Consider the following 56,174-nt stretch of genomic DNA (forward strand, 5'->3'; position numbering starts at 1 on the left):
CGGCGACACCGTGCACCCGGTCTCCGTCGAGAAGACCCTCCTCGCCGCGCGCGGCGACGGCAAGAAGATCATCCTCGCCCTGGACACGGTGAAGAACCTGGCCGACGAGGAGATGAAGGTCGTCGTGGACCCCGAGAAGGGCATGACGAGGATCACCAAGCTGATGGACCCGGCCGAGGCGACCGGCGAGTACATCGGCGTCACCCTGATCGAGGGCGACGCCGCTCCCGAGCTGGCCGACGCGCTGAAGGCGGTCTGGGAGGCCGACCCGCAGCAGTTCTACGAGCACGGCTACCAGGAGCTGGTCAACCGCGGCTTCCGCATCGACGTGGCGCCGATCGGCGACGTCAGCTGGGTCGAGATCGACAACCACGACGACCTCGCCCGCGGACGGGAGATCGCGTGCCAGTACTGACCCGGCTCATTCCCTCGCCGGTCGTCGTCGACATCCGCCCGGGTGCCCTGGACGACCTGGCCTGCGTCCTCGCGGACCAGCGGATCTCGCACTCCGGGCGGCTCGCCGTCGCCGTCAGCGGCGGCTCCGGGGCCCGGCTGCGCGAGCGTCTCGCGCCCTCGCTGCCCGGGGCGGTCTGGTACGAGGTGGGCGGCGGCACCCTGGACGACGCGGTCCGGCTGGCCGGCGAGATGAAGGCCGACCACTACGACGCGGTCGTCGGTCTCGGCGGCGGCAAGATCATCGACTGCGCCAAGTTCGCCGCGGCACGCGTCGGCCTGCCCCTGGTCGCCGTACCGACGAACCTCGCGCACGACGGCCTGTGCTCACCGGTCGCCACCCTCGACAACGACGCGGGCCGCGGCTCCTACGGCGTCCCCAACCCGATCGCGGCCGTGATCGACCTGGACGTCATCCGCGAGGCCCCGGCCCGCTTCGTGCGCGCCGGCATCGGTGACGCGATCTCCAACATCAACGCGGTCGCGGACTGGGAGCTGGCGAACCGGACCAACGGCGAGCAGATCGACGGCCTGGCCGCCGCCATGGCCCGGCAGGCCGGTGAGGCGGTGCTCCGGCACCCCGGTGGCATCGGGGACAACGACTTCCTGCAGGTGCTCGCCGAGGCGCTGGTCCTCACCGGTGTCGCCATGTCCATCTCCGGTGACTCCCGGCCCGCCTCGGGCTCCTGCCACGAGATCAACCACGCCTTCGACCTGCTCTACCCCAAGCGCGCCGCTGCCCACGGCGAGCAGTGCGGCCTCGGCGCCGCCTTCGCGATGTACCTGCGCGGCGCCCACGAGGAGTCGGCGTACACGGCAGAGGTGCTGCGCCGGCACGGGCTTCCGGTGCTGCCGGAGGAGATCGGTTTCACCGTGGACGAGTTCGTCCGCGCGGTGGAGTTCGCCCCCGAGACCCGGCCCGGCCGCTACACGATCCTCGAACACCTCGACCTCAAGACGAACCAGATCAAGGACATCTACGCCGACTATGTCAAGGCCATCGGTAGCTGAACTCCGTCCGGTCGTCCACCCCGCGGGGGTGAAGGACCGGCGCAGCGGTGAGCACTGGGCGGGACGCCTCTACATGCGCGAGGTGTCCCTGCGCGTCGACCGCTACCTGGTGAACACCAGGGTCACGCCCAACCAGCTCACGTACCTGATGACCGTCTGCGGCGTGCTCGCGGCCCCGGCCCTGCTGGTGCCGGGGATCGCGGGCGCCGTGCTCGGCGTGGTCGCCACCCAGCTCTACCTGCTGCTGGACTGCGTCGACGGCGAGATCGCCCGCTGGAGGAAGCAGTACTCGCTCGGCGGGGTCTACCTGGACCGCGTCGGCGCCTACCTCACCGACGCGGCCGTCCTGGTCGGCCTCGGCCTGCGCGCCGCCGACCTGTGGGGCAGCGGCCGGATCGACTGGCTGTGGGCCTTCCTCGGCACCCTCGCCGCGCTCGGCGCGATCCTGATCAAGGCCGAGACCGACCTGGTCGGCGTGGCCCGGCACCAGACCGGCAAGCCGCCGGTGCAGGAGGCCGCCTCGGAGCCGCGCTCCTCCGGCATGGCGCTGGCCCGCCGGGCCGCCGCGGCGCTGAAGTTCCACCGGCTGATCCTCGGCATCGAGGCCTCGCTGCTCATCCTGGTCCTCGCGATCGTGGACCAGGCCCGCGGCGACCTGTTCTTCACCCGCCTCGGCACGGCCGTCCTCGCCGGCATCGCCCTGCTGCAGACGCTGCTGCACCTGGTGTCCATCCTCGCCTCCAGCAGGCTGAAGTGAGCGCGCCCATGAAGGTCGGTGCCGTCATCATCACCATGGGCAACCGGCCCGAGGAGCTGCGGGCCCTGCTCGACTCCGTCGCCAAGCAGGACGGCGACCCGGTCCAGGTGGTCGTCGTCGGCAACGGCTCGCCCGTCCCGGACGTGCCCGAGGGCGTACGGACCGTCGAGCTGCCCGAGAACCTGGGCATCCCCGGCGGGCGCAACGTCGGCATCGAGGCCTTCGGGCCCGGCGGTCGCGATGTCGACATCCTGCTCTTCCTCGACGACGACGGCCTGCTCGCCCGCCACGACACCGCCGAGCTGTGCCGCGAGGCCTTCGCGGCCGACCCGGAGCTGGGCATCATCAGCTTCCGCATCGCCGACCCCGACACCGGTGAGACCCAGCGCCGGCACGTGCCCCGGCTGCGCGCCTCCGACCCGATGCGCTCCTCCCGGGTCACCACCTTCCTCGGCGGCGCCAACGCCGTCCGTACCCGCGTCTTCGCGGAGGTCGGCGGTCTCCCGGACGCGTTCTTCTACGCGCACGAGGAAACCGACCTGGCATGGCGGGCCCTCGACGCGGGCTGGATGATCGACTACCGGTCCGACATGGTGCTGTACCACCCGACGACCGCGCCCTCGCGGCACGCGGTCTACCACCGCATGGTCGCCCGCAACCGCGTCTGGCTCGCCCGCCGCAACCTCCCCGCCCTCCTGGTCCCGGTCTACCTCGGCGTCTGGCTGCTGCTCACCCTGCTGCGCCGCCCCTCGCGGCCGGCCCTGAAGGCATGGTTCGGCGGCTTCCGGGAGGGGTGGACGACGCCCTGCGGTCCGCGCCGCCCGATGCGCTGGCGTACGGTGTGGCGACTCACCCGACTGGGCCGTCCGCCGGTCATCTGACAAGCTCGTCCCTGGAGTGCCCGTGCGCCCCCGGACGGGCGCACGGGACGACGAACTCGAACGCGAATCCGAAGACGAAAGTATCCACCTGTGAGTGAGACCACGCACGACGGCACGGTCGCCGTGACCGCGGCCGCGCCGCCCGACGAGGGGCTGACGGCGGCCCAGCTCGCCGCCAAGTACGGGCTGACCGTGAGCGGCGCCCGGCCCTCGCTCGTGGAGTACGTCCGTCAGCTCTGGGGGCGCCGCCACTTCATCCTCGCCTTCTCCCAGGCGAAGCTGACCGCGCAGTACAGCCAGGCCAAGCTCGGCCAGCTCTGGCAGGTGGCCACGCCGCTGCTGAACGCGGCCGTGTACTTCTTCATCTTCGGCCTGATCCTGCACGCCAGCCGCGGCATGTCGCAGGACGTGTACATCCCGTTCCTGGTCACCGGTGTGTTCGTGTTCACCTTCACGCAGAGTTCGGTGATGTCGGGCGTCCGCGCGATCTCCGGCAACCTCGGCCTGGTGCGCGCCCTGCACTTCCCGCGCGCCTCGCTGCCCGTCTCCTTCTCGCTCCAGCAGCTCCAGCAGCTGCTGTTCTCGATGGTCGTGCTGTTCCTCGTGGCGATCGGTTTCGGCAGCTATCCGGACCTGTCCTGGCTGCTGATCGTGCCGGTCCTCGCCCTGCAGTTCCTCTTCAACACCGGGCTCGCGCTGATCATGGCCCGTGCGGGCGCCAAGACCCCCGACCTGGCCCAGCTCATGCCGTTCGTGATGCGGACGTGGATGTACGCCTCCGGCGTGATGTTCTCCATCCCGATCATGCTGGAGGACAAGCCGCACTGGATCGCGACGGTCCTGCAGTGGAACCCGGCCGCCATCTACATGGATCTGATGCGCTTCGCCCTGATCGACGGCTACGGTTCCGAGAACCTGCCCGCCCATGTCTGGGCAGCGGCCGGCGGCTGGGCCGTGCTCTTCGCCGTGGGCGGCTTCGTGTACTTCTGGAAGGCGGAGGAGCGGTACGGCCGTGGCTGAGCAGAACACCCAGGATCGCCGCCCCACGGTCATCGCGGACGACCTGCACATCGTCTACCGGGTCAACGGCGCCAAGACCGGCAAGGGCAGCGCCACGGCGGCCCTGAGCCGGATCCTCAGGCGCGGCTCCGACGACGCGGCGCGCGGGGTGCGCAAGGTGCACGCCGTGCGCGGCGTGTCCTTCGTCGCCTACCGCGGCGAGGCCATCGGACTGATCGGCTCCAACGGCTCCGGCAAGTCGACGCTGCTGCGGGCCATCGCCGGCCTGCTGCCCGCGGAGAAGGGCAAGGTCTACACTGACGGCCAGCCGTCCCTGCTGGGTGTGAACGCGGCCCTGATGAACGACCTGACCGGCGAGCGGAACGTCATTCTGGGCGGGCTCGCCATGGGTATGTCCCGGGAGCAGATCAAGGAGCGCTACCAGGACATCGTGGACTTCTCGGGCATCAACGAGAAGGGCGACTTCATCACCCTGCCGATGCGCACCTACTCCTCCGGCATGGCCGCGCGCCTGCGCTTCTCCATCGCCGCCGCCAAGGACCACGACGTCCTCATGATCGACGAGGCGCTGGCCACCGGCGACCGCAAGTTCCAGAAGCGCTCGGAGGAGCGCATCCGGGAACTGCGCAAGGAGGCCGGCACGGTGTTTCTGGTCAGCCACAACAACAAGTCCATCCGTGACACCTGCAACCGGGTGCTGTGGCTGGAGCGCGGTGAGCTGCGCATGGACGGGCCCACCGACGAGGTCCTCAAGGAGTACGAGAAGTTCACGGGCAAGTGACCCGTTTCGGCCAGGGCCCCGCCGGAATTCCTCCGGCGGGGCCCTTCCGTCTGCAAAGGAAACGTCAACTCCGCCCGCTGGTAGGAATCTTGAAGGCAATCGGTGTGTTGTTGTGATGTGCAGGACACCCTGCCGCGCCACGCCGCGTTGTACAACGTAAGCTGTACCGGCGTCGGAAACCGGCAAGTGGGGCGATAATGCGCGCCGTCCTGCGATGGGCACGCCCGCGCGGCGCGGGGCGGCGTGTCCGAAATAGTGTGTATCGGATCGGCAGTGTAGAACGGGAGATGTGACGGCAATGGCTACGGAAACTCCCCTGCTCAGCGGAGCATGTGCCGTCCACGCCCCGGGCAGCGCCCGGTGACGGCCACCGCCGAGGCGCCCGACCTGGAACGCGCCACCCTGGACAAGGCCGCGAACGAGAACTTCCCGGTGGCCCCCTTCTTCCTGCCCCGGGCCTGGCGTGCCGACCTCATGGCCGTCTACGGCTTCGCCCGTCTGGTGGACGACATCGGTGACGGTGACCTCGCCCCCGGCGGCGCCGACGCCCGGCTGCTCGGCGTGCCGCCCGCCGAGGCCGACGACCGCCTGGTCCTCCTCGACGCCTTCGAGGCCGACCTGCGCCGCGTCTTCGACGGCACCCCGCGCCACCCGCTGCTGCGCCGCCTGCAGCCCACCGTCCGCCGCCGCGCCCTCACCCCCGAACCGTTCCTCGGGCTGATCGCCGCGAACCGTCAGGACCAGCTCGTCACCCGGTACGAGACCTACGACGACCTCCTCGCCTACTGCGAACTCTCCGCCAACCCGGTCGGCCGTCTCGTCCTCGCCGTCACCGGCACCTCCACCCCCGAGCGGATCCGGCTGTCCGACGCGATCTGCACGGCGCTGCAGATCGTCGAGCACCTCCAGGACGTCGCCGAGGACCTCGGCCGCGACCGGATCTATCTCCCCGCCGCGGACATGAAGCGCTTTCACGTCCAGGAAGCGGACCTCGCCGCGAAAACCACGGGCGCATCGGTGCGCGCCCTGGTTGCATATGAAGCACAACGCGCCCGCGATCTGCTGAATGAAGGCGCCCCCCTGGTGGGTAGCGTCCACGGCAGGCTCAAACTGCTGCTCGCAGGGTTCGTGGCGGGAGGAAGGGCGGCGATCCGGGCGATCGCCGCCGCCGAATACGACGTACTTCCCGGCCCGCCCAGACCCGGCAAGGTCCAGTTGCTGCGTGAGGCGGGCGTGATCCTGCGAGGAGAGGGGTGATCCGGACCGTGGATTCTCCGCCGCACGTGTCCGCACCGGTACTCGCCGCCTACAGCTACTGCGAGGCCGTCACCGGGCAGCAGGCCCGTAACTTCGCCTACGGCATCCGGCTGCTGCCGACGGCCAAGCGCCGCGCCATGTCGGCGCTGTACGCGTTCTCCCGGCGCGTGGACGACATCGGCGACGGTGAGCTGGCCGGCGAGGTCAAGCTGGCGCGGCTGGAGGACACCCGGGCGCTGCTCACCCGGATCCGCGACGGCGAGGTCGAGGAGGACGACACCGACCCGGTGGCCGTCGCCCTCAGCCACGCCGCGCGCGCCTTCCCGATCCCGCTCGCCGGCCTGGACGAGCTGATCGACGGCGTCCAGATGGACGTGCGCGGGGAGACCTACGAGACGTGGGACGACCTGAAGGTCTACTGCCGGTGTGTCGCCGGTGCCATCGGCCGTCTCTCGCTCGGCGTGTTCGGCACCGAACCGCGCGTGCGCGGCGCCGAGCGCGCGGCCGAGTACGCCGACACGCTGGGCCTCGCCCTCCAGCTCACCAACATCCTGCGCGACGTCCGCGAGGACGCGGCCGGCGGCCGTACCTATCTGCCCGCCGACGACCTCGCCAAGTTCGGCTGCTCCGCCGGGTTCAACGGGCCGACTCCGCCGGAGGGTTCCGACTTCGCGGGCCTCGTGCACTTCGAAGTACGGCGTGCCCGGGCCCTGTTCGCCGAGGGCTACCGGCTGCTGCCCATGCTCGACCGCCGCAGCGGCGCCTGTGTGGCCGCGATGGCCGGCATCTACCGCCGGCTGCTGGACCGCATCGAGCGCGACCCGGAGGCCGTGCTGCGCGGCCGGGTCTCGCTGCCCGGACACGAGAAGGCCTACGTCGCCGTGCGCGGCCTGTCCGGGCTCGACACCCGGCATGTGACCCGCCATGTCTCCCGGCGCTCCGTCCGGAGGCGCGCCTGATGCAGCGCACCGAACCAGAGCCGGCCGAACCGGACAGCACGCGACAGGCAACCCTCCCCTGCGGCGTGGCGTCCCTGACTGCGACGGCCGGGCGTGCACCGTTCGAGCACCAGGCTCGCGCCCCGAAGGGGCACGAGGCTCTGTCGGATATGCGGCTACCGCCGCGTGGGCACGACCAGCCACGACGTGGCCGCGGACGAAAGGCGGCCCACAACGGCGCTGCCCGCGGAGCGCCTGCACGGAAGGACGCACGATGAGCGACGGCTCACCCCCCGCACCGGCGCGCTCCGGTACCGCGCGGACGGCAGGCCGCAGCGCGGTCGTGGTCGGTGGCGGCCTCGCCGGGATCACCGCGGCGCTCGCCCTCGCCGACGCGGGCGTCCGGGTCACCCTGCTCGAAGGCAGGCCCAGGCTGGGCGGCCTCGCCTTCTCCTTCCAGCGCGGCGAACTGACCGTCGACAACGGCCAGCACGTGTACCTGCGCTGCTGCACCGCCTACCGCTGGTTCCTCGACCGGATCGAGGGCGCGGCGCTGGCACCACTGCAGGACCGCCTGGACGTGCCCGTCGTCGACGTCGCCAAGCCCGAGGGGCGGCGGCTCGGCAGGCTCCGGCGCGACCCGCTGCCCGTCCCCCTCCACCTGGGGCGCAGCCTGGCCGCCTATCCGCACCTCTCGCTCGCCGAGCGCGCGGCCGTCGGGCGGGCCGCGCTCGCGCTGAAGGGGCTCGACCTCGCCGATCCGGCCCTGGACACCCAGGACTTCGGCAGCTGGCTGGCCGCGCACGGTCAGTCGGCGCGCGCCGTCGAGGCCCTGTGGGACCTGGTCGGGGTCGCCACCCTCAACGCGGTCGCGGGCGACGCCTCGCTGGGGCTCGCCGCGATGGTGTTCAAGACCGGTCTGCTGTCCGACCCGGGCGCGGCCGACATCGGCTGGGCCCGCGTCCCGCTGGGCGAACTGCACGACCGGCTGGGCCGCAAGGCGCTCGACTCCGCGGGCGTGCGCACCGAAGTCCGTACACGCGTCACCTCCGTCTCTACCAACGAGAACGGGACGTGGAGCGTTCAGGTTCCCGGCGAGCGCATCGAGACCGACGCGGTCGTCCTCGCCGTACCCCAGCGCGAGGCCCACGGCCTGCTGCCGCCCGGCGCCCTCGACGCGCCCGGCCGGCTGCTGGAGATCGGCACCGCGCCGATCCTCAACGTCCACGTGGTGTACGACCGCAAGGTGCTCGCCCGGCCCTTCTTCGCCGCCCTCGGCACGCCCGTGCAGTGGGTGTTCGACCGGACCGACGCCTCCGGGCTGCGCACGGGACAGTACCTGGCACTGTCCCAGTCGGCCGCGCAGGACGAGATCGACACCCCGGTCGCCGAACTCCGCGAGCGCTACCTGCCCGAGCTGGAACGGCTGATCCCGGGTACGCGCGCGGCCGAGGTGGTGGACTTCTTCGTGACCCGGGAGCGGACGGCGACGTTCGCCCCCACCCCCGGCGTCGGGCGGCTGCGGCCCGGCGCCCGCACCAAGGCCCCCGGCCTGTACCTGGCCGGAGCGTGGACCGCCACCGGGTGGCCCGCGACCATGGAGAGTGCGGTCCGCAGTGGAGTGAGCGCGGCCGACGCCGCGCTCGGCGCCCTGGGCCGGCCCCGCCCCCGCCGCCTCTTCGAGTTCGAGGAGGCGGCCTGATGCCCGATCAGCAGGCGGCTGGCCCCCGCACCCCCGGTACCGCAACAAGAGGAGAGACTGTGCCCACTGTGCCCCCGGCCTCGACGCCCGCTCCACGGGCCGCGGTGGACGTGACCGCGCTGCTGGAGCGCGGCCGGACCCTGGCCACACCGGTGTTGCGCGCGGCCGTCGACCGCCTGGCGCCTCCCATGGACACCGTCGCCGCCTACCACTTCGGCTGGATCGACGCCGCCGGCAACCCCGCCGACGGCGACGGCGGCAAGGCCGTCCGCCCCGCGCTCGCCGTGCTCTCCGCCGAGGTCACCGGTGCCGCACCCGAGGCGGGCGTCCCGGGCGCGGTCGCCGTCGAACTCGTGCACAACTTCTCGCTGCTGCACGACGACCTCATGGACGGCGACGAGCAGCGCCGGCACCGGGACACGGTCTGGAAGGTGCACGGCCCCGCCCAGGCCATCCTGGTCGGCGACGCCCTGTTCGCCCTCGCGGGCGAGGTCCTGCTGGAACTCGGCACGGTCGAGGCCGGCCGCGCCACCCGCCGGCTGACCACCGCCACCCGTGCCCTGATCGACGGTCAGGCCCAGGACATCTCCTACGAGCACCGCGACCGGGTCAGCGTCGAGGAGTGCCTGGAGATGGAGGGCAACAAGACCGGCGCCCTGCTCGCCTGCGCCTCCTCCATCGGCGCGGTCCTCGGCGGCGCGGACGACGCCACCGCCGACGCGCTGGAACGGTACGGCTACCACCTCGGCCTCGCCTTCCAGGCCGTGGACGACCTGCTCGGCATCTGGGGCGACCCGGAGGCCACTGGCAAGCAGACCTGGAGCGATCTGCGCCAGCGCAAGAAGTCCCTGCCCGTGGTGGCCGCGCTCGCGGCCGGCGGCTCAGCCTCCGAGCAACTCGGCGAGATCCTCGCCGCCGACGCCAAGAGCAGCGACTTCGAGAACTTCTCCGAGGAGGAGTTCGCGGCCCGCGCCGCCCTCATCGAGGAGGCCGGCGGGCGCGAGTGGACGGCGGCGGAGGCACGCCGTCAGCACACCATCGCCATCGAAGCCCTCGACGCCGTCGACATGCCCGACCGGGTGCGGGACTCCTTCACGGCGCTCGCGGACTTCGTCGTCGTACGGAAGAGATGATCACCATTGGCCTGATGAGCCTCGCGTAGTCGCCGGCCGGTGTCTCCCCACGGTTGAAGGACACCGGCCGACGGCGGACCCACAGCAGCACGACTCGCACGACTGCACGAAGGGGAAGCCATGACAGCGACGACCGACGGAAGCACCGGAGCGACCTTGCCGCCCCGGGCTGCCGCGGCCAGCGACACCACCCTCACCACCCCCGAGGCGGCCGGGGTACAAGAAGCCGCCGCGCGCGCCGCACGACGCGCCACCGACTTCCTGCTCTCCCGGCAGGACTCCCAGGGCTGGTGGAAGGGCGACCTGGAGACCAACGTCACCATGGACGCCGAGGATCTGCTGCTCCGTCAGTTCCTGGGCATCCAGGACGAGGAGACCACGCGGGCCGCCGCGAAGTTCATCCGCGGCGAACAGCGTGCGGACGGCACCTGGGCCACCTTCTACGGCGGCCCCGGCGAACTGTCCACCACCATCGAGGCGTACGTCGCCCTGCGCCTGGCCGGCGACGCGCCCGACGCCGCGCACATGGCGAAGGCGTCCGCCTGGATCCGCGAGCGCGGCGGCATCGCCGCCTCCCGCGTGTTCACCCGGATCTGGCTCGCCCTGTTCGGCTGGTGGAAGTGGGAGGACCTGCCCGAACTTCCCCCGGAGCTGATCTGGTTCCCCACCTGGATGCCGCTCAACATCTACGACTTCGGATGCTGGGCCCGGCAGACCATCGTCCCGCTCACCATCGTCTCGGCCAAGCGCCCGGTGCGCCCCGCGCCCTTCCCGCTGGACGAGCTGCACACCGACCCGGCCCGGCCCAACCCGCCGACGCCCCTGGCCCCGCTGGCCAGTTGGGACGGCGCCTTCCAGCGCATCGACAAGGCGCTGCACCAGTTCCGCAAGGTCGCCCCGCGCAGGCTGCGCAAGGCCGCGATGAACGCGGCGGCCCGCTGGATCATCGAGCGGCAGGAGAACGACGGCTGCTGGGGCGGCATCCAGCCCCCGGCCGTGTACTCGATCATCGCCCTGCACCTGCTCGGCTACGACCTCCAGCACCCCGTGATGCGTGAGGGCCTCGCCTCGCTGGACCGTTTCGCCGTGTGGCGTGAGGACGGCGCCCGGATGATCGAGGCCTGCCAGTCCCCGGTCTGGGACACCTGCCTGGCCACGATCGCCCTCGTGGACGCCGGTCTGCCCGTCGACCACCCGCAACTGGTCAAGGCGGCCGACTGGATGCTCGGCGAGGAGATCGTCCGGCCCGGCGACTGGGCCGTGAAGCGTCCCGGACTGCCGCCGGGCGGCTGGGCGTTCGAGTTCCACAACGACAACTACCCGGACATCGACGACACCGCCGAGGTCGCTCTCGCGCTGCGCCGGGTCCGGCACCACGACCCCGAGCGGATCGACAAGGCGATCGGCCGGGCCGTGCGCTGGAACCTCGGCATGCAGTCGAAGAACGGCGCCTGGGGCGCCTTCGACGTCGACAACACCAGCCCGTTCCCCAACCGGCTGCCGTTCTGCGACTTCGGCGAGGTCATCGACCCGCCGTCCGCGGACGTCACCGCGCACGTCGTGGAGATGCTCGCCGCCGAGGGCCTCGCCCACGACCCGCGCACCCGGCGCGGCATCGACTGGCTGCTCGCCGAACAGGAGCCGAACGGCTCGTGGTTCGGCCGCTGGGGCGTCAACTACCTCTACGGCACCGGCTCGGTGGTGCCCGCGCTGACCGCGGCCGGACTGCCCGGCTCGCACCCGGCGATCCGGCGGGCCGTGGCCTGGCTGGAGAGCGTCCAGAACGACGACGGCGGCTGGGGCGAGGACCTGCGCTCCTACAAGTACGTCAAGGAGTGGAGCGGCCGGGGCGCCTCCACCGCCTCGCAGACCGGGTGGGCGCTGATGGCGCTGCTCGCGGCGGGGGAGAAGGACTCCCAGGCCGTCGAGCGTGGCATCCAGTGGCTGGCCGAGACCCAGCGCGAGGACGGCACCTGGGACGAGCCGTACTTCACCGGCACCGGCTTCCCCTGGGACTTCTCCATCAACTACCACCTGTACCGGCAGGTGTTCCCGCTCACCGCGCTCGGTCGCTACCTGCACGGGGACCCCTTCGAGCGGAAGCTGCTCGCCAGGACCGGGACGGCCGCGTCACGGGCGACGGGGAGCTGACTTGAGCGACCAGCCCGCACCCGCCCCGCTGCTGATCGCCTGCGCGCTCGGCATCGAGCACCTCGCCCTGCGCACCGGCGACAGGAGCGGGGCGGACGGGCCGTACACCGTCGTCCGTACGGGCATGGGCCCGAAGGCGGCGGAACGCTCCGTCGGCCGGCACCTCGCCGGCCCGGCGGCGGCCGGCACGGCCGTGCTGGCCACCGGTTTCTGTGCCGGGCTCGCCCCCGGCATGCACCCCGGCGACCTGGTCGTCGCCGAGGAGACCCGGGATCCGCGCGGGACCGTCCCGTGCGTGGGCACCGACCTGCTGGTCAAGGAACTCGTGCGCCTGCTGCCCGGACGCACGGTCCACACCGGCCCGCTCACCGGCTCCGACCACGTCGTGCGGGGACCCGAGCGGTCCGATCTGCTCGCCACCGGCGCGATCGCGGTCGACATGGAGTCGGCGGCCACACTGCGTACGGCCGTCCGCACGGGCGAGCGCCCCGTAGCGGCCGTCCGGGTGGTCGTGGACGCTCCGGAACATGAACTCGTCCGGATCGGTACGGTGCGCGGTGGAATATCAGCCTTCCGCGTTCTTCGTTCCATCCTTCCCTCATTTTTTGAATGGCACCGTTCTTTGCTGCTCCCTCGGAGGTGAGCCAGATGGCCATGCCGTTGCGCCAGTCCATCAAGGTCGCGACATACCTGGCTGAACAGAAGCTCCGCAGGCGGGACAAGTTCCCGCTCATTGTCGAGCTGGAACCGCTGTTCGCCTGCAATCTGAAGTGCGAGGGCTGCGGCAAGATCCAGCACCCGGCCGGTGTGCTCAAGCAGCGCATGCCGGTCGCCCAGGCCGTGGGCGCGGTGCTGGAGTCCGGTGCGCCGATGGTGTCCATCGCCGGCGGCGAACCGTTGATGCACCCTCAGATCGACGAGATCGTGCGGCAGTTGGTGGCGAAGCGGAAATACGTCTTCCTGTGCACCAACGCGATGCTGCTGCGCAAGAAGATGGACAAGTTCAAGCCCTCGCCCTACTTCGCGTTCGCCGTGCACATCGACGGGCTGCGGGAGCGGCACGACGAGTCCGTCGCCAAGGAAGGCGTCTTCGACGAGGCGGTGGAGGCCATCAAGGAGGCCAAGCGGCGCGGCTTCCGGGTGACCACCAACTCCACCTTCTTCAACACCGACACCCCGCAGACCATCATCGAGGTGCTCAACTTCCTCAACGACGACCTGAAGGTCGACGAGATGATGATCTCGCCCGCCTACGCCTACGAGAAGGCCCCCGACCAGGACCACTTCCTCGGCGTGGAGCAGACCCGCGAGCTGTTCAGGAAGGCCTTCGCGGGCGGCAACCGCAAGAAGTGGCGGCTCAACCACTCCCCGCTCTTCCTGGACTTCCTGGAGGGCAAGGTCGACTTCCCGTGCACCGCGTGGGCGATCCCGAACTACTCGCTCTTCGGCTGGCAGCGCCCCTGCTACCTGATGAGCGACGGGTACGTGCCGACGTACCGCGAACTCATCGAGAAGACCGACTGGGACAAGTACGGCCGCGGCAAGGACCCGCGCTGCGACAACTGCATGGCGCACTGCGGCTACGAGCCGACCGCCGTCCTCGCCACCATGGGCTCCCTGAAGGAGTCCCTGCGGGCGATGCGCGAGACCGTCTCCGGAAACCGGGAGTGACGCGATGACCGCCGTCCCCTTGGGTGTTCCCGGGGTACCGGCCCGTCCGGTCGCGCCGCGACGGCAGTCGCGGCAGATCCACGTCGGGCCGGTGGCGGTCGGGGGCGGAGCCCCGGTGTCGGTGCAGTCCATGACGACGACCCGCACGTCGGACATCGGCGCCACCCTGCAGCAGATAGCGGAACTCACCGCGTCCGGCTGCCAGATCGTCCGCGTCGCCTGCCCCACGCAGGACGACGCGGACGCCCTCGCGACCATCGCCCGCAAGTCGCAGATCCCGGTGATCGCGGACATCCACTTCCAGCCGAAGTACGTGTTCGCGGCCATCGAGGCCGGCTGTGCGGCGGTGCGCGTGAACCCGGGCAACATCAAGAAGTTCGACGACCAGGTCAAGGAGATCGCGCGGGCCGCCAAGGACCACGGCACGCCGATCCGGATCGGCGTCAACGCCGGGTCGCTGGACAAGCGCCTGCTCCAGAAGTACGGCAGGGCGACCCCGGAGGCCCTGGTCGAGTCGGCTCTGTGGGAGGCGTCGCTCTTCGAGGAGCACGACTTCCGCGACATCAAGATCTCCGTCAAGCACAACGACCCGGTCGTGATGATCGAGGCCTACCGGCAGCTCGCCGAACAGTGCGACTACCCGCTGCATCTGGGCGTCACGGAGGCCGGTCCCGCCTTCCAGGGCACGATCAAGTCGGCCGTCGCCTTCGGGGCGTTGCTGTCCCGGGGCATCGGGGACACCATCCGGGTGTCGCTGAGCGCGCCGCCCGCCGAGGAGGTCAAGGTCGGCATCCAGATCCTCCAGTCGCTGGGGCTGCGGCAGCGGCGCCTGGAGATCGTCTCCTGTCCGTCCTGCGGCCGGGCCCAGGTGGACGTGTACAAGCTCGCCGAGGAGGTCACCGCGGGGCTGGACGGCATGGAAGTGCCGCTCAGGGTCGCGGTGATGGGGTGTGTGGTCAACGGTCCGGGCGAGGCCCGGGAGGCCGACCTCGGAGTTGCCTCGGGCAACGGCAAGGGTCAGATCTTCGTCAAGGGGGAGGTCGTCAAGACCGTACCCGAGTCGAAGATCGTGGAGACCCTCATCGAGGAGGCCATGAAGCTCGCCGAGCGGACGAGCCCCGCAGACAGTTGAGTTGAGGCAAGGCACGGACCGAGAGGGGGCCCGAGCGTGACCATTCTGGAGAACATCCGGGGACCACGCGACCTGAAGGCGCTGTCCGAGGCGGAACTCGGCGAACTGTCCGAAGAGATACGTGAGTTCCTGGTGCACGCGGTGTCGAGGACGGGCGGTCACCTCGGCCCCAATCTGGGCGTGGTGGAACTGTCCATCGCGCTCCACCGGGTCTTCGAGTCACCGGTCGACCGCATCCTGTGGGACACCGGCCACCAGAGCTATGTGCACAAGCTTCTGACCGGACGTCAGGACTTCTCCAAGCTGCGCGGCAAGGGCGGACTGTCCGGCTACCCCTCGCGCGAGGAGTCCGAGCACGACGTCATCGAGAACAGCCACGCCTCCACCGCGCTCGGCTGGGCCGACGGGCTCGCCAAGGCCCACCAGGTGCGGGGGGAGAAGGGCCATGTGGTCGCGGTCATCGGCGACGGCGCGCTGACCGGCGGCATGGCCTGGGAAGCGCTCAACAACATCGCCGCGGCCAAGGACCGGCCGCTGATCATCGTCGTCAACGACAACGAGCGGTCGTACGCCCCCACCATCGGCGGCCTCGCCAACCACCTGGCCACCCTGCGCACCACCGACGGCTACGAGAAGGTCCTCGCCTGGGGCAAGGAGGTGCTCCAGCGCACCCCGGTCGTCGGCACCCCGCTCTACGAGTCCCTGCACGGCGCGAAGAAGGGCTTCAAGGACGCCTTCGCCCCGCAGGGCATGTTCGAGGACCTGGGCCTGAAGTACCTCGGCCCGATCGACGGCCACGACATCAACGCCGTCGAGTCCGCGCTGCGCCGCGCGAAACGCTTCCACGGCCCGGTCCTGGTCCACTGCCTCACCGTGAAGGGCCGCGGCTACGAGCCCGCCCTCGCGCACGAGGAGGACCACTTCCACACCGTCGGCGTGATGGACCCGCTCACCTGCGCACCGCTCGTCCCGGCGGGCGGCCCCTCCTGGACCTCGGTGTTCGGCGAGGAGATCGTGAAGATCGGCGAGGAGCGCGAGGACGTCGTGGCGATCACGGCGGCCATGCTGCACCCGGTCGGCCTCGGGAAGTTCGCCGAGCGCTTCCCGGACCGGGTGTGGGACGTGGGCATCGCCGAACAGCACGCGGCCGTCTCCGCGGCCGGCCTCGCGACCGGCGGGCTGCACCCGGTCGTCGCCGTCTACGCCACCTTCCTCAACCGCGCCTTCGACCAGCTGCTGATGGACGTCGCCCTGCACCGCTGCGGGGTCACCTTCGTCCTGGACCGGGCCGGTGTCACCGGCACCGACGGACCCTCCCACAACGGCATGTGGGACATGTCCGTCCTCCAGGTCGTCCCGGGGCTCAGGATCGCCGCCCCGCGCGACGCCGACCAGCTGCGCGCCCAGCTGCGCGAGGCGGTCGCCGTGGACGACGCGCCCACCCTGGTCCGGTTCCCGAAGGAGTCCGTCGGCCCGTGTGTCCCGGCGCTCGACCGCGTCGGCGGCACGGACGTCCTGCACCGCGCCGACCGCCCCGAGGTCCTGCTGGTGGCCGTCGGTGTGATGGCCTCCGTGTGCCTCCAGGCCGCCGAACTGCTCGAAGCCCGCGGGATCGGCTGCACGGTGGTGGACCCGCGCTGGGTCAAGCCCGTCGACGCCGCGTTGCCCCAACTCGCCGCCCGGCACCGGCTGGTGGCCGTGGTGGAGGACAACAGCCGGGCGGCCGGCGTCGGTTCGGCGGTGGCACTGGCCCTCGGCGACGCCGACGTGGACGTGCCGGTACGACGGTTCGGCATCCCGGAGCAGTTCCTCGCGCACGCCAAACGCAGCGAGGTGCTGGCCGACATCGGTCTCACGCCCGTCGAGATCGCCGGGCGGATCAGTGCGAGCCTGGCCGCCAAGGACATCGGCGGCGCAGCCAAGGAGAGTGAATGACCACCGAGTTCGACCTCGGCGCCCTGCTCGCCGAGCGTGGAGCCGAACGCTACGAGCTGCACGCGAAGCACCTCAACCCGCAGCTCCCGCGCATGCTGCACACCATCGGCTTCGACAAGGTCTACGAGCGTGCCGAGGGAGCGCACTTCTTCGACGCGGAGGGCAACGACTACCTGGACATGCTCGCCGGGTTCGGCGTGATGGGCCTCGGCCGCCACCACCCGGTCGTCCGCAAGGCGCTGCACGACGTCCTGGACCTGGACCTCGCCGACCTCACCCGCTTCGACTGCCAGCCGCTGCCCGGCCTGCTCGCCGAGCGGCTGCTGGCCCACAGCCCGCACCTGGACCGGGTGTTCTTCGGCAACAGCGGCACCGAGGCGGTCGAGACGGCCCTGAAGTTCGCCCGGTACGCCACCGGCAAACCGCGCGTCCTCTACTGCGACCACGCCTTCCACGGCCTGACCACCGGCTCCCTCTCGGTCAACGGTGAGAGCGGCTTCCGGGACGGCTTCGCCCCGCTGCTGCCCGACACCGCCGTACCGCTCGGCGATCTCGACGCGCTGGCACGGGAGTTGCGGAAGGGCGACGTCGCCGCTCTGATCGTGGAGCCGATCCAGGGCAAGGGCGTGCACGAGACGCCGCCCGGCTATCTGCGGGCCGCGCAGGAGCTGCTGCACCGGCACAAGGCGCTGCTCATCGCCGACGAGGTGCAGACCGGACTCGGCCGCACCGGCGACTTCTACGCCTACCAGCACGAGGACGGCGTCGAACCCGACCTGGTGTGCGTCGCCAAGGCCCTCTCCGGCGGCTATGTGCCCGTCGGCGCCACCCTCGGCAAGGAGTGGATCTTCAGGAAGGTCTACTCGTCCATGGACCGGGTGCTGGTGCACTCGGCGAGCTTCGGCTCCAACGCCCAGGCGATGGCGTGCGGGCTCGCCGTGCTCTCGGTCATGGAGAACGAGCAGATCGTCGCCGGCGTGCGCCGGACGGGCGAGCTGCTGAAGTCCCGGCTCACCGCGCTGATCGACACGTACGAGCTGCTCGCCGACGTCCGCGGCAGGGGCCTGATGATCGGCATCGAGTTCGGCAAGCCGTCCTCCTTGAAGCTGCGCAGCCGCTGGGCCATGCTCCAGGCGGCCCGCAAGGGGCTGTTCGCCCAGATGGTCGTCGTACCGCTGCTGCAGAAGCACCGCATCCTCACCCAGGTCTCCGGTGACCACCTGGAGGTGATCAAGCTCATTCCGCCGCTGGTCATCGACGAGGCCGACGTGGACCGGTTCGTGGACGCCTTCAGCGCGGTCATGGACGACGCGCACAGCGGTGGCGGCCTGATGTGGGACTTCGGCAAGACCTTGATCAAGCAGGCGGTGGCGAACCGCTGACGCAGGCGCCGACGGGCGCGGCTGCTCCCCGGTCTTTTGCCTCAGAGGCAAGAAAATTGCCTCAGGGGCAAGGCTGGGGCTGAATGGAGGCATGAACGCCTCAGACCCCGCGCCGGCGGCGGGCCCGGCTCCGGACGACGGCCTGCCGGCCGTCGCGCCGCAGCTGCGCGCCCTGCGCCGGCGCGCCGGCCTCACGCTGGAGGCCGCGGCCCGCGCCGCCGGGCTCTCCCCGGCCCACCTCTCCCGGCTGGAGACCGGGCAGCGTCAGCCGTCGCTGCCGATGCTGCTCGCGCTCGCCCGAATCTACGGTACGACCGTCTCCGAACTCCTCGGTGAGACGGTCGCCGACCGGGACGCGATCGTGCGGGCCGCCGACATGGATCCGACCCGCGCGGGCGGGTGGACGTACGTCCAGGCCGGGGCGCCCGGCCGTGGCATGCAGGCCCTGCGGGTGCGGGTGCCGTACGGCTCACAGGGCGACATCGTGCGCGTCCACCCCGGCGAGGAATGGCTCTACGTCCTCAAGGGGCGCCTGCGCCTGCGCCTCGGCGACACCGCGCACCTGCTGGGGCCCGGTGACAGCGCGCACTTCGACTCGCTCACCCCGCACCGCCTCGCCGCCGAGGACCACGACGGCGTGGAGCTGCTGTTCGTCCACACCCTGCTGCAGAGCCCCACGGCCACGCTGTGCCTGGGCCCGCTGACCGGAGAGCTGCCATGAGCGACTTCGAGGAGAAGTTCCCCCGTTCCCTGTGGATCCGGCTGATCATCTACATCGCCCTCGGGCACGTCCTGGCCGCGTTCCTGTACCTGCTGTTCGCGGTGGGCGGCAAGGGCTGACGCTGCGGGGCGCGTGACAGGACGTGCGGATGCCGCAGACATCCGACCTGGCCACCGCCCACTGGCCCGTCGCCCCGCCCCCGTACGGCCGACTGGCCGCGGGAGTCGGCCGGTGACGGCACCACCGGGTTCATGCCACCGCCGCTGCCGGACGCGGCCGGGGTGCTGGGCGCCCTGTACGAGCACGAGCGGCTTCCGGCCGACGTGACGTACGACGCGTACCACCGGGCTCGCCTCGCGGAAGGCGGCGCCCCCCGGGAGACGGCCGGCCGGATCGGCCTCACCGGCGTGGGGACGGCGACCGCAGGCGGTCCGGTCCGGGCCGGGCATCCCGGTGTCCGGCCGGCTCGGCGACGCGCGGCTGCTGTACGGCGACCCGAAGGTCGACTTCAGGAGGCGGTCCGCCTGCCCTGGGCTCCCTGAGCGGGTCCCGTCAGTCCAGCAGACGGGCGCGCAGGCGCTCGCGGGAGTCGGGGGAGAGGCCCAGGCCCTGCGCCAGGTAGGTCTCGACGTCGCCCCAGGTCTCCTCGATGCTCGCGAACGCCGCCTCCAGGTACTCGGCGCGGGCGTCGAAGAGCGGGTTGAGCAGCTCCATCACCTCGGGGGTGTACGCGGTGTCCGCGCTGCCGCTGCGGCGGACCTTGTAGCGGCGGTGCGCGGCACCCGACTCCAGGTAGTCGGCGACGATCGCGTCCCGCTCCACCCCGAGAGCGAGGAGCGTGACCGCTACGGAGATGCCCGCGCGGTCCTTGCCGGCCGCGCAGTGCATCAGCGCGGGCACGCTGTCGTCGGCCAGAGCGTGCAGCACGCGCGCGTGCTCGGCGGTGCGCTCCGTGACGATCTTCCGGTAGGACGCGATCATCCGGGCCGCCCCCTTGCCGTCGTCCAGGATCGCGCGCAGCTGGTCGAGGTCGCCCTCGCGGACCATCTTCCAGAACTCGGCGCCGTCCGCCGGATCGCTCAGCGGCAGGTTCACATTCCGCACGCCGGGCAGCTCGACATCCGGGCCCTCCAGCTTCTGGTCGGCCGCGTTGCGGAAGTCGAAGATCGTGTGCAGGCCCAGGGAGGCGAGGAAGGCCGCGTCCTGCTCCGTCGCGTGCGCCAGGTGCCCGCTGCGGAACAGCACGCCGTACCGCACCCGCCGCCCGTCCGTGGTCGGCAGCCCGCCCACGTCACGGAAATTGCGCACTCCGGCCAGCTCCGGCTCGGTCGACGGGACCTGCTGCGTCACGGGGGCTCCTCCCGGTCGGTCCCCGCCGTCGCGGCTCGTCGGCGGGCGCTCCGTCGACCATACGGCATCGATTTCCTCGGGCAATGAGTTGTCCACAGGCATTGTCAGAGGGGTCCGCGGCCCTTGATGATGTTGGCACTTGAGCGGATCTGTTGGCACCTGTGAGGTCTCGATGGTGGACATCGCCGAAAACGGTCGTACTTGGCTCCTGTCGGGCCCCGGCAGCAGCTATGCCCTGCATCTCACCGACGCGGACGAGCTGCTCCATCTGCACTGGGGGCCACGGATCGCCCTCGCCGACGCGGAGGCGCTCGCGGTGAGCCCCCTGCCCGGCTACTGGCCCTTCGAGTCCCCGCTCGACGGCCGGGAGGAGTATCCGGTCGAGGGCGGCCCCCGCTTCGTCCGCCCCGCCCTGTCACTCCGCACCGAGGAGCGACGCGGCACGGAGTGGCGCTTCGTGTCGTACGACACCACGGAGGACGACGAGCTGCGGCTGCGCTTCGACGACGACGGCGTGGCGATCACCCTGCACTACCGGATGCGCGGGGACGTCGTGGAGCGCTGGGTGACCGTCGAGAACGGCGGCCACGCGCGCGTGGAGCTGCTGCGGGCCGACGCGGCCACCTGGACCCTGCCCGACCGCGAGGGCTGGCGGCTGTCGCAGCTGCACGGCCGCTGGGCCGCCGAGTCGCGGCTCACCACCGCCCCCCTCACCTACGGTGAGAAGGTCATCGGCAGCCGCCGCGGCCACACCGGCCACCAGCACCTGCCCTGGGTGGCCCTGGACACCGACGCCACCGAGGAGCGCGGCGAGGTCTACGGCTGCGCGCTCGGCTGGTCCGGCTCCTGGCGCATCGCGGTCGCCCAACTCCCGGACGCGCGCGTGCAGATCACCGGCGGCGCCGGTTACGACGACTCGGGCCTGCTGCTCCTCGCGCCCGGGGAGTCGTACACCACCCCGGTCTTCGCGGGGCTGTGGAGCGACGGCGGCTTCGGCGGCGCGAGCCGTGCCTGGCACGCCTACCAGCGCGCGTACGTCATCCCGGACGCCGAGCGGGACCGGCCCGTGCTGTTCAACTCCTGGGAGGCCACCTTCTTCGACATCTCCGAGGAGCAGCAGCTCGCGCTCGCCCGCCGGGCCGCCGAGATCGGGATCGAGCTGTTCGTCGTCGACGACGGCTGGTTCGGCGCCCGCACCAGCGACCGCGCCGGCCTCGGCGACTGGACGCCCAACCCCGACCGTTTCCCGCACGGCCTCAAGCCCCTCGCCGACCAGGTGCACGGGCTCGGCATGCAGTTCGGCATCTGGGTCGAGCCCGAGATGGTCAACCCGGACAGCGACCTGTACCGGGCCCACCCGGACTGGGTGCAGTACCAACCGGGACGGAAGCGGACGGAACTGCGCAATCAGCTCGTTCTCAACCTCGCGCGCGAGGACGTCCAGGAGTACCTGTGGGAGCAGTTGGACGCCCTGCTGTCCAGCGCCCCCATCGACTATGTGAAGTGGGACTTCAACCGCTGCTTCACCGACGCCGGCTGGCCCGGGGAGCCGTACCCGCAGCGCCTGTGGGTGGACCACGTCCGCGGCCTGTACGCCCTGCTGGACCGGCTGCGGGCCGCGCACCCCGGGGTCGCCTTCGAGTCCTGCTCGGGGGGCGGCGGCCGGATCGACCTCGGCGTGCTCGGCCGCACCGAGGAGGTGTGGACCTCCGACAACACCGACCCGCTGGACCGGCTCGCCATCCAGCACGGTTTCACGCAGATCCATCCCGCGCGCGTGATGGCGGCCTGGGTCACCGACAGCCCGAACACCCAGCTCAACGGGCGGGTCAGCTCGCTGCGCTTCCGGTTCGTCAGCGCCATGGCGGGCGTACTCGGGGTCGGCGGCGACCTGACGGAGTGGAGCGCTCAGGAGCTGGCCGAGGCCCGGCGGTGGGTGGAGCTGTACAAGGAGATCCGCCCGGTCGTGCAGCACGGCGAGCTGTACCGGCTGCGGCCTCCGGCCGGAGGTCTGAGCGCCGTGCAGTACGTCCGGGGGGAGGAGACCGTCGTCCTCGCCTGGCTGCAGGCCCAGAGCTACGGCGAGCCGGTGCCGGCGGTGCGGCTGCGCGGGCTCGACCCGGCGGCGTCGTACGAATGCCGCGAAACAGGCGAAGTGTACCGGGGTGCCGTACTGCTGCACCACGGGCTGCGCACCGGGCTCAAGGGCGACCTGGATGCGACGGTCATCCGACTGCGCCGCATCTGACTTTTCTGTCTGAATTGACGCTTTCACTCCAACTCGCTGCGGAATGAGGACATCTGGGGAACCGGCGCGTGAGGAGGGTCATATCGGTGACCGTGCGTCGCGCGTCATGTTCACGTAATTCCAGTACCCATAGGCGAATTGAAAAGGAGAAGGGCACGGGAATTCACACTCGGTGACCGTGAATTCCCGTATCCGATCAGCAGGAACCGGAACAACGGGAACCGGCTGCTTGTTTCCGCGCCTCCTGCTCGCTTACGTTCGCCACCGACCCGGGCGGAACGCCGAATCCTGCCGCCGTCCGGATTCCCCACACACATGACCCGCGTCGGCAGGAGCGGGGGACCCACCAGGTAGGACTGCCTGTCCGGTCTCCGCGACAGGCTAGGGGTGCAGCCGTGCCGCGCACGGCCGGGCAGCTCCAGCCCGAACCCGACAGCTCACCTCGCAGGCGCCGGAGAGGAATTGCGCCATGCCTGCCAAGGGTAAGCACCGACGTCCCAAGACCCCGCGTTTTTCCCGCTCCCTCGCCGTCGCCGGAACCGGTGGCGCCGCCCTGGCCCTGCCCCTCCTCGGGGCCACCGGAGCGCACGCCGCGCCCCCCGCCCAGTCCGCCTCCGGAACGGCCGCGCAGACCCTCCCCGGCACGGTGAAGAAGGCCGTGGCGCAGCAGGACACGGGCGCGCGCACCTACACCGTGCGCAGCGGTGACTGCCTCGCGACGATCGCACAGGACCAGCATGTCAGCGGTGGCTGGCAGCGGCTCTACGACGACAACCGGCAGGCCATCGGCGCCGACCCCGGAGTCATCCACCCGGGCCTGAAGCTCCGCATCGGCGGGAAGACCGCGCCGGCCACCGCGGAGCCGGCTGCCCCGAAGTCCACACCGTCCGCCGCGCCGGAGGCCACCCGGCAGGCCGCGCCGAAGCCCGCCTCCCAGCCGGCCTCCGCCGGTTACACCCTCCCCGTGACCGGCGCCACCGTCGGCACCGGCTACCACGTCGCCGGCAGCATGTGGTCCAGCGGCTACCACACCGGCGTCGACTTCGTCGTCCCGACCGGTACCCCCCTCAAGGCCGTCGCCGCGGGCACCGTCGTCTCCGCGGGCTGGGGAGGGGCGTACGGCAACCAGGTCGTCATCAAGCTGAACGACGGCCACTACGCCCAGTACGGCCACCTCTCCCAGCTCTCCGTCTCGGCCGGGCAGACCGTGACCGCGGGCCAGCAGATCGGTCTGTCCGGCGCCACCGGCAACGTGACCGGCCCGCACCTGCACTTCGAGATCCGCACCACCCCGGACTACGGCTCGGACATCGACCCGGTCGCCTACCTCCGCTCGCACGGCGTCGCCGTCGGCTGACGCCCGCGCCCCTCTCACCACCTGCCTGACACGCCCCCGAAGGCCGGACCCACGATCCCCGGGTCCGGCCTTCGGTGTACCGTGCAGCTTCTATTCCTGGCTTTGCAAACTATTTAAGAGTGGCTCATCTCACCATTCGTCAAGTCCTGCTTACGGTCGCGTAGGTCACATCCGAAGGTGAATCATGGTCCGACGTGGCAGACGATTCGAAGAATGACAGCAGATCAGTGATCGGGTCGTACGTGGCGGTGGGGGACAGCTTCACCGAGGGCGTCGGCGACCCCGGCCCCGACGGGGCGTTCGTGGGCTGGGCCGACCGGTTCGCGGTGCTCCTCGCCGACCGGCGTCCCGAGGGCGACTTCCAGTACGCCAACCTCGCCGTGCGCGGAAAGCTGCTGGACCAGATCGTGGCCGACCAGGTGCCGCAGGCCATCGACAAGGCCCCGGACCTGATCTCCTTCTGTGCGGGCGGCAACGACATCATCCGTCCGGGCACCGACCCCGACGAGGTGGCCGAGCGCTTCGAACGGGCCGTGGCCCGGCTGACGGAGGCGGCCGGCACGGTGATGGTGACGACCGGCTTCGACACCCGTGGCGTCCCCGTCCTCAAGCATCTCCGCGGCAAGATCGCCACCTACAACGGGCATGTCCGTGCCATCGCCGACCGGTACGGCTGCCCCGTCCTCGACCTGTGGTCCCTCAAGTCCGTGCAGGACCGCAGGGCCTGGGACACCGACCGGCTGCACCTCTCGCCCGAGGGGCACACGCGCGTGGCGCTGCGCGCGGGACAGGTCCTCGGCCTGGACGTCCCCGCCGACCCGGAGCAGCCGTGGCCGCCGCTGCCGCCCCGGGGCACGCTGGAGATCCGCCGCGACGACGTCCAGTGGGCCCGGGAGTACCTCGTCCCCTGGATCGGCCGCCGGCTGCGCGGCGAGTCCTCCGGCGACCACGTGACCGCCAAGGGCACGCTGTCACCGGACGACATCAAGATGCGGATCGCTTCGGTGGCCTGACCCCACCGACCCGCCACGGCCCGCGCCGGCACCACCGGCGCGGGCCCTCGCCGCTCCCCGGACAGAACGCACCCCCTTCGTGGTCCGGCCCGCTCGGGGCAGGACGCCCACGGGGGCGCGTACGGCGCTCAGCCGGCGGGCCGCGTCCTGGCGGGGAGGTGTGCCGAACCGGCGGCGGTACTCCCGGCTGAACCGCGACGGGCTGCCCTAGCCGACGCGCTGGCCGACCCCGGTGACGCCGCCCGGGTGGGAGCGAGCAGCAGCCGGGCCTCCCGCAGCCGGGCTCCACGCAGTGCTCGCGGATGCGGCGCACGGCCCGGGAGACGTGGCTGAGGACGCTGTCGGCCAGACCGAGCCGGCGCACCCTGATCGCCGGTGATCATGCGCCACAGGATCTCGCGTCTGACCAGCGGAGCCAGTACGGCCCGGTCGCGGGGCTCGTCGAGCAGGCGCAGCAGCCGGACGACCGCGTCCAGCAGCGCGGGCGGAGCGTGGCTGTCGGCGATTCCCCGACTGCGTGCCGCTGCCGGGGGGCGGGGTGTCTGCGGGGCGGGTTCGGCAGCAGCTGTTCCGGGACGGCGGAGGGTTCCAGGGCGGGTGGGAGGCCGGGGGCCGGCCGCTTGGGCTTCGTGGGCGGGGCGTGGCTGTCGGCGATTCCCCGGCGGCGTGCCGCTGCCGGGGGGCGGGGTGTCTGCGGGGCGGGTTCGGCAGCAGCTGTTCCGCGACGGCGGAGGTTCCAGGGCGGGTCCGAGGGCGAGGGCCGGCCGCTTGGGCTCGACCTGGAGGAAGCGCCCGGTGACGGGCAGGTCGACGGATGCGACCAGTACTGCCCGGGGCCGTGCTCTTAAGACCCGGTCGCCCAGCGCGAACGTTCGGCGCCTGGGCGACGATCGCGAGCACCGTGCCGGACACGGAGAGCGCCGGCGGGTCCCACCGGTCGACCTTCGGCACCAGGACGCCGTCGACGGCGGGGTCCCGTCGGGGCGGGCATGCCGGTCGCGCCGGCGGTTCCGGGAGGGCCCCCGCGTCAGCGCTGCCGGTCCGTCAACGCCTCCCGCTCCAGACTCAGTTCGCGGGCAAGAGCGTCGTCCACCCACTCCTGTGCCCGGGACCGGGGCACCGCGCCCGGGTACGACGTCAGCTGGACCGCCAGCCCGTCCAGCAGCGCGGTCAGCCGCAGTGCCGTGCCGGCCGGGTCCGCGCAGGCGAACTCACCGGCCGCGACGCCCTCGGCGATGACGTCCGCGATCGCCGCCTTCCACTGCTTGTCCAGCTCCCGGGTGACCTCCCGCAGGGCGGGCTCGCGCAGGGACACGGCCCAGCCCTCGATCCACAGCCGCCAGCCCTTGGCCTGCCCGGTCGGCGCGTACCAGCGCACCGCCGCCCGCAGCCGGCGCAGCGCGGTGGTCCGCCGGCCCAGCAGCTTGCGCAGGCGCGCGAGGTCGTCCTCGGCCGCGTACGTGAACGCGGCGGCGACCAGCTTCTCCTTCGTGGAGAAGTGGTACAGCACCAGCGCGTTGCTCACACCGAGGGCCGCGGCCACGTCGGCGATCCTGACCGCCGCCACGCCCCGCGCCTCGATCTGCCCGATGGCTGCCCGCAGCAGCTCCTCCCGCCGCTCGGCCACGCTCAACCGCACTCTCGCCACGCGGTCACCCTAGTCGTTGACCCCGATGCCGCCGAAGCCGTCGCGCGGCAGGCCCGTCACCGGTACCACCCGAACCGGTCCGCGATCACCGGCAACCGGTCGGTCACCAGGGCGTGCGCGGCCACGCGCGGGGTCGTCCCGTCGGCCGCCGCACGGTCCAGCATCCGGCCGACCAGGGCGCGCATCGAGCGCCGGATGTGCCCGAAGGCCCCGTCGGCGTCCGCGCCGATGTCGCCGAACAGGGTCCACCACCACCAGGCGTTCGTCGCGGAGTTGACCACCACGTCCGGCAGCACCGTCACCCCGCGCGCGGCGAGCAGTGTCTCGGCCTCGGGCACGACGGGCATGTTGGCGGCCTCGACGATCCAACGCGCCCGGATCCGCTCCTGGTTCGCACGGTCGACGGCGTACGACACGGCGGCCGGCACCAGTACCTCCGCCTCCGCGGACAGCCAGGCGTCGCCGGGCAGTTCGCGGTCGCCGGGGCGCAGCGCGCCGCGGTCCACGGTGCCGTAGCCGTCCCGCGCCGCCAGCAGCGCTTCGACGTCGAGCCCCGCCGGGTTGGCGATCGTGCCCTTGATGTCGGCGACGGCCACGACCGTCAGGCCCGCGCGCGCGAGGAAACGCGCCGTGGCCCCGCCCATGGTGCCGAGGCCCTGCACGGCGACCCGGGTGCCCGGATACGGCACCGCCGCCCGGTCCAGGGCCGTCAGCACCGACTCGGCGACCCCGCAGCCGCCCGCCAGTTCGTCCAGGCCGATGCCGTCCACCTCCACCGCGAAGGCGTCCGCGAGCCGCTTGCGGGCCGTCACCTCGTCGTCCAGCAGCGGATACACCGCCTGGATCGAGGAGACCAGGCCCGCCTCGGCCGCCGCGCGGTCCACCAGGTCCTGGGTGAGGCCGAGGTCTTCACCGGTGGTCCAGCAGCTCTCGATGTACGGCCGCATGGCGCGCAGATAGCGGACGAGGAGGCCGTACGCCTCCGGGTCCCGGGGATCGCAGTCGATGCCGCCCTTGGCGCCGCCGAGCGGGATGTAGCGGCCCTCGGGGCTGTAGTGCAGGGCCTCCTTCATCGTCATGCCGCGGGCGAGCCCCGCCACCTCCTCCAGCGTGCAGCCGGGCCGCATCCGCAGCCCGCCGCTCGCCACGCCCCGCACCAGCCGGTCCACGACCAGAAAGCCCTGGCGACCGGTGACGTGATCGGTCCAGACGAGCGAGAGCAGAGGGGCGGCCGGAGGGGTGGTCGTGGGGCCGGTCATGAGGGCTTCCTCGGGGTGAGGTGATCAACTGAACGGCGAGTCAGTATCCGGAGCCGGTCCCGGCCCTGTCAACGCGCTGAACCGATCATCAGTAGCGGGCGGACGCACCCCTCCGTGGCCTCGCTGCCGGTGGGGCCGACCATAATGGGGGACCTCACCCACTCCACCGGGAGGTACCGTGACCGGTCTGCGTTCCGCGAGCTCCGGGCTCCGCGCGCTGCGGCCCGCTGCGTTCGGAGCGGACCCGGGAGGTGAGCGCATGGCACGCATCCGCCGCTCGCCGCACTTCAAGGACGGCGTCTTCCAGAACCCCGGCGGCCCCGCCCGGACCCGGCCCGCCGGCTCCTCGCTGGACCTCGCGAAGGTGTTCCTGGACAAGGACACCCGGCCGCTGCGCGCCCCCAAGGGCACCGTCCCGGTGCATCCCACGACCTTCGCCGACCTGGCCAAGCCGCCCGCCACCGGACTGCGGCTGACCTGGACGGGCCACTCCAGCGTGCTGGCCGAGATCGACGGCCACCGGGTCCTGTTCGACCCGGTCTGGGGCGAGCGCTGTTCCCCGTTCCCCTTCGCCGGGCCCAAGCGGCTCCACCCGGTGCCGCTGCCGCTGGCCGCGCTCGGCCCGGTCGACGTCGTCGTCATCTCGCACGACCACTACGACCACCTGGACCTGCCCACCATCAAGGCGCTGGCGGGCACGGACACCCTGTTCGCCGTGCCGCTCGGCGTGGGCGCCCACCTCGAACACTGGGGCGTCTCCCCGGACCGGCTGCGCGAACTGGACTGGCACGAGTCCACCCGGGTCGGCGGCCTCACCCTCACCGCCACTCCGGCCCGCCACTTCTGCGGCCGGGGCCTGCGCAACACCCAGCACACCCTCTGGGCGTCCTGGGCCGTCGCCGGCGAGGAGCACCGGATCTACCACAGCGGCGACACCGGCTACTTCGACGGCTTCAGGGACATCGGCGCCGCGCACGGCCCGTTCGACGCCACCATGATCCAAATCGGCGCGTACAGCGAGTTCTGGCCCGACATCCACATGACCCCCGAGGAGGGCCTGCGCGCCCACCTCGACCTGCAGGGCGGCGCGCCGCACGGTGTTCTGCTGCCGATCCACTGGGGCACCTTCAACCTCGCGCCGCACCCCTGGGCCGAGCCGGGGGAGTGGACGAAGGAGGCCGCCGAGGAGGCCGGCCAGGCGGTGGCCCTGCCCCGGCCGGGCGAGCCCTTCGAACCCGCCGGCAAGCTGCCGGCGGAGGCGTGGTGGCGGAGCGTGTCGGGGGACGTGCGGCGCACCTGGCGCTCCGTGGGGGCGTTCGTCGCGGAGCCGCCCGTGCGCGACACCGGCGACTGAGCCGACCGAGCCGGGTGGCCCCGATTCCGCGGCTAAAACGTACGATTGTGAAGGAAATGTACGGCGTACGCGGAGTGCGGTCATGGCGGAGCGCAACGTACCGGAGAGGCGGCGGCGCCTGAGCCGCCCCATGGTGCTCGCCGCGGCCGTCGCCCTCGTGGACCGAGAAGGGCTGGCGGCCCTGACCATGCGCCGCCTGGCGGCGGACCTGGGCGTGGAGCCGATGGCGCTCTACCGGTACACGGACGGCAAGGAAGGGCTGCTCGACGGCCTGGTGGAGGCCTTCTTCGCCGAGGTCAACGAACGGCTGCGGACCTCGGTCGAGCAGGCTCGCGCCGACGCGGCCACCGAACCGCACTGGCGGACCGAACTGCGCCGCATCGCGCGGGCGTTCGCCGGCGTGGTGCACGCCCATCCCGAAGTGCTGCCCGTGGTGGCGGTCCGTCCGCTCGCCGTGCCCGTGGCCCGGCGACCCGAGCCCTGGCTCCAGCTCACCGAGCACATGTTCGCCGTCCTCGCCCGCGCCGGATTCGACGACCCCACCGCGCTGACGATCTACCGCACCTTCGTCTCCTGGACCCTCGGCTGTCTCCTCGTGGACAAACGCCAGGCCGTGGACAACCCCGCCGAGCCGGACCCCGTGCTGCGCCTCGGCCTGCACCGGCTGTCCGCCACGGACTATCCGCGGCTGCGCGCCCTGGTCCCGCACCTCGCCGACTACGACGACGAACGCGAACTGACGAACGGCCTCGACAGCCTGCTCGGCCGCATGCCCGAGGCGCCCCTTGACGCGTTCTACGGCCCCGGAGGACCCTGAGAATACGACGTACACATGGCATACAGCCGTGGACAGCCGTGAACCGCTCAGTCTTCGTCGCTCGCAGCCTGTGCTGTCGACCGGGCGCCGTCTCCGCGTGTCTCCCCTGCGGAAGAAGCCGTCATGTCCACCACCCCCCAGCCCATCCTGCGCGTGCGTGTCACCGCCCGGGATGCCGAAACCCTGCGGGCGCTCCTGCGCGACACCCACCCCGACGTCGGCGGGCTCGCTCGCCGCGCCGACGACGGGAGCTGCTCCATCGAGGCCTACGTGACCCCCGACCAGGCCGAGACGCTCCAGCGCGAGGGCGTGTCGGTCACCACGATCGAGGACGTCACCGCCAAGGGCCGGGGCCGCCAGGCCGGGGTCGGCCACGGCGACCGCTTCGCCCCCGCCGACGCGGGGCCCCACGGGCTGGCCGACAAGGTGTAGGGGCGGCGGTCCTGGCCGCGCGGGACAGATGCGGCTGTACGGCGTCGGCGGGCAGCCGCCCGACCTCCTGGACGGCGAGGCCCTCGCCGTAGACCGCGCCGTCGGCGAAGAACGCCGCCGCGTCGCCGACGGCCGGCGGTTCGAGGTCGTCCGACAGCTGAATGGTGACCTCGCTCCCGCCGAGCCGCTTCAGGGCGTCGGGCGCGTGCAGTACCTCGGCGACCCGGACCACGGCCGTGTGGTCGTCGGCCGGGACGCTCGCCACGCGCGAGTCGCCGAGCCGGACGACCGTGCCGAGAAAGCACAGCCTCCCCTCCGTGCTGGGGGAAACAGACGGGTTACGGGGTCGGTCGGGCCGCCGCCGTACACCTGCGCAGCACCCGCGCGCGTACATCTACGCGGCACCCGTACTACGTACACCCGTCTCCCGCCCCTACCCCGGTCAAGGCCAAAGCGAACACGTTGAGTGATGATCGGGTGCGTGCGCGGCAGCGCGACGGAACTCCGGGGCTTGGCCGCGGAGGCGGCGCCGGGGGTGTTCGCCACGCGCGTGTGCGCCGCGCGGCGAGGGACCGGCGGTGGGGGGCGATCAGCCGACTGTTCCGTTCCTGACCGCTTCTGACCAGGTCGGATCGCTCTTGACTTGGCTCGGTCCAGTATCGAGCAGCGGTCATCGGACTTTCGTACGACGCCTCATACCAGAGCGGGACCCTGCTCGGGTGACTTTGTCAACTGCCCACCGCACATGATGCTCAGGCAACTACTGTGAGTGTCCGTCGGGCGACGCGCGGCCGGGTGCACCGGTCCCGCCGGCCGGCAGCGATGACGCATGCCCGCATCCACGCATGCCGGCACCGCGCACCGCACGAGCACACAGGCCCGACGGACCAGTACCAGGACGCAGATGTCTCACCTCCGAGCACCGGCCGCCCGCGCCGATCGCCGCGAGGGCGGCCGGCACGGGCGACCGGTCGCCCGACCCGCTCCCGCACTGCCCGAAACACACATACGGCCACAGCTGATGCGGCTCGCCGTCCTGCCGCCCCTCGCGGTCGCGCTCAGCGCCACCGCCGCGGTGCTGTTCAGCATCCGCTCCACCGGCGCACGCACCGGCCCCCTCCTGTGGGCCGTGCTCGCCGGAGCGGTCGCCGTGGCCGTCGCCGGCATCCTGATCGCCGCCGTGGCCGCCGACCGTGCCGCCCGCTCCGTCGCCGACCGCGTCGACGCGCTGCGCCGCACCGCCGCGCGAGGCGAGGCCGACCTGCACGCCCTGGTCGACGCGCTGCGGCAGGGCGACACCCCGCCGCAGCGCGGCCCGCGCCGCCGGCCGCCCGCGGACGCCGACGACTTCGAGCTGCTCGCCGCCGACCTGGCGCGCGCGTACGACGGCGCCGTCACCGCCGTCGTACGGGCCGCCCAGCTCTCCAGCCAGACCGGCAGCCAGCAGAAGCTGGAGGTCTTCGTCAACCTCGCACGGCGGCTTCAGTCCCTGGTGCACCGCGAGATCTCGATCCTCGACGACCTGGAGAACGAGATCGAGGACCCCGATCTGCTCAAGGGGCTCTTCCACGTCGACCATCTGGCCACCCGCATCCGCCGGCACGCCGAGAACCTCGCCGTGCTCGGCGGCGCGGTCTCCCGGCGGCAGTGGAGCAACCCCGTCAGCATGACCGAGGTACTGCGCTCCGCCATCGCCGAGGTCGAGCAGTACTCCCGCGTCAGACTGGTGCCGCCCATCGACGGCGAACTGCGCGGCCACGCAGTCGCCGACGTCATCCACCTGCTCGCCGAACTCATCGAGAACGCCACGGTGTTCTCCGCCCCGCACACCCAGGTGCTGCTCCGCGCCAACCTCGTCACCTCGGGCCTCGCCGTGGAGGTCGAGGACCGCGGGCTGGGCATGCCCGTCGCCGAGCAGGAGCGGATGAACGCCGTGCTCGCCGACCCCGACCAGGTCAACGTCGCCAGCCTGCTGGCCGACGGCCGTATCGGGCTCTACGTCGTCTCCCAGCTGGCCCGCCGGCACAGCATCCACGTGCGGTTGCAGACCAACATCTACGGCGGGGTGCAGGCCGTCCTCGTCGTGCCGCAGGCCCTGCTCGGCAACGCGCCGGGCGTGCCGGGCGCGGGCGCCGGGACCGCCGTACCGCAGCCGCAGCGGCCGGGGGAGGCCGGGCCGTCGCAGTTGGCGGGGGCGGTGGCTCCAGTGCCCCCGCCCCCGCCCCCGCCAAGTGCCGGGAACGGTACTGGAGCGGGGAGTGTCGCCGAAGGCGGGCGCGGCTCCACGTCGGGCGGCGGGGACCGGGCCGGTGAGACGGCCGAGGCCGGGAGCGGCGGCGGGCAAGCCGCGGCCACCGGGCGGCGGCGGCACGCCCAGCGGGGATCGGGGCGGCGTGGGACCGAGAGCGGTGCGCGCGGGCGGCACGGAGGTGACCCGGCCCCCCTTCCCGTGCGCGGTGCCCAAGAGACACGGCCCACACCCGCGGAGGCCGTGCCCGGCATCAGTGCCGAGGACCGGGCGGCGGTGGAGGCGCACATGGGCGTCCTGCCCACCCCGCGCGTCCCGGTCCGCGGCACCATGGACAAGCCCCAACTGCCCCGCCGGCGCGCCCAGGAGCACATCGTGCCCCAGCTGCGCGGCGGCCCGCCGCCCCGCCAGGAGAGCGACACCGTCGCCGGCCACGACCCGGGTCTGATGGCCGCCTTCCAGCGCGGCATCGGACTCGCCGAGGCCCAGCAGAGCCTGGAGTCCGAGCATCAGGAGCGGGAGTTCCGGGCGCCGGGGTTCCAGGAGCCGGAGCCCCGGGGGCCTGAGTTCCGTGAACCGGGGTTCCAGGAGCCGGAGTACGAGAAGACGGCGTACGGGCACATGGGTTCGGCCCCCATGGATGCCGGGCCCATGGAAGGCACACACCTGCCGGCGTCCGCGCCGGGATCGGCCGAGCCGACGCGCGCACGTCCCGAGCACGGCGGTCCGGACCAGATGGGGACGCAGCACACGGGCCAGGAGACGGTGACTCCATCACCGTCGCGCCCGCACACGGGTCTGATGCACATGGGGCCGGACTACACGGGTGCGGACCACATGGGGGGCCCGGACCACCCAGCCCCGCGCTACACGGGTGCGGACCACATGGGCCCGGACCGCCCAGCCCCGCGCCACACGGGTGCGCACCACATGGGCCCGGACCACACGTCCACAGACCACACAGCCCAGCCCCTCACCACGCAGGGCCCCACCACCGCAGATCCCACCACCGCGCACCACCCGGCCCCGGACCCCCTGTCCCCGGCCCCCATACCCCAGCCGCACGCCCACGCGCCCGCAGTCGACGGCGTTCGCGGCACCGGCCGGACCGAGGGGAGCGCCCCGGCCGGATGACCGCCTCCGCCCCCGCACCCGTACGACGTACCCCCACCCCCACCCCCAGCGCTCCTGCTGATCTTCGTACCCCAAGGAGTCGATCCACCATGGCGAGCGATGCGCCGACCGTCCACGCATCCGACCTCGACTGGCTGCTGAGCGGCCTCGTGCAGCGCGTACCACACACCACCAGCGCGGTGCTCCTGTCCTGCGACGGACTCGTGAAGTCCGTGCACGGCCTGGACGCCGACAGCGCCGACCACATGGCGGCCCTGGCCTCCGGCCTGTACTCCCTCGGCCGCAGCGCGGGCGTCCGGTTCGGCGACGGCGGGGACGTCCGCCAGGTCGTCGTCGAACTCGACGCCACCCTGCTGTTCGTCACCACCGCCGGCTCCGGCACCTGTCTCGCCGTGCTGGCGGGCCGCGAGGCGGACGCCGCGGTGCTCGGCTACGAGATGGCGATGCTGGTCAAGAGCGTCCGCCCCTACCTGGTCACCGCGCCCCGGCAGCACGCCGTCGAATCCACGGCGACGAGGCCCTGAGCGTGGCCGCAGCCGGCGACGGGCCCTGGCTGGACGACGCGGCCGGACGGCTCGTGCGGCCCTTCACGGTCAGCAACGGCCGCACCGAACCCAGCATCGCCCTCGACCTGATGTCGCAGGTGATGACCACCGGCGTCACCCCGCTCGGCTACCTCGGCCCCGAGCACGCGCAGGCGCTCGACCTGTGCCGCGCGCCCGTCTCGGTCGCCGAGGTCGCCGCCCAGCTGAAACTGCCCGCCGTGGTCACCAAGGTGCTGCTCTCGGACCTGGTCGACTGCGGCGCGCTGACCACCAAGCCGCCCGTGTACCACCACACTCCCACTGACCGGTCTCTGCTGGAGGCAGTGCTCGATGGACTACGACGACAGCTCTGACCCGTTCCCGACCGCGCTGAAGATCCTGGTGGCGGGCGGGTTCGGCGTCGGCAAGACCACCTTCGTGGGCGCGGTCAGCGAGATCGCGCCGCTCAGCACGGAGGAGCTGCTCACCACGGTCAGTGTCGGCACGGACAGTCTCGACGGCGTCGAGAACAAGATGGAGACCACGGTCGCCATGGACTTCGGCCGGATCACCCTCGATCCGCACCATGTGCTGTACCTGTTCGGCACGCCGGGGCAGGAGCGGTTCTGGTTCATGTGGGACGAGCTGTCCGAGGGCGCGCTCGGCGCGGTCATCCTCGCCGACACCCGGCGCCTGCAGGACTGCTTCGCCGCCGTGGACTTCTTCGAGGAACGCGGGCTGGCGTTCATCGTCGCCCTCAACGAGTTCGACGGCGGGCACCGCTACGACCCCGAGGAGGTGCGGGCCGCCATCGACCTCGACCCGGAGATCCCGGTGGTCCGGTGCGACGCCCGGATCTCCAGCTCAGGCGTTCAGACCCTGCTCGTCCTCGTCCGCCATCTCCTCGCCCACGCCCCGGCGACCGCGCCCAGCCACGGCGCCCACATGTGATCCCGCCCTACCGCCTACGGAGCCCCTGTATGAGGTACGCCCACAGCGACGGAGCCCGGCCATGAGCTACGAGCCGCCCCGGCCGGTCCGGGGTCTGCTGCTCACCCCCGAGGACAAGGAAGCCCCCGCCCGCGTCCACCGGTTGCGCCGGCTGGGCCTGGCGGACCGGCCCGACCCCGCGCTCGACGCCTTCGCCGCCCATCTGGCGCAGCTCACCGGCGCGATCTACGCCATGGTCAACTTCATCGGCGAGGACCACCAGTTCTTCGCGGGCCTGAGCGCCCCGGCCACCTCCCCGGTCGTGCGGGACGACGGCACCAGGGCCGAGATCGGCCGGATGCTGCCACGCGACCATGGTTTCTGCCCCCATGTGGTGGTCCGCCATAAGGCGCTCGTCCTGGAGGACGTCCGCGACTATCCACGGTTCGCGTGCAATCCGGTCGTCGACGGGTACGGCATCCGCTCCTACCTCGGCGCCCCGCTCATCGACAGCTCCGGCATGGCGCTCGGCACCGTGTGCGCGGCCGACACAGCGCCCCGCGCCTGGGGCAGGCCCGGCCTGGAGACCATCAAGGCGCTCGCCGCCGATCTCGTCGTACGCCTCGAACGGAGTACGGAGGACGGTCTGCCTCTCTGACCCGAAGGACACCGCTTCGGCGCGGTGTGACGGGCGTTTTCGAGAGGCGTGTAGGAAAGCTGAGGCGCCGGTTAAGAAAAGCTCGATGGACCCCGGCCCCCGCATACGGCAGATTGCACGGTGATTCCACCCCTCTGACCCGGTGCGTGCTGCTTCGGCCTGCCCGCGGGCCGGGCCTCACCCACAGGAGCCGTAGCGTTGAAGGCGCTGGTCAAGGAGAAGGCGGAGCCGGGACTCTGGCTGACGGACGTCCCGGAGCCCGCCATCGGCCCCGGTGACGTCCTGATCAAGGTCATGCGGACCGGTATCTGCGGCACCGACCTGCACATCCGGTCCTGGGACGGCTGGGCCCGGCAGACGATCCGCACGCCGCTCGTGCTCGGCCACGAGTTCGTCGGACAGGTCGTCGAGACCGGGCGCGACGTGACCGACATCCGCATCGGCGACCGGGTCAGCGGAGAGGGCCACCTGGTGTGCGGCAAGTGCCGCAACTGCCTGGCCGGCCGCCGCCACCTGTGCCGCGCCACCGTCGGCCTCGGTGTCGGGCGCGACGGCGCGTTCGCCGAGTACGTCGCCCTGCCCGCGTCCAACGTCTGGGTGCACCGCGTCCCCGTCGACCTCGACGTCGCCGCGATCTTCGACCCGTTCGGCAACGCCGTGCACACCGCGCTCTCCTTCCCGCTGGTCGGCGAGGACGTGCTGATCACCGGCGCGGGCCCGATCGGCCTGATGGCCGCCGCCGTGGCGCGGCACGCGGGCGCCCGCAACGTCGTCGTCACCGACGTCAGCGAGGAGCGCCTGGAGATCGCCCGCAAGATAGGGGTGAGCCTCGCCCTGAACGTCGCCGAGTCCACCATCGCCGACGGACAGCGCGAACTCGGGCTGCGCGAGGGCTTCGACATCGGCCTGGAGATGTCCGGCCGGCCCGAGGCCATGCGCGACATGATCGCCAACATGACGCACGGCGGCCGGATCGCCATGCTCGGCCTGCCCGCCCAGGAGTTCCCGGTGGACTGGGCCCGGATCGTCACCTCGATGATCACCATCAAGGGCATCTACGGCCGCGAGATGTTCGAGACCTGGTACGCGATGTCCGTGCTCCTGGAGGGCGGCCTGGACCTCGCCCCCGTGATCACCGGCCGGTACGACTACCGCGACTTCGAGGCGGCCTTCGCCGACGCCGCGAGCGGCAAGGGCGGCAAGGTCATCCTGGACTGGACCGCGTAACCCCCTTCACCCGCAAGCACCTTCAGGTATTCAGGAGCACCCTCATGTTCGACACCGTCCGCGACGACCTGCGCGCCACCCTCGACGAGATCCGCGCCGCCGGCCTGCACAAGCCCGAGCGGGTCATCGGCACCCCGCAGTCCGCGACCGTGAACGTCACCGCCGGCGGCCGTCCCGGTGAGGTCCTCAACTTCTGCGCCAACAACTACCTCGGCCTCGCCGACCACCCCGACGTGATCGCCGCCGCCCACGCCGCGCTGGACCGCTGGGGCTACGGCATGGCCTCCGTCCGCTTCATCTGCGGCACCCAGGAGGTGCACAAGGAGCTGGAGGCCCGGCTGTCGGCGTTCCTCGGCCAGGAGGACACGATCCTGTACTCCTCCTGCTTCGACGCCAACGGCGGTGTCTTCGAGACCCTGCTCGGCGAGGAGGACGCGGTGATCTCCGACGCCCTCAACCACGCCTCCATCATCGACGGCATCCGCCTGTCCAAGGCCCGCCGCTTCCGCTACGCCAACCGCGACCTCGCGGACCTGGAGGCCAAGCTGAAGGAGGCGTCCGACGCCCGGCGCCGCCTGATCGTCACCGACGGCGTGTTCTCCATGGACGGCTACGTCGCCCCCCTCGCGGAGATCTGCGACCTCGCCGACCGCTACGACGCGATGGTCATGGTCGACGACTCGCACGCCGTCGGCTTCGTCGGCCCGACCGGCCGCGGCACCCCCGAGCTGCACGGCGTCATGGACCGCGTCGACATCATCACCGGCACCCTCGGCAAGGCCCTCGGCGGCGCCTCCGGCGGTTACGTCGCCGCCCGCGCCGAGATCGTCGCCCTGCTGCGCCAGCGCTCCCGCCCCTACCTGTTCTCCAACACGCTCGCCCCGGTGATCGCCGCCGCCTCCCTGAAGGTCCTCGACCTGCTGGAGTCCGCCGACGACCTGCGGGTGCGGCTCGCCGAGAACACCAAGCTGTTCCGCAGCCGGATGACCGAGGCGGGCTTCGACATCCTCCCCGGCGACCACGCCATCGCCCCCGTCATGATCGGTGACGCGGCCGAGGCGGCCCGCATGGCCGAACTGCTGCTGGAGCGGGGGGTCTACGTGATCGGCTTCTCCTACCCGGTCGTCCCGCAGGGCCAGGCCCGCATCCGCGTCCAGCTGTCCGCGGCGCACTCCACGGACGACGTCGACCGCGCGGTCGACGCGTTCATCGCGGCGCGCGCCGAGCTGGCGGCCTGACCAGGGCGGACGCCCTGGGATAATGGGGGCATGATCGAGGCGCGGCGGCTCCACATCCTCCGTGCGGTGGCCGACCACCGCACGGTCACCGCGGCGGCCGCCGCGCTCTACCTCACCCCCTCCGCCGTCTCCCAGCAGTTGACGGCCCTGGAGCAGGAGACCGGCCACCGCCTGGTCGAGCGCGGCGCCAAGGGCGTACGGCTCACCCCGGCCGGCGAGATCCTGCTCAGCCACACCAACGCGGTCCTCGCCCAACTGGAGCGCGCCGAGGCCGAGCTGGCCGCCTACGGCTCGGGCGAGGCCGGCACGGTCACCGTTGCGGCCTTCGCGACCGGCATCGCGCAGGTCGTGGCCCCGGCCGTGGCCCGCCTCGCCCACCACACGCCCGGCATAAAGATCCGTGTGCAGGACGCGGAGGGCGACGCCAGCCTGCCCATGGTCCTGGACCGGCAGGTCGACGTCGCGGTCGCCGTCGAGTACCGGGGCGCGCCGCCCGCCGACGACCCCCGCCTGACCCACGTCCCGCTCTACGCCGAGCCGTTCGACGCCGTCGTACCCCTCGGGCACCGCCTGGCGGACGCCCCCGAGGTCCCGCTCGCCGAACTGGCCAAGGACCCCTGGATCGGGCCGTACCCCGGCAACCCCTGCCACGACGTGGTGGTCCTCGCCTGCGAGAGCGCCGGCTTCCAGCCCCGCCTGGAACACTCCTCCGACGACTTCCGGGCCGTCGTGGCGCTCGCCTCGGCCGACGCGGGCGTGGCCCTCGTACCGCGCTCCGCGCTGCGCGGCATGGACCTCACCGGCGTGGTCGTCCGCCCCGTCGACGGTGTCGCCCCGACTCGCCGGGTCTTCGCCGCCGTCCGCCGGGGCTCCGAGGGACACCCGCTGATCCGCCCGGTGCTGGAGGCACTCGGCGAGGCGGCGCAGGCGTGAGGCTTCCGCAACACCGTCGTCTCATATCAGGGATAGCGTCCCGGATATGAGAGACGAGGACGCTGTCGATCTCCTCATCGGCGCCCGGCTCGCCGAACTGCGCGCCCAGCACGGCTTCTCCCTCGGCGAGCTGGCGGAGCGCAGCGGAGTCAGCCGGTCCACCCTGTCCCGCGCCGAACGCGCGGAGACCAGCCCCACCGCCGCCCTCCTGAACCGGCTCTGCCACGTCTACGGCCGCACCATGTCCCAGCTGCTCAGCGAGGTCGAGGCGGCGCCGGACCCGCTGGTACGGGCCGCCGACCAGCAGGTGTGGGAGGACCGCGCCTCCGGCTTCGTCCGCCGGTCCGTGTCCCCGCCGCACACCGGACTGCGCGGCGAACTGGTCGAGGGCCGGCTCACCCCCGGCGCGGACATCGCCTACGACCGCCCGCCCGTGCCCGGCCTGGAACAGCACCTCTGGCTGCTGGAGGGAGCCCTGGAGGTGACCGTCGGGGACCAGGTCCACCGACTCGACGCGGGGGACTGTCTGCGGATGCGGGTGACCGGCGCGACCCGCTTCCGCTGCGCCGGTCCCGGCGAGGCGCGGTACGCGCTGGCGGTGGTACGGCCATGAGGCCTCGCCGGGGTACGGCGATGAAGGTGGAGCGCTGGGACGGCGCCCACGTACGCGACCGGGCCGACGACTTGGCGGCGCTGCTCACCGACACCGTGGCCTCGGGCGCCTCCGTCGGCTTCCTCGCGCCGCTCGGCCACGCGGAAGCGGTCGCCTGGTGGCGGGAGCGGGCGGACGCCACGGCGGAGGGCCGGCTCGCCGTCTGGGCGGCCGTGGACCCCACGGACCGGGTGACCGGCACGGTCGGCCTGGCCTTCCCCGACAAGCCGAACAGCCGGCACCGCGCCGAGCTGGTCAAGCTGATGGTGCACCGCTCCGCTCGCGGACAGGGCCTCGGCCGACGGCTCCTCACCACGGCCGAACAGGCCGCCGCGGCCGACGGCCGCACCCTGCTCCACCTCGACACCGAGACCGGCAGCCCCGCCGAGCACCTGTACCGCTCGGCCGGCTGGACCAGGGCCGGGACCATCCCCGACTACGCGGCGAGCCCGGCGGGCCTTCTGCGGCCTACGACGCTGTACTACAAGCGGCTCGGAGGATGACGGCCGGCGGGTGACGGCTCAGAGTATGACGGCCGGGAGGATGACGGCCGGGAGGATGACGGCCGGGAGGGGTGACTGTCAGTGGCAGGAGCTACCGTGCGTGGCATGCCGGATGCACACGACGTACGCCGAATCGCCCTGTCCCTGCCGGACACCACGGAGAAGATCGCCTGGAGCATGCCCACCTTCCGGGTCGCCGGGAAGATGTTCGCGACCCTCCCCGAGGAAGAGACGTCCATCGCCGTGCGCTGCCCCAAGGAGGAGCGCGACGAACTGGTGCTCGCCGAGCCGGAGAAGTTCTGGATCGCCGACCACGAGGCCCAGTTCGCCTGGGTGAGAGCGAGACTCGCCGCCCTGGAGGACGAGGACGAGCTGCGGGACATCCTGGCCGACTCCTGGCGCCAGGCCGCTCCGCCCCGACTCCTCGACGCCCACCCGGAGTTGGGGCTTCCGGCCGGGGGCTGAAAAGCCCGGCGGGCGCGGCCGGGGGGTGGCATGATCCCGCCTCGGTGGGCAGGGAGAGCCCACAGCACGGACGGGAAGCGGTACGGACGGGAAACGGCGGGGAAGGGCCGGGCCGGGGAGGGGAGCGCTCGGAAATGACCGGAACGGACGCGCGGCGGGATGCCGCCGCCCAGGGTGTGCGGACGGCCGCGGCCGGTGCCCCGACGGTCTGGTCACGGGACTTCGGGCTCTTCTTCGTGGCCCGGGCCGTCGCCCGCCTCGGTGACACCATGCTGCCCGTCGCTCTCGCCGCCGGCCTGCTGGAACACGGGTACGGCGCCGGCGCGGTCGGCCTCGCCATGGCCTCCACCGCCGCCGCGTTCGCCGGACTGGTCGTCTTCGGCGGGGTCGTCGCCGACCGGTTCAGCACCCGCAGGCTGATGATCGGCGCCGACCTCGTCCGGCTCGTCACCCAGTCCCTCGCGGCGGCCCTGTTCTTCACCGGACACGTGGTGCTGTGGCAGATCTGCGCCATCGGCGTCGTCAACGGCGTGGCCGGCGCGGTCTTCCAGCCCGGCGTGGCCAGCACCGTGCCCCGCCTCGCCCCCGACATCCAGGGCGCGAACGGCGCCATCCGCATCGCCGAGTCCGCCGCCCAGCTCGCCGGTCCGGCCGTCGCCGGCGTCCTGGTGGGCCTCGCCTCGCCCGGCGGGGTCTTCGCCGCGCACGCCGCCACCTACGCGCTCAGCGCCCTGTGCCTGCTGCTCCTCCGACTGCGCCCGCTCCCCGTCGCCGCCCGCCCCGCCACCGGCTCCGCCCTGCGCGCCTTCCGTGCCGATCTCGTCGACGGCTGGCGGGAGTTCCGCTCCCGCGCCTGGCTGTGGGGCGTGATCGCCGTCTGGTGCCTCTACATGATCGCCGTATGGGGCCCGACCGTGCCCCTCGTGGCCACCGAGGTCGTCCGGAACCACGGCCCCGGCGCCTACGGCCTGGTCAACTCGGCCCTCGGCGCGGGCACGGTGGTCGGCGGACTGCTCGCCCTGCGGGTGCGCCCCCGCCGCATGCTCCGCGCGGGCGCGTTCTCCCTCTTCACCTTCTTCGGCTTCCCGGCGACCGTCGGGGCGGGCCTCGGCGTACCGGCCATGGCGGCCGGGGCCGCGGTCGCCGGCGCCGGGATGTCGTTCTGGGGCGTGATGTGGGCGACCACCGTGCAGACCCAGGTCCCGGCCGACGTCCTCAACCGCATCCACGCCTACGACGTGGCCGGCTCCCTCGCCATGATGCCGGTCGGCCAGGCCCTCGCCGGCCCGGCGGCCGCATCCCTGGGCGCCGGTCACGTCCTGCTGGCCGCGTCGGCGGTGAGCCTGGCGGTGGCGGCCGTCCTGCTGGCGATCCCCCCGGTACGCGACTTGGCCCGAGCCGACGCGACGGCATCCGCCGCGCCATGAGGGCGAGAACCGGATGCCACCTGGTCCTCGCCGACGCGACCGTCATCCACGGAGCCTCGGATGTGTGGGGTGGGCCTGCTGGGGTGCGATGCGACGCCGCCGCGTCGGCCGTGCTCCGGGCAGGCGGGCCGGGGGTGACCTGGTCCATGCCGATGGGGCGGCCTCTGCCGGTCCCAGAGCGCGGGGGCCTGAGTGCGGGGGTCGGTGCGATCTGGTCCCCGCCGACGCGACCGCACCTGCCGCACCTTGAGTACGTGGGCTCATCCGCGACCCGGTCCAGGCCTACACGACCACCGCCGCACCAGGGCCGTGAGCACCCGGGCGCGCCGTGGTCCGGCCGGCGGGACCGCCTCCGCCGAGCCTGGGTGCGAGGCTTCACCCGCCACCTGGTCCGTGGGGTCCGGCGTGGCCCACTCCGCCGCACCCCGGGCGCAAGCGTTCACCCGCGTCCCGCCGGCACGCGCCCCGCATCCATGAAGTGCCCGATCCGTTCCCGCAAGGTCGCCGCGTCCAGGCCGTGTGCGGCCACATGGTCCTCGATCGTGCCGTAGCGGCGCAGTTCGCGGCGGGTGACACCGCAGCCGAGCACCCGGTGCGGGACATCGGTCAGTGCCTCGCTCACCGCGGCCGTCGACGTCCCGGCCAGGTACGGCTCGACCAGCACGACGTCCGTGCCCGCCGCCTGCGTCGCCCGGCGCAGCCCGGCCGCGTCGAACGGTCGTACGGTCGTCGCGTACAGCACGGTCACGTCCAGGCCCTCCGTCGCGGCCAGGACCGCGTCCAGCATCGGGCCCACGGCGATCACCACGCCCGAGCGGCCCTCGCGGACCGTGACGAAGTGCCGGCCGTCGATGACCCGGCCCTGCCGGTTGGACTGCACGGACAGCCGCACGTACACCCGGTCGTCGCCCGCCGCGACCGCGTGGTGCAGCAGTGTCTCGGCCTCGTCCGGGTGCCCGGGCACATGTACGGTCCAGCCGTCCAGCGTGTCGAGGAGGGCCACGTCGCCGGGGGCCATGTGGGTGAAGCCGCCGGCCGGCCAGTCGAAGGAGGCGGCGGCACTCACCAGCACCGCGCCCGTGTCCTGATGCCCCAGATCCAGCTTGACCTGCTCGAACGGCCGCTCCACGAGGAAGCTGGCGAAGGTGTGCACGATCGGCCGCAGCCCGGTGAGCGCCAGCCCCGCCGCCGCGCCGACCAGCAGTTGTTCGCGGATACCGACGTTGATCACGCGGTCGGGGTGCCGGCGCTCGGCCTCGCGGAACCCGTCCCGGCCGATCTCGGCGAGGACGACCGCGACCCGTGGGTCCTCGTCCAGCAGCCGGGAGACGACAGGGGCGAAACGGTCACGCATGGTGTCCATCGAAAAGACCCTTTCCGGGAAGTCAGGCGTTCTTCGGCTCGACGCGGGCCACGACGACATGCGGCCGGCCGGGATGCGGCGCGGTGAACGCGGCGTACAGCGCCTCGTGGTCGCGTCCGTCGACGATCGCCGCGGACCAGCCCGCGGCCTCGAACCGGGCGGCGATCCCGCCGGGCAGCGCGTGGCTGGCGGAGGAGTTGTCGATCACGACGGTGTGCAGCCGGTCCAGTCCGGCGGGCCCGGCGAAGGCGATCGCCTCGTGGTTGCTGCCCTCGTCCAGCTCGGCGTCCCCGATGAGCACCCAGACCGCCGGATCGGGCCGGCCCTGCGCCCGCAGGCCCAGCGCGGTGCCCACGGCGATCGGCAGCCCGTGCCCGAGCGATCCGCTGCCGATCTCGGCCCCCGGGACCAGCACACGGTCCGGGTGGTGCCCGAGCGGGGAGTCGTAGGACCCGAAGCCCGGCAGCCACTCGACGGGCAGGAACCCCTTCGCGGCCAGCACGGCGTAGTAGGCCATGGGCCCGTGTCCCTTGCTCAGCAGGAAGCGGTCCCGGGCCGGGTCGTCCCGCCGCTCCGGAGTGACCCGGAGCACCCGGTCGTAGAGCACCCACAGCACGTCGAGGGTGGAGGTGGCCGCCGGTCCGTGCTTCTCGTCGCCGGTCATCAGCCCCATCAGCCGGGGCAGGTCGTCGTAGCCGTACGTACGGCTCTGGTCCGTTGCGATGGTCATGTCGATGATCGTGCAACCTCAATCAAACTTGAGGTCAACAGGGAAAGGGGCGCGCGACCACCGAGCCGAGTGCGGTATTGTTTCCCTGCGCGTTCGGCCGGGGAAATCCCAGGTCAAACGGCACCGGGACGTGGCGCAGCTTGGTAGCGCACTTGACTGGGGGTCAAGGGGTCGCAGGTTCAAATCCTGTCGTCCCGACTCGTAGGAGTCGTCAGGACAGAGGCCGTCTGCTCAGAGATGAGGAGGCGGCCTTGTTCGTGTCCCCGTTTCTGTCCCCGCCTGTCCGGTCGTCCACCCGGACGACCGGACGGGCGGCGTCGGCCGCACGGTCAGAAGGTCAGTCCCACATGGGCCAGCGCCTGCTTCAGCAGGACCCCGTGGCCGCCCGGCATCTCGTTCTGCACCGCCGGGGAGGCGGCCTCCTGGGGGCTGAACCAGACGAGGTCCAGCGCGTCCTGGCGGGGCCGGCAGTCGCCGGTCACCGGCACGATGTAGGCCAGGGACACCGCGTGCTGGCGCGGGTCGTGGTACGGCGTGATGCCCGCGGTCGGGAAGTACTCCGCGACCGTGAACGGCTGGAGGGAGGCCGGGACCCGTGGCAGGGCGACCGGGCCGAGGTCCTTCTCCAGGTGGCGCAGCAGGGCGTCGCGGACCCGCTCGTGGTGCAGCACCCGGCCGGAGACCAGGGTCCGGCTGACCGTGCCGTCCGGGCCGATGCGCAGCAGCAGTCCGATGCTGGTGACTTCACCGCTGTCGTCCACGCGCACGGGCACGGCCTCGACGTACAGGATCGGCATCCGGGCCCTGGCCATCTCCAGCTCGTCCGTGGTCAGCCAGCCAGGCGTGGTTTCGGTCATGTCAGACATTGCTTGATCATACTTTCCGGGTGGGGCGCCCGCTGGAATCGCGGGCCGGTTCGGATACGGGCGGTCCGTACAGTCGGCGGGCGTTGTCGCGGCCCGTCCAGGCCGCGATCCGCAGGGCGTCGGCAAGACTGAACTCGTCGGCGTCCACGCGCTGTTGCAGCAGATCGGCGAGGCCCTGCCGGAAGCACAGGGCACCCAGGTGGTGGAACTCGGCCACACCATAGGCGTCGGAGCTGTACAGCAGTTTGCGGAACGGGGTGATCTCCAGAGCCTCCTCCAGTACCGCCCGGCAGCGGGCCGGGCCGGTGTAGTGCAGGGCGAGACCGACGTCCAGGTACACCTGCTCGAACACCGCGGCCAGATAGGCGGCCTGGCGGTGGTACGGCCAGCAGTGCAGCAGCAGCACCGGGATCGTGCCGGCGGTCCGGTGCAGCCAGTCGGTGAGCAGGGCGGGGTCCGCGCGGTGCAGCCGTACGTCCGCGTCGCCGAAGCCGGTGTGCAGTTGCAGCGGCAGCCCCAGCTCGACGGCGGTCCACAGCAGGTGCCGGACCAGGACCGGGTCGGTGAGGCGTCCGCCCCGCGCCAGCCAGTGCCGGGCGGCCTCCGTCACCTCGGCCTCGGCCGGGCGCGCCGGGTCCAGGGCGAATCCCGTGCGGTAGGCCGCGACCGACTTCACCGCCACCACGCCCGGCCGCCGTACGGCCTCCTCGGCGGCGGCGCGGAACACGGCCGCGTACTCGCCCGCCTCCACGCCCCGCGCCGCCACCGACTCGGCGATCCGCTCCAGCCGTACGACCTCGCAGGCGGCGGCGCCGGCGGCCGCCGCCAGCTCGGCGGGGGTGGTGACCGGGTGCGGGGCGTAGCCGGTGTCCACGCAGAACACCCCGGCTCCGGAAGCCGTCAGGAAGCGCCGGTTGACCTCCCGCCAGCCGAGCTGGGCGCGCCGGGCCACGTAGTCGGCGGGCGGCGCGTGCCGGGGGAGGTCCAGCAGGGGGGCGCAGTGGCGGCGGACGGCCAGGCCGACGGGGCTGTCGAAGGGCGAGACGTCCGGCCAGGCCGCGCCCTCGGTGATCAGGGACGCGAACTCCGTGCCGCTCAGGTCGGCCGTGACCGCGCCGTGGCAGTGGTGGTCGACGAGCGGCAGCGCGGCGAGGGCCTCGTGGACCGGTCCGGGTGCGGCCATGGTCAGTACGTCCAGCGGTAGGCCGCCGCGACCTGGTCGGGGCCGAGTCCGTCGACGGCCGCCGCCTCGCCGAGTCGTACGGCGATCACCGCGTCCGCGAGGACCGGGCCCAGCGCGGCCCGCGGCACCGGGTCCGCGCGGAACTCCTCGACCGCTTCCGGCAGCGACCGCGGCAGCCGCCGCACGCCCAGGGCCGCCGCCTCGTCGGGGCCGTGGCGGGCCGGGTCGCCGGTGATCTCGTCGGGCAGCGTGCGGGCCGCCGTGAGGCCGTCGAGTCCGGCGGCGATCACACAGCCGAGGGCCAGATACGGGTTGGCGGCCAGGTCGACCGGTTTGACCTCCATGTTGGCGTCCTGCTCCTGGCGGCCCGCCGTGCCCGTGATCATCCGCAGGGCGGCCTCCCGGGTCTCGCGGCCCCAGGCGGTGAAGACCCCGGCCCACTGGGAGGGCTTCAGCCGCAGATAGCTGGCCGGGCTGGGGGCGGTGACCGCCGTCAGGGCCGGGAGGTGGGCGAGGACCCCGGCCGCGAAGGACTCCGCCTCGGCCGTCATGCCGTACCGGCGCTCGCCGCCGGCGTGCAGGTTCACGCCGTCGCGCCAGCAGGACAGGTGCAGATGGCCGCCGTTGCCGACGCCCTCGGCGGTCACCGCGGGCGCGAACGACACCCGCAGGCCGTGCCGCTGGGCCACCGCCCGGATCGTCTGGCGGACCAGGACGCTGAGGTCGGCCGCCGCCACCGGATCCCGGGCGCCCACCGAGATCTCGAACTGTCCGGGCGCGTACTCGGGGTGCAGCTGGTCGACGTCCACGCCCTGCGCGGCGCACGCGGCCAGCAGATCGGCGGTGTAGTCGCTCAGCCCGACCTGACGGATCGCGCCGTACGCCGGGCCGGAGACGGCCGGTACGAACTCCCCGGCGGGCGCCGAACCCAGCCCCACGGACCACTCGATCTCGATCGCCGCCTTGAAGACGAGGCCGTGCCGTTCGGCGGCGTCGGTGACGGTCCGGCGCAGAAAGGTCCGGGCGCAGCCGGGATGCCGGGCGCCCTCCTGGGTGATCCGGTCCACCGGCGCCCACGCCCAGCCGGGCTGCCCGGCCAGCGCCACCAGCCGGTCCAGGTCCGGGTAGAGCCTGAGGTCGCCGTCCGGGGAGCCGAGCACGTCGGTGGTGACGATGGAGTCGTGGGCGAGGAAGGTGTCGAACACCGGGGACATGCCGACGCCCCAGGACACCGCCGCCTCCAGCCGCCCGGTGGGGATCGTCTTCACCCGGCCGACGCCCGCGGTGTCCACGTACGCCAGCACGATGCCGCGCACGCCCCGCGCGGCCAGGTCGGCGGTGAGGCCGGCGACCCGGCGCAGGTCCCCGGGACGGCCGCCGGGCACGGGGTCGGCGAAAGTCGTCATGCGTCCTCCTCGGCGGGCACGGCCCCGGCGCGGCCGGGGTCAGGGTTTCACGGCCACCGCGCCGAACTGCGGCACCGGGGCGGCGGACGCCGATTCGGCGCGCCACTGCGAGCACGGCACCAGGCCGGGCTCCACCAGGTCCAGACCCTCCAGGAACCCGCCGATCTCGGCGCGTCCGCGGGCGGTGATCGGCGGGGTGGCGTGGGCGTTCCAGAACTCCATGGCCGCCACGTTGCCCGCGCCGCCCACGTCACGGTCGTCCGTCGGATGGGTGAGGACCAGATGACTGCCGGGGGGCACCGCCGCCATCAGCCGGCGCACGATGTCCCTGGCCTCGCCGGTGTCCAGCACGAAGTTGAGGATGCCCAGCATCAGCACCGCGACCGGCCGGGTCAGGTCCAGGGTCTCGGCGGCCCGCCGCACGATGCCGTCCGGGTCGTGCGCGTCGGCGTCGATGTAGTCCGTGACGCCCTCGGGGGAGCTGGTGAGCAGCGAGCGGGCGTGCACGAGCACGATCGGGTCGTTGTCGACGTACACGATCCGGGACTCGGGGGCGATCCGCTGCGCGATCTCGTGCGTGTTGTCGGAGGTCGGCAGGCCGGTGCCGATGTCCAGGAACTGCCGTGTCCCGCGCTCGGCGGTCAGGAAGCGCACCGCCCGCCCCAGGAACTCCCGGTCAGCGCGCGCCACCGCCCGGATCACCGGGAACATCCCGGCGATGCGCTCGCCGACCCGCTGGTCGACCTCGTAGTGGTCCTTGCCGCCGATCCAGTAGTTCCAGACCCGGGCGTTGTGCGCCACGGTGGTGTCCAGCCGTGCCGATCCGGCCCCCGGGGAGTCGACCTCGCTCACCTGTCCGCCCTTCTCACGTGCGGTTCTCCGCCGTCATTGTGCCCCCCGGTGATCGCGCTGTCCCGGGAAACGGCCATGGTGGGCGGTTCCGGGCAGCCGCGCGCCCCGCCGCCCCGGGCGGTTCCGGGTCCGCGCGGCGCATGAGGAACACTGGACCGGTATCCCCGCCCCCGACCGGAAGAAGGACATGCCCGCCACGCCCACGCCCCTCCTCGACGTCTCCGGCCTGCCCGCCGGCCCCGCCGACATCCGGCTGATCGTCACCGACATGGACGGCACGCTGCTGGACGACGCGCAGCGGATTCCCGACGGGCTGTGGCCGATGCTCGCCGAACTGCGCCGCCGCGGGGTGCTCTTCAGCCCGGCGAGCGGACGCCAGTACGCCACCCTGTTCCGGCAGTTCGAGGAGGTCGCCGAGGGCATGGTGTTCATCGCGGAGAACGGCACGTACGTGGTCCGCGACGGCGTGGAGCTGAGTTCCGACCCGCTGGACCGGTCCGTCGCCGCAGGTGTCGCCCGGACGGCACGGCGGCTGGTCGCGGACGGCGCGGACGTCGGCGCGGTCGTCTGCGGCAAGCGGGCGGCGTACGTCGAGCGGACCGACGAGGCGTTCCTGGCGGAGGTGCGCAAGTACTACGTGGAGCACCGGATCGTGGAGGACGTCACCGCCGTGGACGACCAGGCGATCAAGGTCGCGCTGTTCGACTTCGGCTCCGCCGAGCACACCACCGCCCCGGCCCTCGCGGAGTTCGCCGCCACCCACCAGGTCGTCGTCTCCGGCGAGCACTGGGTGGACGTGATGAACCGCACCGCCGACAAGGGCACCGCCCTGCGCGGCCTCCAGCGGGCGCTCGGCATCACGCCCGCGCAGACCATGGTGTTCGGCGACTACCTGAACGACCTGGAGATGCTCGACGCCGCCGAGTGGTCCTTCGCCATGGCGGGCGCCCACCCCGAGGTGATCCGGCGGGCCCGCCACCTGGCCCCGTCCAACAACGACGACGGCGTGCTGCGGACCATCGCCCGCGTGCTGGACCTGCCGTACGACGGCGTCACGGCTTGACCGCGACCCCGCCGTACAGCGAGACGGGCCCGTCGGGCGCACCCTCGGGCCGCCACTCGGCCACCGACACGATCCCCGGCTCCAGCAGCCCAAGTCCCTCGAAGAAGGTGCCCACTTCGGCGTGCGCGCGTGCCACCAGGGTGACTCCGCCGGCCGCGTAGGCCGCGATGCCCCGCTGGACGTTCTCCGGTTCGAAGTCGGCGGTCATGGTCGACAGCACCAGACAACTGCCCGGCGCCAGCGCGCCGACCAGGGTGTCCACCAGGTCGTGGGCGCCGTCCTCGTCGGCGATGAAGTGCAGCAGGGCGATCAGGGAGAGGGCCACCGGGCGGCCGAAGTCCAGTACGCGGGCGGCCTGTTCGAGGATCGCGTGCGGATCGCGGGCGTCGGCCTGCACATACTCCGTCACGCCCTCCGGGGTGCCGCGCAGCAGCGCGTTCGCGTGGGCCAGCACGATGGGGTCGTTGTCGACGTACACCACGCGGGCGTCCGGGGCCACGGACTGGGCGATCTGGTGCAGGTTCGGCTCGGTCGGTATGCCGGTGCCGATGTCCAGGAACTGGCGGATTCCCCGCTCCGCGGCCAGCACCCGCGTGCTGCGGCGCATGAACGCCCGGTTCGCGCGGGCGGCCTTCGGGGCGCCCCCGTCGATCGCCGCGATCCGCCGGCCCAGCTCCTCGTCGACCGGATAGTTGTCCTTGCCGCCGAGGAACCAGTCGTACACCCGGGCCGGATGCGGCCGGGTCGTGTCGATGCCGTCCTGGATCTCCGGCCCGGTCCCCGTCACGTGCTGCTCCTCCACCCGTTTGGCCCCGGTGGTCACTCCGGGACGTGCGGGGAGCAGTCTGACACGATCACGCGGCCCGGCGCAGACAGTCTTCGGCCACCTGTTTGTCGAGCGCCGCCCGGACCAACGCGGCGGCCAGGACGGCCGGTTGGGTGTCCCCGGCCAGCTCGGTCAGCTTCTCCGGGTCCTTCGGCAGGCCGAGCCGCCCGGCCCCGGACAGTGCCTTGCCGTCCAGGTAGGGCGCGACGTCCGGCCACACGCGCTGCGCCTCGCGCAGGAAGATGTCGGCGCCGGCCGGCCCGATGCCCGGCTCCTCCTGGAGCAGCCGCTTCAACGCGCCGGTGTCGCCGCCCGCCTCCCGGTGCAGCCGGCGCAGGTCGCCGCCCCAGCGCTCGGTCAGCAGTTCGGCGCCGTCGCCGAGCTGGGTGGCCGTGCGTTCGTCGTACCGGCGGTAGCCGCCCCGCCCGAGCGCGTCCACCCGCTGCTGCCAGTCGGCCCCGGCCATCCGGCGGGGGCTGTCCAGGTGGTCCTCGTGCAGGGCCCGGGCGGCGGCCACCGCGACGGAGGCCCGGATCCGGGCGCTGAGCAGCAAGGACAGCACGAGCAGCCGGTACAGCGGCTGCGGGGTGTCCTTCAGGCGGATGCCCGCCTCCTCGGCGTACGTCCGCCCGTACGCGGACACCAGCTCGCGCACGACTCGTTCGTCCCGGTCCATGGTCGGGCTCCGGCTAGGGCTTGAGCGGGTCGTGGCCCAGCGTCATCAGCCGGTGCCGGCGCCGGGTGTCCTCCGGCGTCTTCTCCGGCTCGGGTTCGTTTTCCGGGTCGACCAGGTCACCGACCGTGTCGACGACCTCGTGCATGACCCGGATGTCGTCGTCGGTGAGATCGGTACGGCGCTTCCGCAGGATGGCGAGAACGTGTTGCCCGGTGGGCGTGCCCGCCTCCTCCGGCAGCGGTTCCGTCTCCTCGTGGGCGTCCCGGACCTTCAGCCAGGCCGCGAGTTCCGCCGAGGTCATGTTCACCACGCGGTGGAAGTCCTCCCACAGCGCCTCGGTCTCCAGGGCGTCGGCCATGGATCTCCCCCTTCCGTTCGGGAGTGGGTGTACTGGCTGGCGGCGCGAGTGGGTGTCCTAGCCGGCGGCGTCGTCGCGCGGGTGGTTCTCGGCCTCGAACATCCAGCGCTGCTTCTCCAGGTCGGCCGTGACGGAGATCAGCAGGTCCTGGGTGACCGGGTCGGCCTTCTCGGTCGCCTCGATCCGCTCGCGCAGCCGGCGGATGGCCGCCTCCAGCGCCGCCACCATCAGCTCCACGACCTCGGTGTCGCGCAGCCAGCCGTCCTTGGCGCCGGGCAGCGCGAAGGCCGCGGCGATGGTCTCCGGCCGGCCGTCCGGCGGCACGCCCAGCGCGGCGGCACGCTCGGCCACCGTGTCCGAGTGGCTCCGGGCCGCCGCGACCACCTCGTCCAGCTGGAGGTGGATCGACCGGAACCGCGGGCCCACGACGTTCCAGTGCGCCTGCTTGCCGACCAGTGACAGCCCGAGCAGGTCCACCAGGGTCTCCTGCAGGGCGGTTCCGGTGACGCCGAGCGCCTCCTCGGGCAGCGTGCTCTTGACCACGGTCATGGTCCGTATATCCCCTTTCGGCAGCTGTCCACGGTCATGTCGACAGGGCGGGTGCCCGCTGCACGGGGGAGCAAACCGGCTGATCAGCGGGGTAGCACCCGGTCCAGGAAGCCCAGCAGCTCCGCGAAGACGTCCTCCTTGCACGTCTCGTGGAACACCTCGTGCCGCGCCCCCGGGAAGATCCGCTCGGTCAGCCGGCCGCCGCTCAACCGCTCCACGCCGGTCCGGCTCCCGGGCGGCGGCACCAGCCGGTCGTCGTCGCCGTGCAGCCACAGCAGCGGCAGCCCGCCGACGTCACCGCCCCGGGCGACGGTTTCGAGCGTCCGCGCGAACGCCTCCAGCGTCGGCCGCTTCATGGGCCCGTGCCACACCAGCGGATCGGCCGCGTACGCCGCGCCGACGGCCGGGTCCCGGGAGAGCGCGGACGGGCTGATCGGGACGTCCGGGATCTCCTCCAGGGCCAGCAGCCGCCCCGGCAGGTCCCAGTCGCCGATCACCGGGCCGGACAGGACCAGGGCACTCAGTTCGTCGCCGTACCGCTGGGCGTAGCGGGCCGCGATCAGCCCGCCCATGGAGTGGCCGACCAGGACCAGCGGCAGGCCGGGACGCGCGGCGCGGGCCGAGTCCGCCACCGTGTGCACGTCCGTGACCACGTCCTCGAAGTCCTCGATCACCACCCGCTCCCCGGCCGAGCGGCCGTGGCCGGCGTGGTCCGGCGCGTACACGGCGGCGCCGTGCCCGGTGAGCCGGGCGGCGAGCTGCGCGTACCGGCCGGCGTGCTCGCCGTACCCGTGCACCAGGAGCGCCAGGTAGCGGGGGGCCGGGTGCGGCCACTCGCGTACCGCGAGGGCTCCGTGCGTGCCGTCGAGGACGTGCTCGCCGACGTGGGGCATCTCTCCTCCAGCTGCCTCGGGGAAGGTCCTGGGGATCTTCCCAGTGGGGCGGTCGGGGGTCTATAGTCCAAAACTAGCAGTGCTAATTAATAGCTGCCGGACAGCGTGAACAACTGTCACGAGGTCCGTGCTGATCCACAGCGTCGTAGGTCAGGAGTCCCAGCCGTGCGTCCCGTCCACTTCGCGGCCGCCCGCCGCACCCCCATCGGCAAGCTGCGCGGAGCCCTCTCCTCCGTCCGCCCCGACGATCTGGCCGCGACCGTCATCCGCCACCTGGTGGCCGACGTGCCCGCGCTCGACCCCGCCCGGATCGACGACGTCTACTGGGGCGCCGCCAACCAGGCCGGCGAGGACAACCGCAACGTCGCCCGCATGGCCGCCCTGCTCGCCGGACTGCCCGACTCCGTGCCCGGCGCCACCGTCAACCGGCTGTGCGCCTCCGGACTCGAAGCGGTCACCACCGCCGCCCGGACCATCGCCGCCGGCGAGGCCGACATCGTGATCGCCGGCGGCTCCGAGTCCATGAGCCGCGCCCCCTTCGTCCTGCCCCGCCCCGACGAGGCCCTGCCGCAGCGCATCGAGACCCACGACACCCGGCTCGGCTGGCGGCTGGTCAACCCCGCCATGAAGGAGCTGCACGGCCTGCTCTCCATGGGCGAGACCGCCGAGGAGGTCGCCGCACGGTACGACGTCTCCCGTGAGCGCCAGGACGAGTTCGCCCTGCGCAGCCACCAACTCGCCGCCGCCGCACGCAAGAACGGCCACTTCGACGACGAACTCCTGCCCGTCGAGCGCCCCGACGGCATCGTCGTCGAACAGGACGAGTGCGTCCGCGAGGACACCTCGCTGGCGAAGCTGTCCCGGCTGAAGCCGGTCTTCCGCACGGACGGCACCGTCACCGCCGGCAACGCCTCGCCGATGAACGACGGCGCGGCCGGCCTGCTGTTGGTCAGCGAGGAGGCCCTGAACGAGCTGGGGCTGGAGTCCCTCGGACGCTACACCGCGGGCGCCTCCGCCGGCGTCCATCCCGACGTGATGGGCCTCGGCCCGGTCCCCGCCACCCGCAAGGCGCTGGCCCGGGCCGGCTGGGAGATCGGCGACATCCAGGAGGCCGAGTTCAACGAGGCGTTCGCCGCGCAGGCACTCGCCTGCGTCGACCAGCTGGGCATCGACCCCGACCTGGTCAACCCCACCGGGGGCGCCATCGCCCTCGGCCACCCCCTCGGCTGCTCCGGCGCCCGCATCCTCACCACCCTGCTGCACCGGATGCGCCGCACGGGCGCGGAGCGGGGACTCGCGACGATGTGCGTGGGGGTGGGGCAGGGGAGCGCGGTGCTGGTCGAGCGCCATTGAGCCGAACGGCCCGTCCGGCGCTTGAGGACGAGGCCGTTCAGGCCGAAGCGGGGGCCGGGGGCGGCAGCCCCTGGGACGCCGGCAGCAACACCGAGCCGCAGCAGAGAAACGGAGCGTCATCCATGGCCACCCTGTCCTTGGCCGCCATCCTCGCCGAGAACGCCCGGCGCCGCCCCGGCAGGACCGCCCTCGTCGAAGACGACCTGCGGCTCACCTTCGCCGAGGTGTGGCAGCGCGCCCTGGCCCAGGCGGGCGCGCTCACCGGTCTCGGCGTACGGCCCGGCGACCGGGTCGCCCTCATGGCGCCCAACACGGCGGAGTTCCCGGTGGCGTACTACGCGATCGCCGCGGCCGGCGGGGTCGTCGTCCCCGTGCACCTGCTGCTCTCCGCCGGGGAGGTCGAGCACGTGCTGCGCGACAGCGGGGCCACCCTGCTGCTGGTCCACCCGGCCCAGGCGGAGACCGGCACGGCCGCCGCACGCGCGACGGGCGTCCGAGCGGTCACCCTCGGCACGGAGTTCGACCAGCTCGCGGCCGACGCCGCACCCCTCCCGTCGTACGTCACCCGGGCCGCCGACGACCCCGCGGTGATCTTCTACACCAGCGGTACGACCGGTGTCCCCAAGGGCGCCGTCCTCACTCACTTCAACCTGGTGATGAACGCGACCGTCAACGCCTTCGACGCCAACGACATCCGCGCCGACGACATCGCCCTCGGCGCGCTGCCGCTGTTCCACGCCTTCGGCCAGACCGTGTCGCTCAACTCCACCTGGCGGGCCGGCGCCACGCTCGTGCTGCTGCCCCGCTTCGACGCGGCCCGCGCCATCGACCTGATGGTGCGCGAGGGCGTGAACACCTTCCACGGCGTGCCCACCATGTTCGTCGCCCTCGCGGCGGCTGCCGCCGACGCGGAGCGGCTGCCCGTGCTGCGCGTGTGCGTATCCGGCGGTGCCTCGCTCCCGGTGGCCGTCCTGGAGCGGTTCGAGGCCGCGTTCGGCGCGAGGATCCTTGAGGGGTACGGGCTGTCGGAGACCTCGCCGACGGCCACCGTCAACCAGCCGGTGTTCGGCACGAAGGCCGGCACCATCGGCCACCCCCTGTGGGGCATCGACGTGGAGATCGCCCGCGCCGAGGTGGAGGGCCGGATCGAGCTGCTGCCGCCCGGTGAGGTGGGCGAGGTCGTCATCCGCGGCCACAACGTCTTCTCCGGCTACCTGGGCCGCCCGGAGGCCACCGCCGAGGCCCTGGTGGACGGCTGGTTCCGCACCGGCGACCTCGGTACCAAGGACGACGAGGGTTTCCTGCGGATCGTCGACCGCAAGAAGGACGTCATCATCCGCGGCGGCTACAACGTCTACCCGCGGGAGGTCGAGGAGGTCCTGATGCGCCACCCGGAGATCGCCCAGGTCGCCGTCATCGGCCTGCCCGACGACCTGCACGGCGAGGAGGTGTGCGCGGTCGTCGTCCCGGCGCCGGGCACCACGCCGGACGCCGCCGCGCTCACGGAGTGGTCCAAGGGGCACCTGGGCAGGCACAAGTACCCGCGTCGGGTCGAGCTCGCGGACGCGCTGCCGCTCGGACCGAGCATGAAGGTGCTCAAGCGGGAACTGCGGGCACGCTACACGGGCCGTTAGGAGCCGGACCGGCCGTCGCACCAGGACCGGCCGGCGAGACGCCGCTTACGCCCGACCCATGCGTGTGCATAGCATCGGTT

Annotated in this window: 53 protein-coding genes, 1 tRNA gene, 4 pseudogenes and 1 riboswitch; of the genes and pseudogenes, 42 read left to right on the forward strand and 16 right to left on the reverse strand. The window is 72.5% G+C overall.

The features are described 5' to 3' along the window. The 20 genes and pseudogenes from AB0L21_RS31505 to AB0L21_RS31600 all read left to right on the forward strand — a co-directional run. Positions 1-415, forward strand: a pseudogene (locus AB0L21_RS31505) (phosphocholine cytidylyltransferase family protein); the annotation flags it as partial. Next, complete coding sequence (locus tag AB0L21_RS31510) at positions 403-1,464, forward strand: iron-containing alcohol dehydrogenase family protein (RefSeq protein WP_365708619.1); 1,062 nt, start codon at positions 403-405, stop codon at positions 1,462-1,464. The pseudogene AB0L21_RS31505 and the gene AB0L21_RS31510, both read left to right, overlap by 13 nt. Further along, a complete protein-coding gene (locus AB0L21_RS31515) occupies positions 1,442-2,221 on the forward strand; it encodes a CDP-alcohol phosphatidyltransferase family protein (protein ID WP_365708617.1) in 780 nt (259 codons plus the stop codon). Before AB0L21_RS31510 ends, AB0L21_RS31515 begins: the two co-directional genes overlap by 23 nt. A gap of 8 nt (positions 2,222-2,229) precedes the next feature. Continuing rightward, the gene (locus AB0L21_RS31520) at positions 2,230-3,102 is read left to right on the forward strand and encodes a glycosyltransferase (protein WP_014676199.1); all 873 of its coding nucleotides are present in this window, start codon (positions 2,230-2,232) and stop codon (positions 3,100-3,102) included. Positions 3,103-3,192: 90 nt separating this feature from the next. Continuing rightward, positions 3,193-4,122: an ABC transporter permease gene (locus AB0L21_RS31525; protein ID WP_365708615.1), complete on the forward strand. Its 930-nt coding sequence runs from the start codon at positions 3,193-3,195 to the stop codon at positions 4,120-4,122. Continuing rightward, entirely contained in the window at positions 4,115-4,903 is a 789-nt protein-coding gene (locus tag AB0L21_RS31530) for an ABC transporter ATP-binding protein (RefSeq protein WP_365708613.1), read from the forward strand. The genes AB0L21_RS31525 and AB0L21_RS31530 overlap by 8 nt, the downstream gene beginning before the upstream one ends. Before the next feature lie 330 nt (positions 4,904-5,233). Beyond that, entirely contained in the window at positions 5,234-6,160 is a 927-nt protein-coding gene (gene hpnC, locus AB0L21_RS31535) for a squalene synthase HpnC (RefSeq protein WP_365708611.1), read from the forward strand. After that, complete coding sequence (hpnD, locus tag AB0L21_RS31540) at positions 6,157-7,119, forward strand: presqualene diphosphate synthase HpnD (protein WP_365708609.1); 963 nt, start codon at positions 6,157-6,159, stop codon at positions 7,117-7,119. The genes hpnC and hpnD overlap by 4 nt, the downstream gene beginning before the upstream one ends. Continuing rightward, positions 7,119-7,376: a DUF6380 family protein gene (locus AB0L21_RS31545; RefSeq protein ID WP_365787871.1), complete on the forward strand. Its 258-nt coding sequence runs from the start codon at positions 7,119-7,121 to the stop codon at positions 7,374-7,376. The genes hpnD and AB0L21_RS31545 overlap by 1 nt, the downstream gene beginning before the upstream one ends. After that, positions 7,373-8,800: a hydroxysqualene dehydroxylase HpnE gene (hpnE, locus tag AB0L21_RS31550; RefSeq protein ID WP_365787873.1), complete on the forward strand. Its 1,428-nt coding sequence runs from the start codon at positions 7,373-7,375 to the stop codon at positions 8,798-8,800. Before AB0L21_RS31545 ends, hpnE begins: the two co-directional genes overlap by 4 nt. After that, a complete protein-coding gene (locus tag AB0L21_RS31555) occupies positions 8,800-9,933 on the forward strand; it encodes a polyprenyl synthetase family protein (RefSeq protein ID WP_365708602.1) in 1,134 nt (377 codons plus the stop codon). Before hpnE ends, AB0L21_RS31555 begins: the two co-directional genes overlap by 1 nt. Positions 9,934-10,053: 120 nt before the next feature. Then, positions 10,054-12,084, forward strand: coding sequence for a squalene--hopene cyclase (shc, locus tag AB0L21_RS31560; protein WP_365708600.1), 2,031 nt, complete (start codon positions 10,054-10,056; stop codon positions 12,082-12,084). 1 nt (position 12,085) lies between these two features. Then, complete coding sequence (locus AB0L21_RS31565) at positions 12,086-12,727, forward strand: 1-hydroxy-2-methyl-2-butenyl 4-diphosphate reductase (protein WP_365708598.1); 642 nt, start codon at positions 12,086-12,088, stop codon at positions 12,725-12,727. 5 nt (positions 12,728-12,732) lie between these two features. After that, positions 12,733-13,755 (forward strand): adenosyl-hopene transferase HpnH, encoded by a 1,023-nt coding sequence (gene hpnH / locus AB0L21_RS31570; RefSeq protein ID WP_365708596.1) that lies wholly within the window; start codon positions 12,733-12,735, stop codon positions 13,753-13,755. Positions 13,756-13,759: 4 nt separating this feature from the next. Beyond that, complete coding sequence (ispG, locus tag AB0L21_RS31575) at positions 13,760-14,887, forward strand: flavodoxin-dependent (E)-4-hydroxy-3-methylbut-2-enyl-diphosphate synthase (RefSeq protein WP_365787875.1); 1,128 nt, start codon at positions 13,760-13,762, stop codon at positions 14,885-14,887. A 36-nt stretch (positions 14,888-14,923) separates the two neighbouring features. Continuing rightward, a complete protein-coding gene (dxs, locus tag AB0L21_RS31580) occupies positions 14,924-16,822 on the forward strand; it encodes a 1-deoxy-D-xylulose-5-phosphate synthase (protein WP_365787877.1) in 1,899 nt (632 codons plus the stop codon). Next, positions 16,819-18,204, forward strand: a complete 1,386-nt coding sequence (locus AB0L21_RS31585; RefSeq protein WP_365708590.1) for an aspartate aminotransferase family protein — start codon at positions 16,819-16,821, stop codon at positions 18,202-18,204. Before dxs ends, AB0L21_RS31585 begins: the two co-directional genes overlap by 4 nt. Before the next feature lie 91 nt (positions 18,205-18,295). After that, entirely contained in the window at positions 18,296-18,925 is a 630-nt protein-coding gene (locus tag AB0L21_RS31590; protein WP_365708588.1) for an XRE family transcriptional regulator, read from the forward strand. After that, on the forward strand, positions 18,922-19,044 hold the full coding sequence (locus AB0L21_RS31595; RefSeq protein ID WP_208035592.1) for a DUF6126 family protein: 123 nt from the start codon (positions 18,922-18,924) through the stop codon (positions 19,042-19,044). Before AB0L21_RS31590 ends, AB0L21_RS31595 begins: the two co-directional genes overlap by 4 nt. 132 nt (positions 19,045-19,176) lie before the next feature. Then, on the forward strand, positions 19,177-19,467 hold the full coding sequence (locus AB0L21_RS31600; protein WP_365787879.1) for a hypothetical protein: 291 nt from the start codon (positions 19,177-19,179) through the stop codon (positions 19,465-19,467). A 10-nt stretch (positions 19,468-19,477) separates the two neighbouring features. Here the strand turns inward: AB0L21_RS31600 and AB0L21_RS31605 are convergent, their stop codons facing one another. Next, positions 19,478-20,275 (reverse strand): tyrosine-protein phosphatase, encoded by a 798-nt coding sequence (locus AB0L21_RS31605; RefSeq protein ID WP_365708584.1) that lies wholly within the window; start codon positions 20,273-20,275, stop codon positions 19,478-19,480. A gap of 172 nt (positions 20,276-20,447) precedes the next feature. On the opposite strand from AB0L21_RS31605, the gene AB0L21_RS31610 reads away from it, so the two are divergent. The 3 genes from AB0L21_RS31610 (at position 20,448) to AB0L21_RS31620 (ending at position 24,893) form a co-directional block, all read left to right on the forward strand. Beyond that, complete coding sequence (locus tag AB0L21_RS31610) at positions 20,448-22,523, forward strand: alpha-galactosidase (protein ID WP_365787938.1); 2,076 nt, start codon at positions 20,448-20,450, stop codon at positions 22,521-22,523. A gap of 269 nt (positions 22,524-22,792) precedes the next feature. Then, positions 22,793-22,987, forward strand: a riboswitch (cyclic di-AMP (ydaO/yuaA leader). 5 nt (positions 22,988-22,992) lie between these two features. Beyond that, on the forward strand, positions 22,993-23,880 hold the full coding sequence (locus tag AB0L21_RS31615; RefSeq protein ID WP_365787881.1) for a peptidoglycan DD-metalloendopeptidase family protein: 888 nt from the start codon (positions 22,993-22,995) through the stop codon (positions 23,878-23,880). Between the two features lie 227 nt (positions 23,881-24,107). Beyond that, a complete protein-coding gene (locus AB0L21_RS31620; protein WP_365708627.1) occupies positions 24,108-24,893 on the forward strand; it encodes an SGNH/GDSL hydrolase family protein in 786 nt (261 codons plus the stop codon). 96 nt (positions 24,894-24,989) lie between these two features. Here AB0L21_RS31620 and AB0L21_RS31625 read toward each other — a convergent pair. The 4 genes and pseudogenes from AB0L21_RS31625 to AB0L21_RS31640 form a co-directional block, all read right to left on the reverse strand. Continuing rightward, a pseudogene (locus AB0L21_RS31625) lies at positions 24,990-25,518 on the reverse strand (AraC family transcriptional regulator N-terminal domain-containing protein); the annotation flags it as partial. 106 nt (positions 25,519-25,624) lie between these two features. Continuing rightward, positions 25,625-25,924: pseudogene (locus AB0L21_RS31630) on the reverse strand (AraC family transcriptional regulator N-terminal domain-containing protein); the annotation flags it as partial. Further along, complete coding sequence (locus AB0L21_RS31635) at positions 25,921-26,541, reverse strand: TetR family transcriptional regulator C-terminal domain-containing protein (protein ID WP_365708580.1); 621 nt, start codon at positions 26,539-26,541, stop codon at positions 25,921-25,923. The gene AB0L21_RS31635 and the pseudogene AB0L21_RS31630, both read right to left, overlap by 4 nt. A 56-nt stretch (positions 26,542-26,597) precedes the next feature. Beyond that, positions 26,598-27,800: a Glu/Leu/Phe/Val dehydrogenase dimerization domain-containing protein gene (locus tag AB0L21_RS31640; RefSeq protein WP_365787883.1), complete on the reverse strand. Its 1,203-nt coding sequence runs from the start codon at positions 27,798-27,800 to the stop codon at positions 26,598-26,600. 178 nt (positions 27,801-27,978) lie between these two features. Here AB0L21_RS31640 and AB0L21_RS31645 point away from each other — a divergent pair, with 178 nt between their 5' ends. The 15 genes and pseudogenes from AB0L21_RS31645 to AB0L21_RS31715 all read left to right on the forward strand — a co-directional run bounded on the left by AB0L21_RS31645 (position 27,979) and on the right by AB0L21_RS31715 (position 42,342). Next, positions 27,979-29,154, forward strand: coding sequence for an MBL fold metallo-hydrolase (locus AB0L21_RS31645; protein WP_365708576.1), 1,176 nt, complete (start codon positions 27,979-27,981; stop codon positions 29,152-29,154). An 82-nt stretch (positions 29,155-29,236) separates the two neighbouring features. Then, complete coding sequence (locus AB0L21_RS31650; RefSeq protein ID WP_365708575.1) at positions 29,237-29,971, forward strand: TetR/AcrR family transcriptional regulator; 735 nt, start codon at positions 29,237-29,239, stop codon at positions 29,969-29,971. A gap of 123 nt (positions 29,972-30,094) precedes the next feature. Beyond that, the gene (locus AB0L21_RS31655; RefSeq protein WP_365787885.1) at positions 30,095-30,403 is read left to right on the forward strand and encodes a hypothetical protein; all 309 of its coding nucleotides are present in this window, start codon (positions 30,095-30,097) and stop codon (positions 30,401-30,403) included. A gap of 904 nt (positions 30,404-31,307) precedes the next feature. Beyond that, a pseudogene (locus tag AB0L21_RS31660) lies at positions 31,308-33,158 on the forward strand (ATP-binding protein); the annotation flags it as partial. Between the two features lie 716 nt (positions 33,159-33,874). Further along, positions 33,875-34,309, forward strand: a complete 435-nt coding sequence (locus AB0L21_RS31665; protein WP_356341184.1) for a roadblock/LC7 domain-containing protein — start codon at positions 33,875-33,877, stop codon at positions 34,307-34,309. Between the two features lie 2 nt (positions 34,310-34,311). After that, a complete protein-coding gene (locus tag AB0L21_RS31670) occupies positions 34,312-34,683 on the forward strand; it encodes a DUF742 domain-containing protein (RefSeq protein WP_365708569.1) in 372 nt (123 codons plus the stop codon). Beyond that, a complete protein-coding gene (locus AB0L21_RS31675) occupies positions 34,661-35,260 on the forward strand; it encodes an ATP/GTP-binding protein (RefSeq protein ID WP_365708567.1) in 600 nt (199 codons plus the stop codon). The genes AB0L21_RS31670 and AB0L21_RS31675 overlap by 23 nt, the downstream gene beginning before the upstream one ends. 61 nt (positions 35,261-35,321) lie before the next feature. Further along, positions 35,322-35,897 carry a GAF domain-containing protein gene (locus AB0L21_RS31680; RefSeq protein ID WP_365787887.1) on the forward strand — a complete coding sequence of 192 codons (576 nt, stop codon included), beginning with the start codon at positions 35,322-35,324 and terminating at the stop codon, positions 35,895-35,897. A 198-nt stretch (positions 35,898-36,095) separates the two neighbouring features. Beyond that, positions 36,096-37,124, forward strand: a complete 1,029-nt coding sequence (tdh, locus tag AB0L21_RS31685; RefSeq protein ID WP_365708563.1) for an L-threonine 3-dehydrogenase — start codon at positions 36,096-36,098, stop codon at positions 37,122-37,124. A gap of 44 nt (positions 37,125-37,168) precedes the next feature. After that, complete coding sequence (locus tag AB0L21_RS31690; protein WP_365708561.1) at positions 37,169-38,362, forward strand: glycine C-acetyltransferase; 1,194 nt, start codon at positions 37,169-37,171, stop codon at positions 38,360-38,362. Between the two features lie 30 nt (positions 38,363-38,392). After that, entirely contained in the window at positions 38,393-39,295 is a 903-nt protein-coding gene (locus AB0L21_RS31695; protein ID WP_365708559.1) for a LysR family transcriptional regulator, read from the forward strand. 46 nt (positions 39,296-39,341) lie between these two features. Next, positions 39,342-39,908, forward strand: a complete 567-nt coding sequence (locus AB0L21_RS31700) for a helix-turn-helix domain-containing protein (RefSeq protein WP_365787889.1) — start codon at positions 39,342-39,344, stop codon at positions 39,906-39,908. 20 nt (positions 39,909-39,928) lie between these two features. Further along, a complete protein-coding gene (locus AB0L21_RS31705; protein WP_365787940.1) occupies positions 39,929-40,450 on the forward strand; it encodes a GNAT family N-acetyltransferase in 522 nt (173 codons plus the stop codon). A 105-nt stretch (positions 40,451-40,555) separates the two neighbouring features. Further along, positions 40,556-40,915, forward strand: coding sequence for an MmcQ/YjbR family DNA-binding protein (locus tag AB0L21_RS31710; protein ID WP_365708555.1), 360 nt, complete (start codon positions 40,556-40,558; stop codon positions 40,913-40,915). Positions 40,916-41,049: 134 nt separating this feature from the next. After that, positions 41,050-42,342, forward strand: coding sequence for an MFS transporter (locus AB0L21_RS31715; protein ID WP_365787891.1), 1,293 nt, complete (start codon positions 41,050-41,052; stop codon positions 42,340-42,342). A gap of 439 nt (positions 42,343-42,781) precedes the next feature. Here the strand turns inward: AB0L21_RS31715 and AB0L21_RS31720 are convergent, their stop codons facing one another. Beyond that, on the reverse strand, positions 42,782-43,705 hold the full coding sequence (locus AB0L21_RS31720) for a transketolase C-terminal domain-containing protein (RefSeq protein ID WP_365787893.1): 924 nt from the start codon (positions 43,703-43,705) through the stop codon (positions 42,782-42,784). A gap of 22 nt (positions 43,706-43,727) precedes the next feature. Then, a complete protein-coding gene (locus tag AB0L21_RS31725) occupies positions 43,728-44,435 on the reverse strand; it encodes a transketolase (protein WP_365787895.1) in 708 nt (235 codons plus the stop codon). A 124-nt stretch (positions 44,436-44,559) separates the two neighbouring features. Here AB0L21_RS31725 and AB0L21_RS31730 point away from each other — a divergent pair. Continuing rightward, positions 44,560-44,633, forward strand: a tRNA-Pro gene (locus AB0L21_RS31730). Between the two features lie 131 nt (positions 44,634-44,764). Here AB0L21_RS31730 and AB0L21_RS31735 read toward each other — a convergent pair. The 4 genes from AB0L21_RS31735 to AB0L21_RS31750 are packed head-to-tail and all read right to left on the reverse strand — an operon-like array spanning position 44,765 to position 48,742. Further along, positions 44,765-45,292: an NUDIX hydrolase family protein gene (locus AB0L21_RS31735; protein ID WP_201842046.1), complete on the reverse strand. Its 528-nt coding sequence runs from the start codon at positions 45,290-45,292 to the stop codon at positions 44,765-44,767. Positions 45,293-45,308: 16 nt separating this feature from the next. Next, on the reverse strand, positions 45,309-46,484 hold the full coding sequence (locus AB0L21_RS31740) for an amidohydrolase family protein (protein WP_365787897.1): 1,176 nt from the start codon (positions 46,482-46,484) through the stop codon (positions 45,309-45,311). A 2-nt stretch (positions 46,485-46,486) separates the two neighbouring features. Continuing rightward, the gene (locus AB0L21_RS31745; RefSeq protein WP_365708544.1) at positions 46,487-47,890 is read right to left on the reverse strand and encodes a glutamine synthetase family protein; all 1,404 of its coding nucleotides are present in this window, start codon (positions 47,888-47,890) and stop codon (positions 46,487-46,489) included. Between the two features lie 39 nt (positions 47,891-47,929). Next, a complete protein-coding gene (locus tag AB0L21_RS31750; RefSeq protein WP_365787899.1) occupies positions 47,930-48,742 on the reverse strand; it encodes an SAM-dependent methyltransferase in 813 nt (270 codons plus the stop codon). A 187-nt stretch (positions 48,743-48,929) separates the two neighbouring features. Here AB0L21_RS31750 and AB0L21_RS31755 point away from each other — a divergent pair, with 187 nt between their 5' ends. Then, positions 48,930-49,805 carry a Cof-type HAD-IIB family hydrolase gene (locus AB0L21_RS31755; protein WP_365787901.1) on the forward strand — a complete coding sequence of 292 codons (876 nt, stop codon included), beginning with the start codon at positions 48,930-48,932 and terminating at the stop codon, positions 49,803-49,805. On the opposite strand, the gene AB0L21_RS31760 is transcribed toward AB0L21_RS31755, so the two are convergent. The 5 genes from AB0L21_RS31760 to AB0L21_RS31780 all read right to left on the reverse strand — a co-directional run bounded on the left by AB0L21_RS31760 (position 49,795) and on the right by AB0L21_RS31780 (position 53,107). Then, positions 49,795-50,592, reverse strand: a complete 798-nt coding sequence (locus AB0L21_RS31760) for an SAM-dependent methyltransferase (protein ID WP_365708538.1) — start codon at positions 50,590-50,592, stop codon at positions 49,795-49,797. The genes AB0L21_RS31755 and AB0L21_RS31760 overlap by 11 nt on opposite strands. Positions 50,593-50,659: 67 nt before the next feature. Further along, complete coding sequence (locus tag AB0L21_RS31765; RefSeq protein ID WP_365708536.1) at positions 50,660-51,307, reverse strand: endonuclease; 648 nt, start codon at positions 51,305-51,307, stop codon at positions 50,660-50,662. Between the two features lie 13 nt (positions 51,308-51,320). After that, positions 51,321-51,665, reverse strand: coding sequence for a DUF3140 domain-containing protein (locus AB0L21_RS31770; RefSeq protein ID WP_365708534.1), 345 nt, complete (start codon positions 51,663-51,665; stop codon positions 51,321-51,323). 57 nt (positions 51,666-51,722) lie between these two features. Next, complete coding sequence (locus AB0L21_RS31775) at positions 51,723-52,214, reverse strand: DNA starvation/stationary phase protection protein (protein WP_365787903.1); 492 nt, start codon at positions 52,212-52,214, stop codon at positions 51,723-51,725. An 83-nt stretch (positions 52,215-52,297) separates the two neighbouring features. Then, a complete protein-coding gene (locus AB0L21_RS31780) occupies positions 52,298-53,107 on the reverse strand; it encodes a lysophospholipase (RefSeq protein ID WP_365787905.1) in 810 nt (269 codons plus the stop codon). Between the two features lie 165 nt (positions 53,108-53,272). Here AB0L21_RS31780 and AB0L21_RS31785 point away from each other — a divergent pair, with 165 nt between their 5' ends. Together AB0L21_RS31785 and AB0L21_RS31790 are read left to right on the forward strand one after the other, a co-directional pair. Further along, a complete protein-coding gene (locus AB0L21_RS31785; protein ID WP_365708528.1) occupies positions 53,273-54,460 on the forward strand; it encodes a thiolase family protein in 1,188 nt (395 codons plus the stop codon). 122 nt (positions 54,461-54,582) lie between these two features. Then, positions 54,583-56,094, forward strand: a complete 1,512-nt coding sequence (locus AB0L21_RS31790; protein ID WP_365787907.1) for a long-chain fatty acid--CoA ligase — start codon at positions 54,583-54,585, stop codon at positions 56,092-56,094. The last annotated feature ends 80 nt before the right edge of the window (positions 56,095-56,174 follow it).

The organism is Streptomyces sp. NPDC052721 (assembly GCF_040678315.1).
GTDB lineage: Bacteria > Actinomycetota > Actinomycetes > Streptomycetales > Streptomycetaceae > Streptomyces.

Bases quoted from the DNA above. Each gene is read 5' to 3' on its own strand.
- AB0L21_RS31515 (WP_365708617.1), top strand. From the start codon at position 1,442: ATGTCAAGGCCATCGGTAGCTGAACTCCGTCCGGTCGTCCACCCCGCG.
- AB0L21_RS31520 (WP_014676199.1), top strand. From the start codon at position 2,230: ATGAAGGTCGGTGCCGTCATCATCACCATGGGCAACCGGCCCGAGGAG.
- hpnC (WP_365708611.1), top strand. From the start codon at position 5,234: ATGTGCCGTCCACGCCCCGGGCAGCGCCCGGTGACGGCCACCGCCGAG.
- AB0L21_RS31545 (WP_365787871.1), top strand. From the start codon at position 7,119: ATGCAGCGCACCGAACCAGAGCCGGCCGAACCGGACAGCACGCGACAG.
- hpnE (WP_365787873.1), top strand. From the start codon at position 7,373: ATGAGCGACGGCTCACCCCCCGCACCGGCGCGCTCCGGTACCGCGCGG.
- AB0L21_RS31555 (WP_365708602.1), top strand. From the start codon at position 8,800: ATGCCCGATCAGCAGGCGGCTGGCCCCCGCACCCCCGGTACCGCAACA.
- shc (WP_365708600.1), top strand. From the start codon at position 10,054: ATGACAGCGACGACCGACGGAAGCACCGGAGCGACCTTGCCGCCCCGG.
- hpnH (WP_365708596.1), top strand. From the start codon at position 12,733: ATGGCCATGCCGTTGCGCCAGTCCATCAAGGTCGCGACATACCTGGCT.
- ispG (WP_365787875.1), top strand. From the start codon at position 13,760: ATGACCGCCGTCCCCTTGGGTGTTCCCGGGGTACCGGCCCGTCCGGTC.
- AB0L21_RS31585 (WP_365708590.1), top strand. From the start codon at position 16,819: ATGACCACCGAGTTCGACCTCGGCGCCCTGCTCGCCGAGCGTGGAGCC.
- AB0L21_RS31590 (WP_365708588.1), top strand. From the start codon at position 18,296: ATGAACGCCTCAGACCCCGCGCCGGCGGCGGGCCCGGCTCCGGACGAC.
- AB0L21_RS31595 (WP_208035592.1), top strand. From the start codon at position 18,922: ATGAGCGACTTCGAGGAGAAGTTCCCCCGTTCCCTGTGGATCCGGCTG.
- AB0L21_RS31600 (WP_365787879.1), top strand. From the start codon at position 19,177: ATGCCACCGCCGCTGCCGGACGCGGCCGGGGTGCTGGGCGCCCTGTAC.
- AB0L21_RS31610 (WP_365787938.1), top strand. From the start codon at position 20,448: ATGGTGGACATCGCCGAAAACGGTCGTACTTGGCTCCTGTCGGGCCCC.
- AB0L21_RS31615 (WP_365787881.1), top strand. From the start codon at position 22,993: ATGCCTGCCAAGGGTAAGCACCGACGTCCCAAGACCCCGCGTTTTTCC.
- AB0L21_RS31640 (WP_365787883.1), bottom strand. From the start codon at position 27,800: ATGACCGGCCCCACGACCACCCCTCCGGCCGCCCCTCTGCTCTCGCTC.
- AB0L21_RS31650 (WP_365708575.1), top strand. From the start codon at position 29,237: ATGGCGGAGCGCAACGTACCGGAGAGGCGGCGGCGCCTGAGCCGCCCC.
- AB0L21_RS31655 (WP_365787885.1), top strand. From the start codon at position 30,095: ATGTCCACCACCCCCCAGCCCATCCTGCGCGTGCGTGTCACCGCCCGG.
- AB0L21_RS31665 (WP_356341184.1), top strand. From the start codon at position 33,875: ATGGCGAGCGATGCGCCGACCGTCCACGCATCCGACCTCGACTGGCTG.
- AB0L21_RS31675 (WP_365708567.1), top strand. From the start codon at position 34,661: ATGGACTACGACGACAGCTCTGACCCGTTCCCGACCGCGCTGAAGATC.
- AB0L21_RS31680 (WP_365787887.1), top strand. From the start codon at position 35,322: ATGAGCTACGAGCCGCCCCGGCCGGTCCGGGGTCTGCTGCTCACCCCC.
- AB0L21_RS31690 (WP_365708561.1), top strand. From the start codon at position 37,169: ATGTTCGACACCGTCCGCGACGACCTGCGCGCCACCCTCGACGAGATC.
- AB0L21_RS31695 (WP_365708559.1), top strand. From the start codon at position 38,393: ATGATCGAGGCGCGGCGGCTCCACATCCTCCGTGCGGTGGCCGACCAC.
- AB0L21_RS31700 (WP_365787889.1), top strand. From the start codon at position 39,342: ATGAGAGACGAGGACGCTGTCGATCTCCTCATCGGCGCCCGGCTCGCC.
- AB0L21_RS31705 (WP_365787940.1), top strand. From the start codon at position 39,929: ATGAAGGTGGAGCGCTGGGACGGCGCCCACGTACGCGACCGGGCCGAC.
- AB0L21_RS31710 (WP_365708555.1), top strand. From the start codon at position 40,556: ATGCCGGATGCACACGACGTACGCCGAATCGCCCTGTCCCTGCCGGAC.
- AB0L21_RS31715 (WP_365787891.1), top strand. From the start codon at position 41,050: ATGACCGGAACGGACGCGCGGCGGGATGCCGCCGCCCAGGGTGTGCGG.
- AB0L21_RS31720 (WP_365787893.1), bottom strand. From the start codon at position 43,705: ATGGACACCATGCGTGACCGTTTCGCCCCTGTCGTCTCCCGGCTGCTG.
- AB0L21_RS31725 (WP_365787895.1), bottom strand. From the start codon at position 44,435: ATGACCATCGCAACGGACCAGAGCCGTACGTACGGCTACGACGACCTG.
- AB0L21_RS31735 (WP_201842046.1), bottom strand. From the start codon at position 45,292: ATGACCGAAACCACGCCTGGCTGGCTGACCACGGACGAGCTGGAGATG.
- AB0L21_RS31740 (WP_365787897.1), bottom strand. From the start codon at position 46,484: ATGGCCGCACCCGGACCGGTCCACGAGGCCCTCGCCGCGCTGCCGCTC.
- AB0L21_RS31745 (WP_365708544.1), bottom strand. From the start codon at position 47,890: ATGACGACTTTCGCCGACCCCGTGCCCGGCGGCCGTCCCGGGGACCTG.
- AB0L21_RS31755 (WP_365787901.1), top strand. From the start codon at position 48,930: ATGCCCGCCACGCCCACGCCCCTCCTCGACGTCTCCGGCCTGCCCGCC.
- AB0L21_RS31765 (WP_365708536.1), bottom strand. From the start codon at position 51,307: ATGGACCGGGACGAACGAGTCGTGCGCGAGCTGGTGTCCGCGTACGGG.
- AB0L21_RS31770 (WP_365708534.1), bottom strand. From the start codon at position 51,665: ATGGCCGACGCCCTGGAGACCGAGGCGCTGTGGGAGGACTTCCACCGC.
- AB0L21_RS31775 (WP_365787903.1), bottom strand. From the start codon at position 52,214: ATGACCGTGGTCAAGAGCACGCTGCCCGAGGAGGCGCTCGGCGTCACC.
- AB0L21_RS31780 (WP_365787905.1), bottom strand. From the start codon at position 53,107: ATGCCCCACGTCGGCGAGCACGTCCTCGACGGCACGCACGGAGCCCTC.
- AB0L21_RS31790 (WP_365787907.1), top strand. From the start codon at position 54,583: ATGGCCACCCTGTCCTTGGCCGCCATCCTCGCCGAGAACGCCCGGCGC.